The sequence below is a fragment of the Burkholderia territorii genome (genome assembly GCF_902833055.1).
GTDB lineage: Bacteria > Pseudomonadota > Gammaproteobacteria > Burkholderiales > Burkholderiaceae > Burkholderia > Burkholderia territorii.
This window is the reverse complement of sequence record NZ_CADFEJ010000022.1, coordinates 1-57,671: the sequence shown is the minus strand read 5'-3', so window position 1 is coordinate 57,671 and position 57,671 is coordinate 1. Positions and strand designations below refer to the sequence as shown.

Below are 57,671 nucleotides of genomic sequence, written 5' to 3'. Positions count from 1 at the left end.
CCCACGACCGCTTCGGGCAGGAAGAACGTCATGTAGACGTCGGACAGGTCGACGACGTTGAGCACCTTGCCGCCCGCCGGCAGGACTTCACCCGATTCGGCGATGCGGTACTGCACACGGCCGTCGCGCGGCGACGTCAGTTCGCTGTCCGCGATGTCGGCCCGCACGCGCGCCACGGTCGCCTGCGCGGCCGTCACGGCCGAGCGCGCGGCGACGAGCTGGGCCCGCGTTGCGTCGACCGCTGCCTGGGCCGCTTCCACCTGGGCGCGCGCGGCATTCACGGTCGCGCGCAGGCTGCCGGCGCGCGCGCGATCGTCGTCCAGCTCCTGCAGCGACGACGCTCCGTCGCGCGACAGCGTTTCGGATCGCGCGAGCCGCCGCGTGGCCGCGTCCAGCTCGCTTTCCCGTTGCACGACGACGGCCGCGGCGGCGGCCTTGTCGCTGCGACGCTGCGCAACCTGCGCGTCGATGCTCGCCGCGGTGTTCACGGCCTGCTGCTCGCGCGCCTGGGCCTCGTCGAGCTGCGCCTGCAGGACGACGACGTCCATGCGTGCGAGCGGCTGGCCGGCCGTTACGAAGTCGCCTTCGTCGACGAGCACGGCGGTGATGCGCCCCGGCAGCTTGGTCGCGACGTCGATTTCGGTCGCCTCGATGCGGCCGTTGCCGCTGACGAGCCCCGCATCCGTCTGGCCGTCGCGCCAGCGCGTCCACCCGTAGTACGCGAGGCCGATCGCGAGCACGGCCGCACCGGCACCGATCAGAAGAGGGCGCGGGATGGTTTTCATGGTGTGTTGTCCGAATTTGTCGAAAGGGGAGCCGTTGCCGCGGCAGTGTTGCCGGTATCGACCACGCCGCCGCCGAGCGCGCCGTACAACGCGACGCGGCTCGACAGCAGCGCACGGCGCGTCATGACCAGTTGCTGCTCGGCGTTCATCAGGTCCCGTTGCGCATCGAGCACTTCGAGGAAGCGCGTTGCGCCGCTGTCGTAGCGCAGCTTCGCGAGGCGTGCGCGTTCGGCCTGCGACGCCTGCGTGGCGCGCTCGATGGCGACCTGGTCGGCAAGCCAGCGGCGTGCGGCGAGCGCATCGGACACGTCGCGGAACGCGCGCTGCAGTGTCTGCTCGTACTGCGCGAGCGCCTCGTCGCGTTGCGCGTGCGAAAGCGCGAGATTCGCCCGGTTGCGGCCGCCGTCGACGAGCGGCAGCGTGACGTTCGGAATCACCGACCACACGCCCGCGCCGGACGACAGCAGTTCATGCAGCGCGCTGCTTCCCGAGCCGACTGCGCTCGTCAGCGCGATGCGCGGAAAGAATGCCGCGCGCGCCGCGCCGATGTTCGCGCGGGCCGCCTGCAGTTCGTGCTCCGCCGCGATCACGTCCGGACGCCGGGTCAGCAACGACGACGGCAGGCCGGGGGCGAGCGACGGCAGCACCGCGCCGTCGTCGAGCGCGAGCGGCGTATCGGCCAGCGCCGGCGGCGCACCGACGAGCAACGCCAGCGCATCGGCCGCCGTCGCGCGCGCTTGCTGCAACTGGACGCCGAGCGATTCCGCCTGCTGCAGCAGGATTTCCGATTGCGTGAGGTCGAGGCGCGAGATCGCGCCGGCCGCGTGGCGAAGCCGGAAAATCCGCAGCGATTCGCGGCGTGTGTCGATCGTCGCGCGGGTCAGCGCGATGCGTTCGTCGATTTCGCACAGGGTCAGATATGCGTTGGCGACACCGGTGACGACGCTCAGCGTCACCGCCCGTCTCGCCGCGTCGCTCGCGAGATAGCGCTGGAGCGCGGCTTCCTTCAGGTTGCGCACGCGTCCCCAGAAATCGATCTCCCATTGCGTCTCGGCCAGCTGGACTTCATAGAGCTGGCCGATGACGGGTGCCGGCGTGAGGAAGCCGCCCGGCGTGCGAAACCGCGCATAGGCCGCGCCCGCACCGATCGTCGGCCATTGATCGGCGCTGCGGATGCCGTACACCGCGCGCGCCTGCTCGACCCTTGCAACGGCCACGCGCAGATCGCGGTTGTCGGCGAGCGCCTGCGCGATCAACGCGCGCAACCGTGCGTCGACGAAGTAGGCCGGCCAGTCGGGCACGGGCGCCGCGGAGGTCGGCGGCGTTGCGTCGGCGGCAGGATCCGGAAACGATGCGGGAATCGGTGCGGCAGGGCGCTCGTCCGGTGGCGCGAGCGACAGGCAGCCCGGCAGCAACGCGATGCCCGCCGTGAGCGCGATGGCACGCGTGCGCCGCACGACGGCAGGAAGAAAGCGAACGGCGGGCGCGGCAGCGCGCATGGGATGCCTCGTCGGATACTGGAAATGCGGGAATACGGGATGGCACCGCCGCCCGGGCGTCGCCGCTTCGGATTCACTTATATCCGACGATTGCAGGGTTTCCCCTTGATCTGTGTCACTCGCGCGGGAATGCGTTTCGAGCGGCTCCTCGCTTGACGCGCGTGTCGCGGCATGCGTCGAACGGTTTCGTGACCGCGTGCCCGACGCGCACCGCACGGCGCCCGTCACGGGCGTTCGCCCGGCCCCGGATTGAGCAGCACGACGAACGCGAGGATGCTGGAGATCAGCGTGACGATCGAGTACCGGAACACTTCCTCGTCGAACAGCATCCCGTGAACGATGCCGACCAGCGATGCAATCGCGATGAACACGCTGAGCGTCGCGAGCACGATGCGGTATTGCTTGCGGATCATGACGGTCTCCCGGAGAGCGGTGGCATCGATGGTCGGACGAATGCGAAACGTGCGTCTGGCCGCGCCTTTTGGCGACGTCCGCCCGGTCATGATCGCGTCGCGCCTCGTCGCGCGATTGATCTGCGTCAACCGACAAAACCGGCCATCGCCTGCCCGCCTTTGATTGATCCTCATCAAGCCGCCGGCGCGGCCGTGCGCGATGCTGTACACGATTCCACACGCGCTCGCTCGCATGCATTGGCTGGAATCCGGCGATCGATGCGCGGCGGATCGACGTCGAGGTCCACGACAGGCTCGTGACGCTGCGCGGCACGGTCGACAGCCGGGCCCAGAAGCTCGAGGCGCAGAAAACGGCGCTGCATGTCGCCGATGCGCGCGCGCTGGTGCTCGAACTGGACGTCTCCCCGCCGCAGAACGCATGCGCGGACCAGGAACTGGCGATCGCGATCACGTTCGCGCTCGGATGGCAGGAGGCGTTGCGCGATCAAAAGATCGGCGTCGAGGTCGATCACGGCTGCGTGACGCTCGACGGCGAAGTCGATCATGCATATCAAAGCCGGGCGGCGGAAGCGATGGTGAGCCGGATGATCGGCGTCGTCGGCGTGGCGAACCGCATCCGCGTGCGGACGGATCACACGGTGCCGGATGTCGGCGCGCGGATCGCCGAGGCGCTGGCGCGCCGCGCGCGGCGTGAATCCGCGGGGATCTCGCGAACGTCGTCAACGACGGTGCGTTGCATGCGGCCGAACTGGGCAAGCCCGCGGTCGGGATGGCCGATTTCGACGAAGCGATCGATCGCGCGATGACCGGCATGGAACGCAAGAGCCGCATGATGAACGAACAGGAAAAGCGGACCATCGCGTATCACGAATCGGGCCATGCGCTCGTCGCGCAAAGTCGCGCGCACTGCGATCCGGTGAAGAAGGTGTCCATCATTCCGTGATCGCGGCGCCGATGCTGCGGGCACGGACGGCTGGATGCTGTGGAATCCGCGCAATCGCTACGATCCCGGCCCCTTGCCGCGCTGAGCGGCAGGTGGACGAGCGGGATCGCGCAGGCGAAACGGTGTCGCATGCGCATGGCGTCTTTTGAGGGCCGTGTGTGAGCGCACATGCGACGCTCCGTCGAGCGACGGCGCCGCAATCGAGGCCAGTGCGTGTTCACGCCAATGGCGGCACTGTCCCGCGAACGATTCTCCAGATACGGCAACGTGCCTTATTGGCGCCGCCGGTCCCGGGCCGCTCGTTCGATACAAGCCCGAACTGATCGACGGCGCGCGTATTCGATTCCCGCATACACGGTTCAGGACCGTCGTTTCGGTCGCTTTTCGTATCGAGTCCATCCCGGAGAGGACACGCTCGCTTTCGCCGTGTCGGACGAATCGCCGCTGATTCGCCGCCAGCGCCGCGATTTAGGACGATTCTTATATTCGCGGATTCGCCACTTGATCAAACTTCTTTGGTGAGCGACGCGTTGCCGCAATCGACGGTATCCGGTTACCGATTGATGAATCGACAGCAGCATGCGGCGCTTCACGGGCACGATTCGGAAATCCGAAGCGGAATGACCGCTGTCGCTGTACTTCCTTCAATCGATTTCACGATTCGTTGTCCGAATTTCTAGATTCGATATTCGTTGAGCGGATATCGGATGGACGACAACGAGTCGTCGCACGTTCGGTCCCGGCAACGCGACCGGCGCCCTCGGGCGCACCGCCATGTCGACTATTCGGCTCATACGCGGCGAGGCCGGGTTGATTCCGCCGAAGCAGCGGGCCTGCACGTGCCACGTCTCGATCAATGTGCATCCATCGTGGCCACTGTATCGCGCTTAACCCCGGAAACGGAAAGGAACGAAAGCCTTGAACAAGACCTACCTCAGCATCTGGAACGCTGCGACCAACACGTGGACGGCAGTGTCCGAAACGGCAAAGTCGCATTCGAAAGGCGCGTCTCGCGCGACACGCAAAACCATGATCGCGATCGCTCTGGGCGGCGCCACGATGGGCACCGCGATGGCAGACGTGTGCACGACGAACGACGGATCGCGCGGCACCGTCGACGCGACGGGGGCATGCACGGCGGCAGGCGCGAGCCTGAACGCAACGCGCGCTCTGGCCGAAACAAGGGCGACGCTCGATGATACGTACATCCAGGTCCGTGGTACGACGACAGACGCGAAAAGCGAGGGAAATCGGGCAATCGCGATCGGCGATGGCGCGGTTGCAGGCGCCGCTGGCATCACTGATGCAGCCCAGACCAACATCGCTATTGGCGCCAATGCCAACACGTCGGGCGGTTTCGGGCAAATGGCATTTGGTGAGGGCGCGTCTGCCATGAGCGGTGCCGGTGGAGCGATCGCGATAGGTCGGAACGCCACGACGACAAACCGTGGCGTCGCGCTGGGCGATGGAGCCACGGCGACGGGTTATTACAGCATTGCACTGGGCGATCTTTCTGTTGCGAGCGCCAACAATACGGTTTCCGTGGGTTCGAAGGCCCTGCAACGACGTATCGTCAACGTGGCCAAGGGTACCGCGGATACCGACGCCGTGAACGTCGGCCAGATGAACGCCCGCCTGTCGACGACCGATACCCAGTTGAGTGCGCTCGATAGCCGAACGACGGCCAACGAGGGAGACATCAAGCAGCTCGACAGCGACATGACGGCGGCGAAGAACGACATCGCGATGCACACGACCGATATCTCGACGATCAACGGTCGACTCGACAACCTGTCGAGCGGCACGAGCGGCCTCGTCCAGCAAGCCACGGCGGGGGAGGATCTCACGGTTGGCGCGAACACCGACGGCGCTGCCGTGAATTTCTCGGGCACCGCGGGCACGCGCAAGCTCACCGGCATCGCAGCCGGCGAGGTTTCCGCGGCCAGCTCCGACGCTGCCAATGGCGCGCAACTGCACGGCATCGCGGACAGCGTCGCAACCGCCATCGGCGGCGATTCCGTCGTGAATACGGACGGCACCATCTCCGCGCCATCCTTCACGATCGGCGATGGCAAAGGCGGCACGACCACGGTCAACACGCTTGCGGGCGCGGTAGCGAATCTCGACGGCCGTACGGTTGCGAACGAAGGCGACATCAAGCAGCTCGCTGACCGGATCGGCAGCGGCGCGATCGGTGTCGTTCAACAGGACCAGACGGCCGGCATGATCGCGGTCGGCGCGAACAGCGGCGGCACGGTGGTGAACTTCGCAGGCACCGGCGGCGCACGCACGCTGTCAGGCATCGCAAACGGCGTGAACGACGACGAGGCGGTCACCATCGCGCAACTCCGCGCCACCGGCCTGATCGATTACACCGGCAAGGAAGTCGGCGCGGTCACCTACGACAGCGGCATGTCGTTCGACACCGTGACGCTTGCAGGCGCACTCGGCACGTCGTTGCGGAACGTCGCACCGGGCGAGGTCAGCGCCAACAGCATGGATGCCGTCAACGGCAGTCAGCTTTTCGGATTGCAGGAGCAGTTCGCGAAGCAGTTCGGCGAGTTGCACGGCCGTGTCGACGAATTGTCCGATCGCGTCACCGAACGCGAGAACGCTCCCGGCGCGGGTGGCCCGGGCACGGGCGGAAGCGGTTCGACGGTCAACGGCGAAGGGTCGAGTGCATCGGGAGAGAACAGCTCCGCCATCGGGCAGGGCTCGAACTCATCGGGCGGGAACAGCTCGGCGGTCGGCCAGGGGGCGGTCGCATCGGGCGGGAGCAGCTCGGCGGTTGGCCAGGGGTCGGTCGCATCCGGAGAAAACAGCACGGCCATCGGTCAGGGCACGTCGGCTACCGGAAGCGGCTCGGTTGCGCTCGGGCAGGGCTCGGTCGCGGATCGTGACAACGCGGTGTCGGTCGGTTCCGCCGGTCATGAGCGCCAGATCACGAACGTCGCCGACGGCACGGCGCCCACCGATGCAATCAACAAGCGTCAGCTCGATGGCGCGATGCAGTCGGTCGACCAGCGTTTCGGTGAAACGAACCGGATGATCAACGACGTGGCGAAGAACGCATATGCCGGTATCGCGGCCGCGATGGCGATGCCGAACATGACGCCGTCGCAGCCCGGCAAGACGGTGGTCGCGGTCGGTGCGGCGAACTTCAAGAGCGGCTCCGCCGTCGCGGCCGGCGCCACCTACCGATCGCGCAACGGCAATTGGCTCGTGAACGGTGCGGTGTCCGTGACGTCGGTGGGCGACGCGGGCGTGCGCGCCCAGGTCGGCTACGAATTCTGACCCTGCCAGCCTCCTGCATCGGAGTTCAGCTGGCGCGACCGGAGCCAGGACGATACCCGTCGAGCCCGGTCGCGCCCTGGCGGCGCAGCCGGGTCTCTCGGCACCGCCTGACCGGCGCGTCGGGGATCCGACCGTCATCACGTCGACTTCTTCACGCTGCGGCGTTCGGATCCCAAGCACATCTGGTACACAGCGTTAACCTTGCCTTCATCTCGCGCGGAGCATGCTTTTCCTACGGCAGAAGAGGTGCATTTCCGATGCCGCCCCTGTTTACTGGAGGTCGAGATCATGAAATCCGCTATCCGTACCATCATGCTGGCTCTCGCCATCGCGCCCGCATTCGCATTGGCCGCTCAACCAAGCAGCAGCCTGACCCGGGCGGAAGTCCGCAACCAGATCGCGCAAGTTGAGCAGGCCGGTTACAACCCGGCCCGAAAGGACATTCACTATCCGCAATCGATTCAGCAGGCCGAGGCGCGTATCCGGTCTTCGGAATCGGCGCCGCAGACCGATGCGTCGGGCTATGGACCCGCATTCGGAGCGGGCGGCGACTCGGGGGCCGCGATCCAGAGTCATGCCGCGGGACCACGGTTGTATACGCACCATTGACGATCGTTGCGCGCGTACGCACGCCTGCGTCGGCGGCCGCCGTTGGCGACGATCGAACTGCGATCTCGTTTTCCAGATCCCGCGCCCCGCGCTTCCGGATCGACGAGCAGGCTCTGGCGTGCGTCCGAAGCCACAGAGTGTACCAATCAGGTAATTTGGTGCGCCGGCGCGCACTGCGGGGGCAACCGCCGCCCCCGGCACCGATTCATGCACCGAAATGAGGAACGTCGTTCGCCGGCATTTCCGTCTCGCGCCCGTGCGACAAGCGTTTCACCGCGGTGGCCTGCTTTTTGCTGGAGTTGTCCTGCAGCGCAACCGTTGCGCCGCCCGACGACATACCAGACAAGGAAGATTCACCGTGAGCCCGACGACTCGACCGTTCCCCCGACGCAGCTGGCTGGCTGCGCTGATCGCAGCCCCCGTGATGGCGCTGTTCGCCGCCGTGCCGGCCCACGCCGACGCGCTCGACACCATTGCGAAAAGCGGCGCGCTGCGCGTCGCGGTGCCCGAAGACTATCCGCCGTTCGGCTCGGTCGGCACGGACATGCAACCGCAGGGCTACGACATCGACATGGCCGAGCTGCTCGCCAAATCGCTCGGCGTGAAGCTGAAACTGGTGCCCGTGAACAGCGCGAACCGGATTCCGTACCTGACGACCAACAAGGTCGACATGGTGATCTCGTCGCTCGGCAAGACGCCGGAGCGCGAGAAGGTCATCGATTTCTCGACCGCGTACGCGCCGTATTTCCAGGGCGTGTTCGGGCCGGCGGACGTGAAGGTGGGCACGCCCGCCGACCTGGCCGGCAAGACGGTCGGCGCCACGCGCGGCGCGCTCGAGGAGATCGCACTGTCGCAGCTCGCGCCGAATGCGACAATCAAGCGCTTCGAGGACAACAACGCGACGATCCAGGCGTTCCTGTCGGGGCAAGTGCAACTGATCGCGGCCGGCAACATCGTCGCGGCGGCGATTCTTGCGAAGAATCCGCCGCGTCGGCCCGAGGTCAAGTTCGTGATCAAGAATTCGCCGTGCTTCGTCGGCGTCAACAAGAACGAACCGCGCCTGCTCGCGAAGATCGACGATGCGATCGCGCATGCAAAGCAGGACGGCACCCTGGGCGCGATGTCGAGGAAATGGCTCGGCCAGCCGTTGCCCGCCGGCCTCTGACGGATCGCCATCCCGCCTGATCCATCGCCGCGCCCGGCACCGCCGGCGCGGCGGATGTCATCGTCCGAACCCGAATTCATTCAATCGTCATGAGCTATCAGCTTCAATTCGGCGAGCTTGCCGAATACGCCGGCGTGTTCGCGAGCGGCGCGGTGATCACGCTCGCGCTGACCGCCGTCGCCACCGTGCTCGGCGTCGCGATCGGCGTGCTGGGCGCGGCCGCGTACAGCGCGGATGCGCCCGCGGCCGTGCGGCTGCGCCCGATGATCGGCGCGTACGTCGAGGCGATCCGCAATACGCCGTTCGTCGTCCAGCTGTTCTTCATCTTCTTCGGATTGCCCGCACTCGGCGTGCACATCGACGAATACACGGCCGCGATTCTCGCGATGACGCTCAATCTCGGTGCGTACTCGGTCGAGATCGTGCGCGCGGGCGTCGCCGCCGTTCCGAACGGGCATCTGGAAGCGGCATCCGCGCTTGCGATGTCGCGCGCGCAGATGCTGCGCCACGTCGTGCTGCCGCAGGCACTCGCCAAGGTGTTTCCCGCGCTCTCGAGCCAGATCGTGATCACGATGCTCGGTTCGGCGGTCGTGTCGCAGATTTCGGTGGCCGACCTGACCTATGCGGCGGGCTATATCCAGTCGCGCAACTTCCGCGCATTCGAGACGTATTTCATCATCACGCTCGCGTATCTGGCGATGGCGCTGCTGCTGCGCGGCGTGCTCGGCACGATGGGGCGCCGTCTGTTCTCCCGCCGCGTGCGAGGTGCGCGATGACCGATTTCACGTTCGGGCAGATTCTTGCGAACCTGCTGCTGGCCGCGCGCTGGACGATCGTGCTGTCGATCGTGTCGTTCGTGTCCGGCGGCCTCGTCGGCCTCGGGCTGCTCGTGATGCGCGTGTCGGGTTCGACGGTGCTGCGCGGCACGGCCAGGCTCTACATCGAGGTATTCCAGGGCACCCCGTTGCTGATGCAACTGTTCATCGTGTTCTTCGGCCTGCCGCTCGTCGGGCTCGACGTCTCGCCGTGGGTCGCGGCCACGGCAGGGCTGACGTTCTTCACCAGCGCGTACCTCGCGGAGATCTGGCGCGGCTGCGTAGAGGCGGTGCCGAAAGGGCAGTGGGAGGCGTCGGCGAGCCTGGCCATGAGCTACGTCGAGCAGTTGCGTCACGTGATCCTCCCGCAGGCCGCCCGCATCGCGATCGCACCGACGGTCGGCTTCGGCGTGCAGGCCGTGAAGGATACGGCACTGGTCTCGATCATCGGCTTCACCGAACTGACGAAGGTCGGCATCGCGATCTCGAACGCGACGTTCAGGCCGTTCGTCGTGTATGGCCTCGTCGCGCTGATCTATTTCGCGCTCTGTTACCCGCTTACCCGTTATGCGCGCACGTTGCAAAGGAGATGGCATGCCGCTCGTTGAAACCCGTGGTCTCGAAAAGAGCTTCGGCACCCATCATGTCCTCAAGGGCATCGACTTCTCCGTCGAACGCGGGCAGGTCGTATCGATCATCGGCCGCAGCGGCTCGGGCAAGAGCACGCTGCTGCGCACGCTCAACGGGCTCGAGAGCATCGACGCGGGCACGATCTCGATCGACGGCGAACGCATCGATGCACGGCACGCCGATCTGCGCGCGCTGCGGCTCAAGGTCGGGATGGTGTTCCAGCAGTACAACCTGTTTCCGCACCTGAGCGCAGGACAGAACGTGATGCTCGCGCAATCGGTCGTGAAGAATACGCATCGCCAGCAGGCGCGCGCGATCGCGGAGCTGATGCTCGAACGCGTCGGCCTCGGCGACAAGTTCGACGCGTTTCCGGAACAGTTGTCGGGCGGCCAGCAACAGCGCGTCGCGATCGCGCGGGCGCTTGCGATGAAGCCGAGCGTGCTGCTGTGCGACGAAATCACGTCCGCGCTCGATCCCGAGCTCGTCGGCGAGGTGCTGGGCGTCGTCGAGCAACTCGCGCGCGACGACATGACGCTGATCATGGTCACGCACGAGATGAACTTCGCGCGCGCGGTGAGCGACAGGATCGTCTTCATGCACCAGGGCAGGGTGTGGGAGAGCGGGACGGCCGAAGAAATCTTCGAGCGGCCGCAGACGGTGGAATTGACGCGGTTTCTCGGCAGCATCAGGAACACGGAAGCCGTTGCACGCTGACCGGGCATGCATGCGGAATGCTGATATCACTCGTCACGATGGCCGGGCATGCGTTCATGCCGACCGCGGCATCGACCGATCGCGAGAGCCGCCCGTCGATGCTCCAGCCGGCCGCGTGACCGGGCTGGTCCCCGCGATCCGGCGCAGCCTATAATCGCACTCAGCTTGTCCAGGAAATCGCGGTTACCAGGGTGAGGGGTGTCCACATGGGACAGTGCCGTCGCATCTATTCGCGCTTCGTGCTCACAAGCTCGGTTGCCGGTCTGGCCTTTCTGGCCGGCCCAGGCCACGTGCACGCCGAGGAGAGTCCGTCGAGCTTGCCGATCGACAGCAAGCCATTTGAAAGAAAGATCAACGTCTACGCCGTGTATGGCGACGGACGCGCGACCGAGGGCGGCGACATGCATTGGCGCGCGTACGAAGTCGGCTTCGGCGACGTCCTGAACGATTACTTCTCGGTCTATCTCTCGTATCTGAACGAGGGGCATCCGGTGGATCACCACCGTGACGGCTTCGCCGCGCTGGGTTCGTTTCGTTGGCCGGTCGGCAATCGCGTGGCGCTCGAATTCTCGGCTGGGCCGTATTTCAGCATGGACACGACGCATGTCGACAACGCACCGCGTAACGAAAAGCGGTGGGGGATACGTGCGTCGGCAGCGGTGCGGTATTACGTCGTTCCGAACCGCTTCTTCCTCAAGGTCCAGTACAACCACGTCCAGATGATCGGCGGATTCAATTCCGACGCGGTGCTTTTCGGCATCGGCTCGGATTTCGGCGGCGATCCTCACCCCGCGCTATCGGACGGCAAGACGCAGGTTGGCATTTGGGCCGGGACGTCGCAGACGAACCGCCCTCAAGTGCCGATGGAAAAAGGGTACATGGTCGAAGTGAAGCGGCCGCTCGGCAATGCATGGGCGTATTCGGCGAGCTTCGTGTACGAAGGCAACAATGGCGTCGCGGGTCGAAGAGGCGTGGCAGCGCAACTCTGGTACGTCGCGCCGATCAGGAGCAAATGGACGCTTTCGGCAGGCGTCGGTCCGTATGTCTCGCGCGATCGCAACGACGCATCGAACTCGATGAGACTCAATGCATTGCTCAGCGCGCAGGTGACCTATCAGGTCACGAACGACTGGGCAGCCAGCCTGCGCTTCAATCGTGTCGCAACGGGCAACGACAAGGATCAGGACATGTTCATGGTCGGCCTGGCACGCAACTTCTAGAGGCGCCCGGCATCGCGAACGCGACGTTGGGCGCGCAATGCGAGGTGATGGCCGGCGCGCGCGACGGGCCGACAGAGCCCGTCGCGGCATCCGAGCGAAGTCGTAGCACACGCGGGCCGCCAACGCGCGTAGCTGACGACCCGGCCGTTCATCGAGGCACGCCCGTGCTCAGCGTGATGTGCTTGTACTCGATGAAATCGTCGAGCGCAGCGGCGCCGTTGAGGCGGCCGAGGCCCGACTGGCGGTAGCCGCCTTCTTCGAATTCGTCGTAGACCTTCGCCCAGTCGTTGATCCAGACCGTGCCGGCCTGCAGCGCGCGCGCCACGCGCACCGAACGTTGAACGTCGCGCGTCCATACCGCGGCGGCAAGGCCATATTCGCTGTCGTTGGCCAGCGCGATCGCTTCGGCTTCCGTATCGAACACCTGCAACGTCATCACCGGGCCGAACGTCTCCTTCTGCACGATATCGAGTTTCGGATCGTCGACCTCGAGCAGCGTCGGGCGGTAGAACGCGCCATTCGCCAGCTCGCCGTCGCTGACCGGGCCGCCGCGCAGCAGCACTTTTGCGCCAGCCGCGATCGCTTGTTCGACGGCGCGATCGACACGCGCGACATTGGCCTGGTCGATGAGTGGCCCCATGTCGCTGCGCGGGTCGGACGCGGGGCCGACGCGCACCGCGTCGAGGCGCGCCGCAAGCCGCGCGCGCACCGCTTGCGCTACGTTGCGCTGTACGAGCAGGCGCGAGCCCGTCATGCAGAACTGGCCGGTAAACACGGTCAGCGATTTTTCGAAGACGGGCAGTGCGGCATCCAGATCGGCATCGTCGAATACGACGTGTGGCGTCTTGCCGCCGAGTTCGAGGCCGATGCGCTTCAGGCGCTGCGCGCCGGCAGCCGCGATCGCGCGGCCGGTCGCGGTGGAGCCCGTGAAACTGATGACGGGCACGTCGGGGGACGCGACGAGATGTTTCGCGCCGTCCGCGCCGGATTCGCTGAACACGTTGACGACCCCGCGCGGCAACGACGGCGCTTCGGACAACACCTTCGCGACGAGCGCGTTGATTTGCGCGGTCTGCCCCGGCATCTTGACGACGGCGGTCGCGCCGGCCGCGAGTGCGGGCGCGAGCGAGCGCACCATCAGCACGACCGGCGAGTTCCACGGCACGATGATGCCGGCGACGCCCATCGGTTCGCGCAACACGAGCGATACGACATCCGGCCGCGGCGTGCCGCCGTGCGCGCGCTCGGCACGCGCGAGCGCTGCGTAGTAGCGCAGCTTCGACGGCACCATCTCCACCTCGAACCGCGCTTCCGGCTTGATCTTGCCGTTTTCGAGCGACAGTTGATCGATCAGCGCGTCGGTGTGCCGCTCGAAGGCAACCGCGAGCTCGTCGAGCACTTTCGCGCGCAGGGCTGCGTCGTGCTTCCAGCCGGTGCGCTCGAATGCGTGCAACGCGGCGGCGATGCCGGCGCGCGCCTCCGTTTCGCCACCGTCGGCATAGCGGCCGATCACGGCGCCGGTGGCCGGGTCGAACGAATCGCGATGAACAGGCGAATCGATCCATTCGCCGCCGATCCAGTGCAATGCATGAGAAAGCGTGGTCATGAGGTCCTCTGCTGCGATTCAGGCGTAGCGGCGGGCGATATGCTCGGCCGTCGCGATGGTGGTGATGTTGGTCGCGACGGAAATCGCATCCGGGAAGATCGATGCGTCGACCACGCGCAGGCCATGCACGCCGTGTACGCGTCCGTCGAGATCGACGACCGCATGCGGATCGCCCGACGCGCCCATCGGCGCCGTCGACGTCGGATGGTGATAGGTGTCGACGGTCGACCTGACGGACGCGAGGATCTGCTCGTCGGTCGCCGCGCCCGGGCCGGGATTCAGTTCGGAATGGATGAGATCCGACAGCGGCGCGGTGCGGCCGATGCGGCGCGCGAGCTTGATGCCGTCGAGCAGGCGCGTGCGATCCTGCTCGTCGCCGAGAAAGTTCAGATCGATGACGGGCGCGTCGCCGGGGTCGCGGCTCGCGAGCTTCACGCTGCCGACCGACAGCGGCCGCGTCAGCGCGACGGCCAGCACAAAGCCGACCTTTGTCGGGCTCTGGTCGTGCGGGAACAGATGCGTTGCCGTGACGTGCAGGTCGAGATCGCCGCTTTGCGCGGACGCGCTGTGCGTCCAGAGGAACGCACCGATCACGGGCGATTGATCGCCGATCTTGTCGGGGCGCGCCGCGTACGCGTTGTAGTAGAACGGGTGATCCTTCAGGCGTTGCCCGACCGGCAGATTCGCGACTTCGGGAATCGACAGCGCACGCAGGTCCGCACCCGGCCCGATGCCGGATCGCAGCAGGATCGCGGCGCTGCCGTATGCGCCCGCGCTGAGAATCACTTCGTTCGCGTGGATTTCGTCGCCGTTCGCGAGCTTGACGCCGATCGCGCGACCGTTGTCGAACAGCACGCGATCGACCAGGGTGCCGCCCTGGATGCGCAGGTTCTTCCGCGCGCGGACGTCGTTGGTCAAATACGCGATGCCCGTGTTGACGCGTACGCCGTTGACGATGTTCATCGAATACGGGCCGACGCCGTTGACGTCCGGGCCGTCGAAATCGTCGATGACGCGATACCCGTTCGCGACCGTCGCGTCGACGAACGCGCGCTGCATCGGCGTGATGTCCTCGCGCGTCAACTGGCGCACCGGTAGCGGGCCCGCGTGGCCGTGCAGCGCGGCATTGCCGCTGTCGCGGCTTTCGAGGCGCCGGAACGACGGCAGCATGTCGTCATACGACCAGCCGGGCAGGTTCCAGTTCTTCAGGTCCTGCGGGCGCGCGCGAATCGCCACCGCGCCGTTGATCGCGGAGCTGCCGCCCAGCACCTTGCCGCGCAACGCGCCGATCGGATGATCGATATAGCCCGGCCGCGTGCGATAGCCCCATTCGTGCGCGGCGTCGCCGCCGACGATGTCGCTGCTCGCGATCACGCGCGGATAGTCCCACGCGGCGTAGTTGTGGCCGGCTTCGAGCAGCAGCACGTTGCGGCCGGGTTTTTCGCTGAGGCGCGCCGCCATCACGGCGCCAGCCGAGCCGCCGCCGACGATCAGCACGTCGACCGCGTGCTTGCCGTTTCCGGTACGGCGGCGATGCGATGCGCCGGGCGTCGGGGCGGACGGTGCATCGGCGGCAGCCGGCGCAGCGAGCGCCTCGCCGCCGAGCAGCGAACCGACGGCGAGCGCCGCCGAGTGTGCGAGGGTTTGCGCGAGCATCGTGCGGCGCGCCGGATGTTGCGGGAGATCGTCGTTCATGGTCTTGACCTTGTGGAAGGAAGCTGCGACGAGATTACGAACGACCGGCCGGCCCGCATAGCCGGCGGCACGCGAAAGCGGCGTTCGGTTTTTCAGAACGCCGCGCACGACACGCATGCGTGCGTCGTCGCAGGCGCAGCGAAAGCCGACACGCGGCGCGCCGGCACGGCGGCCGTCATGCGCGCCGAACGCGGGGCAGGATGCCGCGCTCGATCAGGGCGGCATCCCAGCTCGCCGGTTGGCCGATTTCGTCCCCGAGAAACTGGATCAACGCCTGGATCCTGGGTGACGTGCGGATCGTCTTTCGATACAGCGCGGAGATCTGTCCGCCCGGTGGCGTGTAGCCGGATAGCACCGGCACGAGATCGCCGGCGAGCAGCGCGTCGGCGGCAAGGAAGGTCGGGAGAATGGCCAGGCCGAGGCCGGCCGTCGCGCCGGCGAGTAGTTGATGCCCCGAATCGGTTCGCATCCGGATGCGGATCCGGAATGCATGATGAGCGCCATCGAGCGGCAGGCTCCACACCCCGTTGGGCTCGCGGTTCAGATAGATCAGCCCGTCGTGCTGCAGCAGATCGCGCGGATGCGCGGGCACGCCCCGCCGCGCGAGGTAGGCAGGGCTCGCGCAGATCAGGTGGTGATTCGCGGTGAGCGTGCGTGCGATGAGGTTCGAGTCGGCCAGCTGACCGATCCGTATCGCCATGTCGAAATGACCGTCTTGCAGATTGGAGAGCCGGTCTTCCGCCTCGACGTCCACGCACAGGGCCGGATATTTGGCCGCGAAGCGCGCCAACAGCGGTGCAAGCTGGCGCGTCATGAACGTGGTCGGCACCGCCAGCCTCAGCGTGCCGTGCAGGCTCGCGCCGGCTTCCTGCGCTTCTTCCTCGATTCGTTCGAGCTCCTGAAGAAGCAGCCGGGATTGACCGAAGAAGCTGCGACCGGCCTCGGTCAACTGCAGCGGGCGCCCGCGCTTGAGCAGCGTGCAGCCGAGACGCTTCTCGAGCTGCTGGACGCGTTGACTGACGATCGACTTGGCCGTGCCGAGGCGACGCGCGGCTTCGGAAAAGCTGCCCGACTCGACGACGGCCACGAAAGTGCTCATATCGGAGAACTTGTTCATTGCATCCTTCGGAGCGGGATCGCCGGCCGTGCGCGCGCTGCCGCACGCAAGCCCGTCGCCGGCCGGCCATGCGGATTACCGCGAGGTCGTCCGTTCCGTGAGAAACCGGATGCCTTCGTCCAGCGCAGCTTCGCCCCGCGAATGATTCGCGTTGTCCTTGAAGAACTGGATGAAGCCGTGCGCCTGTCCTTCGTAGACGACGACGGATGCTTCCACGCCAGCCGCTTTCAAGCTGCTCGCGTAGGCGACGTTCTCGTCGCGCAACGGATCGAGCTGGCCGACCTGAATCAGCGCCGGCGGCAAGCCGGCATGATTGCCGAGCAGCGGGGAAAGCAGCGGCGCATACGGGCTCGTTTCCGGCAGCACATAGCTCGCCAGCACGTTGCGCATCACTTCCCGCGTGGGAAAGTAAGCGTCGCCGAGCTCGGCCCACGAGGCCGTATCCAGCTTGTTGCTCACCGACGGGTACATCAGCCATTGCGCAACCGGCCGAGGGCCGCCGCGATCGCGAGCGAGCATGGCGGTGGCCGCGGAAAGCGTCGCGCCCGCGCTGTCGCCGCAGAGGACGATCCGCGTGGCGTCGCCGCCCAGTTCGTCGGCGTGGTCGGCTGTCCATTGCAGCACCGCGTAGACGTCCTCGAGGCCGGCCGGAAACGGATATTCGGGCGCCAGCCGATAGTCGACGGCAATCACGAGCACGCGAGCGCGGCGGGCGATTGCACGCACGAGCACATCGTGCGTATCCAGATCGCCGGACACGAAGCCGCCGCCGTGCGCGAACAGCACGATCGGAAGCCGCTCGTCCGCACGTCCGTCGGCCGGCCAATAGACCCGCACCGGGATGCTTCGGGCAGGCTGACCGGCGGGCACGTCGAGCGCGAGCACCTTGCCGACCGGATCGGGCACACCGGCGGACGGAATCATCGCGCGGTACGACGTTCGCATGTCGTTGGCGAACGCGGATGTGTGGTTGGTGACCAGATGAGTCGCGGCAGCGGCAGGTTCAATCATGCGATGCGGCGCCGCGATGCCGAAAAGCGGATGGCTGACGAGTTTCCTCGGAAACATGCATGTACTCCAGATCTTGCTGTTTGAATACGTTCGTCGTCACCCGGGCCGCGCACGTCAAGTGCCGCCCGGGTGAATTCTTCACGCGAAGCTCAGCACTTCGGTCACAGGCTTGCGCGGCTTTTGCGGCCAGTTGCCGGACGCCGGATAGCCGACCGTGACGAGCATGACGGGGACGTCCGTCGGTTCGAGCTTGAAGGCTTCGGCGACGCCATGCGGATCGAAGCCGATCATCGGGCCGGAGACGAGCCCCAGATCCTGCGCGGCGAGCATCAGCGTCATCGCCGCCAGCGAACCCGAGCGAATCGCTTCGTCGCGCTGGAACGTCTGGTTGTTCTTGTACATGTTCTGCGCCGCGCCCACCCAGCCCTTGTAGACCGCCTCGTCGATGATGCCGGCGTCCAGCGTCGGCTTCAACGCGCCGGCGAGCGTCAGATGCGGATCGAGCGTGCCGCACACGATGAACGTGACGGCCGCATCCGCGACCTTCTGCTGCCCGTAAGCGAGCGGCAGCAGGCGCGCCTTGGCCGCGTCGCTGCGAACGGCGACGAACTTCCAGTTCTGCAGATTGAATGCGGACGGCGCGCGGGTGGCGAGATCGATCAGATGACGGATCTGTTCTTCCGACACCGTGCGGCTGGTGTCGTAGCGATTCGCGGAAACACGCGACTTGATCACTTCGGCAATATTCGACACTTGAGAATTCCTCTCTTCATTGAGTGGGACAACGGGGTGAACGAGCGCGCGGCCGTCGCGGTGCGCATCGAGCGCATCGCGTTTCGCGTCCAGACTGAAACGGCCCGCGCCGACGCTTGCCAGAAGCAGAAAGCCCCCGGCCATCGCGACGTTCTTGAGGAACATGACCATCTGCGTCTGGTCCGCGAACTGGTTGTGGAACAGCACGCCGGTCACGACGCAAAAGGCAGCGAGCAGCCCGGCGACGACGCGCACGCGATATCCGAGAACGATCAGCAGACCGGTTCCGATCTCGAAGATCACGGTCGGAACGAACAGGAAGCCCGGCACGTGGTTGGCCTCCATGTAGCCGCGGATCGCATCCGGGGCGGCGAGCTTCGACAGGCCGGAAAGCAGGAAGATCAGCGCGAGAAAGATTCGTGCGATCAGCATCGCCGCCGGCTGATATCGGGCGATGCCTGTCACGGGAAGTGAAATGCCGGGCGAGGCGTTCGAATTCATGTTGGACTCCTATGGTTCTGATGGAATTGAATTGGTCGATGCGAGGTGTTGATCTGGATTCAGATTCAGCCGGCTTGGCCGGCCAGGTCGTGCTTCATCGCGGCGGGTGAGTCGTCAGACGGACACGACGATCTTGCCCAGCGCCCGATTGCTTTCCATCAGGCAGTGGGCGCGACGGAGTTCGTCGAAGTCGAAAGTGTGCGTGCGCAGGGAAGGCATGCGGCCTTCGGCCGTCGCGCGCGCGATTTCGGACAGCGGCACGGCCGACGCCGGCAGTGCTGCCGAGCCGAACATGCCGGACGAGAAAAAGCCGAGACGCGCGCCATCGGGCAGATCGCGCATCGGATGAAAATGCTCGAGCTGCGCGCCGCCGTGCATGCCGACGACACTCGCCGTGCCGAACGGGCGCAACGTGCGAAGGGAATCCCTGAGCGTGCTGGCGCCCACGGCTTCCAGTACAGCGTCGACGCCGGACGGAACCGCGTTCCTGACGGCCGACGCAATCTGCCCGTCGTCGACGAGCGCGAGATCGGCGCCGACGTCGCGCATCCGTTGCAAGTGGGCGTCCGCACGGCTGGTGGCAACGACCGTGAGGCCGCGGTATTTGGCATAGGCGATGGCCGCGAGCCCGACCGACGACGTGCCGCCGCGAACCAGCAGCGTTTGGCCGGAGCGGATCGCCAGCATCCTGTCGAGCGCGCCGACCGCGGTGACATAGGCCTCCGGCAATGCGGCCAGCTCTTCCCACGAAAGCGCCGTGTCAGGCAAGGCAACGACGTTGCCGCGCGGCACGATGACTTGTTCCGCGTAGCTGCCCGGCCGCGTGAACTGCAAGCCGCCCATCGCGGTCGCGACGGCCTGTCCGGTTCGGAACTGGCCGGCTGGGTCGTGCAGCACTTCGCCGACGGCCTCGATGCCCGGCACGCGCGGCTGGTCGCCCAGTGGCCCGAGGTTGCCCGAGCGGAGGTAGGTTTCGGCGCGATTGAGTCCGAACGCGCGAACGCGGATCCGGACTTCGTCGTCGCCGGCATTCCGAATCGGGATGTCCCGCAACTGCAGGACGTCCGGGCCGCCGAAGCGTTCAATGACATAGGCTTTCACGAGTACTCCAGATGCACGCCGGGCACATGCGTGCGCGATCGCCGTAACGGGCATCTGCAGCCTGAGTGACGCCGTACGGAACCCGCTTCCACATGCACTGCCCGAAGTGCGAAAAGTTGCGTTATGACGGCTCATCCCACGAAGAACGGCCATCGAATGCGTGCCATTCTGGCTAGTTCAAATCTGCAATGTAAGTAGCTAGAATGGAAACATTGCTTTCATTTTTGGTAGGCTGAAGTGGATCTCAACGATGTGCGGATATTCGTGGGCGTCGTGCAGACGGGCAGCCTTTCCGGTGCCGCGGCGCGGCTGGAGATGCCGTTGCCGACGGTGAGCCGCCGGATTCGCGCGCTCGAGAAGCAGTTGCGGGTGCAGTTGCTGGAGCGCACCGCGCGCGGCACCAAGCTGACCGAGGCGGGAACGCGGCTTTACGAGCACGCGAGCCGCGGCGTCGAAATGCTCGCCGAGGGCGAACAGGCCGTGGTCAGCGATCAAGCTCGGCTGAAAGGGCGGTTGCGCTTGTCGTTACCGCCTGCATTCGAGGCGTGGTGGGATCTGTTGTCGGCATTCCGGAAGCGGTATCCGGATATCGAACTGCATGTGTATTCGACCGAGCGTCGAGTCGATCTGATCGAAGACGGCATCGATGTCGCGCTGCGGATCGGCACGATCTCGCACGAAGCGATGGTGGCGCGCCGGTTGCTGTCCTACCGGCACGTGCTGGTCGCCAGTCCGGGCTTGCTCGACACATTGGGCACGCCGACGGCGCCGGACGACCTGCACCGGTTTCCGTGCGCGGTCTGGAGCACCGGGGCGAATTTCGACCGGGGGTGGCGTTTGGGCGATCAGACGTTTGAACCGGCCGCCGTTTTGTCCACCAATGACTATTCGCACTTGCGCAGCTGTGCGATATCCGGCGAGGTGGTCACGGAGCTGCCGCCATTTCTCGCTGCGGAGCCGATTCGGCAGGGGAGGTTGACGGCGTTGCTTCCCGGACATCCGCTGCCCGAACAGCAGGTCAACCTGCTGTACCCGTCGCATCGGCATCCGTCGGCGCTGGTTCGCGCGTATCTCGAGTTTTGCCAGGCGCAGGTTGCGTGGTTCGAAAGCGCCTGTGCCGTTGGGTAGCCTGGCGCTTTACGTGATGGGTGGGCATGTCCCGGTCGCGGTTTGCTTGGTTGATTCGCCCGCAGGTTTGTGCGGGCGATGCCCCATTCGCGGTTACAGCTCGTATAGCTCCGCTGAAGACAGGTTGTTTCCGTTGCCGCCTGCCGCGACCAGGACCTTGCCATCGTGCAGCAGTGTCGCGGTGTGGTTGTAACGTGGCGAAGCCATCCCGCCGGTGGCCGACCATGTGCCGGTGCCCGGGTCGTACAGTTCCGCGGAGGAACGACCGTTGGCGGTGCCGTCGACACCGCCCGCGACCAGCACCTTTCCGGAGGGAAGCAGCGTCACGGAGTGGTCGTAGCGCGATTCGGCCATGCTGCCTGTGGCCGACCACATGCCGGTGCCCGGGTCATACAGCTCGGCAGAAGACTCAGCCGCACCTTGTTGGTTGCGTCCGCCCGTGACCAGTACCTTGCCGCCCGGCAGCACGGCCGCCGTGTGAGCCAGCCGTGCGGCGCCCATGCGGCCAGTGGCAGACCATATTCCGGTATTCGGGTCGTACAGTTCCGCTGAATTCCGATCGACGAGGCTGCCCCCTGCGACCAGTACCTTGCCGTCGGCAAGCAGCGTCGCGGTGTGGTTGCCGCGCGCCGAGGTCATGTTGCCGGCGGCCGACCACATGCCGGTGCTCGGATCGTACAGCTCCGCGGAAGCCGAGAGGCTGGTGATCATGCTGAAGCCCCCGGCGACCAACACCTTGCCATTGGGCAACAGCGTCGCGCTGTGGTAGTAACGCGGCACGGCCATGCTGCCGGTGGCGGACCACGTGCCGGTAATCGGGTCATATAGCTCCGCCGAGGACTTGCCGTCGAACTTGTCGGCGCCGCCGGTGACCAGTACCTTGCCGTTGGGCAAGAGCGTCGCGGTGTGGGTGTGACGCGGCGTAGCCAGGCTGCCGGTGATCAACCACTCGCCGGTGATGGGATCGTAGAGCTCGGCTGAAGACTTGCCATCGAGACCGTCAGCGCCCCCCACGACCAGCACCTTGCCGTTGGGTAAAAGCGTCGCGGAGTACTCGGCCCGAGCGGTGGCCATGTTACCGGTGGGCGTGAATTTACCCGCTGACACGACCGTTATGTTCACGATGGTCGAGACCGTTCCTGTGCTGTGGGTGCCGGTGACGGTATAGGACGCCGTGTCCGTCGCCGAGGTGGGTGTGCCGAAGATCACGCCCGTGGCCGGATCGAGATTCAGGCCAGGCGGCAACGCCGGCTTCACGCTGTACTCTGTGATCGCACCGCCGCCGCGCGGTGAGTTGGGTTCGATCGACTGGCCCACCGGGTACACCACCGAGTCGTGGCTGTAGATGAGTGCGGCCGGAACGACACTCGTGCCGTTGACTCCGCCGCCGCATCCGCTCAGCATGGCACAGAGCAACCAAATGGCGACAAGTGCGCCCCACGAGCGCTTGCGATCCGGTGCGATGGATCGCGAGCCGACGAATCTACACAACATGTAATTTCCTCTGAGACGTTTTCTCCCGCTACGGCCCTGGACGGGCGACGCAATATTGCGGGCAAACCGAAAACTGCAACGTGAACCCTCTCTACGCGGCACGTTGATTTGGCGAGTTCGGCAGCCGGCCACACCATGCCGGCTCGAGTACCGGGTACAGGATTGCGCCGGGCTGGCGGGTATCAGGTTTGTGCGGAAGACAGGCATCCAGCATGATCGTCCGTAGCGAACCACATGTCCGTTCCGACGTTCCGCACGACCCGATATACCTTGTTCATTCTCGGCCCCGAAATTGAATATCCGAAGGACTGGATAATAAATTGAGCCGGGAATATGAAATATAAGAATCGTCCTAAAAACTGTTGTCTGACGATACCATTGATGGTGTCAAAAGCCGAAGAAATCTATGGATTCGTCGATTTCGGCAATCGCCGCATGAGATACGAACCATATGTCGAAATAAATCAAGCATTCCATAATTGATCGGATCATGAGTGATCTTCAGAATCACCTTGTGGCGCCCACTACAGCGTTGAAGACCCCGCTTCCTAGAGTCGAATTACACTGCTGACCCACGTCATGGCTTTCGGCGGATTGCCGGGGCCCCCGGTCGTCCGCATTGCATAAGAGAGGCTGACGGTCGCATGCTTGCCGAATGCATATTCGATCCCGGCACCCACGCCGGCGAGCGTCAACGCCAGCTTGCGCCGCGAGAATTTTTGGACGGTAGCGTGCGCATGATCGTAAAAGATGCTGACGCCGAGCCCGGGAACCGCGGGCACGCCCGCATGCACCGCGGCCGACACGATGTAGCCTGAATCGGCGCTGAACATGTCGTTGTCGTAAGCGCGCACCGCATACGGGCCGCCGAGCGACATTTTTTCCGAGCCGTCGAGATTGCGGGTCGTCTGTTGTGCATTGAGCGAAAGATGAACGCGCGTGCGCGCCGACAGCCGCTGATGAAAGTCGAATTGCTGGGTCGTCTTGACGTAGCGGCCACGTGTGCCAGCGCCATTCCAGTCATCTTCGTTCGTCACGCTGCCACCGGTGACGCCTACGCGATAAGAGACGATGTTGTGGTTTCCTGACCACGCGCCGTATCGCGAACCAGATAGTTGAACCGTCACCGCACGTGCGCTGCGCGGATTGTCGACGTCGAGCGTCCGGTCGGACAGCCGCTTGAATTCGGCTGTGGTTTCGACATCAAGCGTATTGCGCGACGTTCGCAACAGCGGGAATGTGCCGTACACGCTGAACAGCGTTGCATGACCGCCGGTGCCGCTGTCGCGATACTGCTCCCCTCCGACGGTATAGTCGACGCGGGTGAGCGCCGCGCCCAACCGCATGCCGCGCGAACCGACGGGAGCGTCGTAAGAAAGACGTCCGACTATCGTGTTGCCGCCGTCGCTGTCGTGACCGCGCTGCAGGAAGTCTGGCGAGAAAAACGCAATGCCCTGAAGACGATCGCCCAAGCCCAACGGGCTATTGATGCCGAGTTGCGCGCCGATCCGGTTGCGGCCGGTGGTGCGCTGACCGGAATTGTCTGCGACGAAGGCGCCGGTCAGCCGCTCGCCAGCGTCGACGTCGATCGACATGGCCGTGCCGCCGGGCAGTCGCCCAGGCGACAGCTCCGGCGTAATCGTCCCGACGCCCGGCAAATCCCCGAGGCGGCCGAACTGATCCTGCATCCGTCGCACGTCGCCATCGCGATCAAGGCCTGCGCCGAGATAGCGCTCGATGACCGAATCGCGCAACAACGAGCGGTTCTTCCTCAGTGTTGCTGATTCGAGCTTGCCTTGCATGACGGCGATATGGACGACGTCATCGACGATATCCTGCTCGGGCAGGTATGCATACGAAATTGATTCGCCGTGATCGAGCAACACGCGCGTGACGTCGATCGCGACGTCGCGCAGTTGCGCGAATGTCATCGTGCGCTCGCGGTAGGGCGCGACCACGGCGTCCACCGCCTCTCGCACGCGTTCCGGGACATCGTCCACGACGATGCGGGAGACGTGCAGCCGAATCGTGCCTTTCGTGTCCGGCGTGTCCTCGGGAGGCCGGCGCTCGATAAGCGGCACATCGGCGCGGTGCGGCTCGTCCTGCAGTGAGGGAAGTGGATGGTTGCGCAGAATCGAGCCGGTGGAGGGCAACGGGCTCTGCGCATCGCCCGCCTGGGCAGGCAACGGACCGGCGTGGGCGACGAATGGCTGGAGGACGGCGCACGACAACGCGCCGAGCGTGACTGCGCGAAAGCTAGGGGCGAACATGAGAAGCAGGGAGAACCGCGGCGCGTCGAAGTCGATCGTAATCGACACGCCATGGCATGCAGTGTTGGAACAAGAGAAGCGCCCGGCTTCCGCCGGGCGCTCAAACAGAACGGATCGCGCCTGCGCATTGCCGCACCGTAAGCTGCGGCATTCAAGCGCAACCCGTCAGGCGCGCACGATGCCGAGCTTACGCGTCGCCGGCCGCGCGGCGCCACGCGGACTGCGCCGGATACGTGACCCGGACAGCCCCGGTGCGGCTGTAGACCGCGCCGAGAGTCGGTGCGGTGTCTGCCGAGACCGAGACGTCACCCGTGGCGTAAAGGCCAGGACGATGCCGGTCATTCCACTTGCTGACGGCCGTGACGCTCTTGCCGTGGACGGTATTCGTGCCACCGTGCGCCCACAAGTCCGCCGTGAAGCGAATGTCACCGTCGCTCGTGACGCGAACGTCTCCACCGCCGGAATGCACGGCAAAGAGATCGACACTGTGTACGCCGTGGACCGCTACACCTGCCCAGCCGAGGATCACCGGATCGTATGGCGTGGAATCCCGATCCGCGACGATTTCGCCGCCGCGCAGGCTCACCATGCCGGTCGCATTGAGCGGCCCCGAGAAGCGGATACGACCGTCGCTTGTGAGCGTCAGATCGCCGAACGTTGCCTCCACGTCGCGCACGTTGACGCCGCCCTTGCCATCGAGCGTTGCATCGTACTTCGCGGCGACCGAAACGGCATCGAGTTGGCCATCGGCGGCGAGGGCGACGGAATTTCCGCTGACGTTACCGAGCTCGGCGTTGCCCGTCGCGGCGACACGCACGTCCTTGGAGCTGACGATGCGCGCGCGCGCCGACAGGTCTCGCGTATCGTCGTCGCGAACGCGGGCGGCCGTGACGTTTCGACCGCTGATGTCGATGGGGCCACGCATGAGCAGGTCGTTGCCGAATCGCACATCGCCGTCGCTCGCGAGCGTCAGCGACGATGCATAGGTCTGCCCGGCGTCGATGCCGCGCGCACCTTCGATCGATGCATGTGACGCCGCGTCGACGCGCTCGTACGCAGCATGGCCGTCCGTCGACGCGAGCGTAATGCGATTGCCCTTCACATCGCCGAACGATGCATCGCCCCGTGCCACGACTTCGACGTCACCGCGTGCGTCGAGCGCGTTTGCGACGAACTTGCCTTGACTGTGCACTGTCAGGTCGCCGCGCGATTTTGCGTGTTCGATGGTCGCATCGCCCCGCGCCGTGATATCCATGTTGCCGTGTGCGTCGAGCATGTTTGCCATGAGCTTGCCTTGACTGTGCACGGTCAGGTCGCCACGCGATTTCGCGTATCCGATCGTCGTGTCGCCCGCCAGCGACAGACTTGCGGATTTCGCACTGAGGTCGACGCGCTTCAACGTGTGCGCGCCGCGAGAAAAGTCGATCTGGCCGCCAGAGAGGCTGACCTGATCGGCGTGCAACGTTGCGCGATCGGTAGTGCGCGCCCCCGCGGACGCGTGAGCTTTAAGCTGCGACGCGTGGACAGCGCCGTCAAACATGACGCTCTGGCCGGACAGCGCCACGGAATCGGCTCGTGTCGTGCCTGCGAGCTTGATCGACTTGCCCCAAACGCCGAGCTGCTTGCCATCGAAACCACCGCTCAGGTCGACGTTGGCGTTGCCTGCTATCGACAATGCATTCGCGTTGACCGCGCCGCGCGCGGAAACGTCTCCATACGACAGGACCCACAGATTTTGCTCGCCTGCCGCCTTGAGGAAGCCGCTGCTGACGGAGCCCGTGCCGCCCACCAGCGTCGACATGGCGTCGGCGCCGGCCGTGCGGTTCAGCACGTAGCCGGTGTTCGGGTCGTGGGACCTCAGCATGACCGCGCCGGCCGCGAAGGTCGGCAGCCCGGCGTTTGCCGCGGCGGTCAGCACGTTGTCCGCGATGATATGGATGGAGCCGGACTTGAGGCTCGCTTCGCCGAACGAGACGTGTCCGGCCGCTCCCGCTTGCGCGCGCGTACGCAGCTCGATCAAATCCTGGTCGCCCGCCGTGTCGAAACGTGCGCCATCCGCGATCCGGATGCCTTGCGCCGACACCTGGATCGAACGCTCGGGGCCGTTGCGAGCGGCGCCGCTTATGCGCATTTCACCGCCAGCCGTCACCGTGCCGCTGCCTTCGCTCGCAATGCGGATGCCGCGCAGTTGCCCCATGCCGCCGGCCTCGATCTTGCCCGTCTGGTTCACGACGGCGCGCGTGAGGGCGTCACGCGCCCACGCGGTGAGCATCACGTCGCCGTTGTCGCTGACGATCATCCCGCCGTTTTCCACCAGCGCCTGCAGGCTGCCGTGCGTGAGCTTCACCTGCAGCCCGTTGCCGGCGAACGACAGCGACACGCCGTCGGCCGCTGCGAGCGCGACGCTGCCGCTCCGGCTGCGAATGGTGCCGCTGTTCTCGACGCGCGGGCCGATCAGCGCGACCGATTCCTTGGCGTCGATCCGCCCTTCGTTGACGACCTTGGCGTGCGTATCGCCGGAGAAGTTGAGGCGGCCTGCGAGGAAGTCGTTATCCGACACGTTCAGCGAAGAAGCGACCAGGCTGCCGACGTTGACCTTCGCCTGGCTGCCGATCAGGATGCCGTTGGGGTTCACGATGAACACGCGGCCCGATGCGTTCAGCGCGCCGAGAATCTGCGTCGGGTCGGCCCCGATGACCCGGTTCAGCACGGCGGCGGTCTTGCCCGGTTGTACGAAGTTCAGCGTCTCGTGCGCCGCAACGTTCATGTCGCCCCAGTAGACCACCATCTTGTCGGTCTTCTGGTTGACGGTGGTGATGGCGCCGTTGGTGACGACCGAGCCGCTGCCGTCGACGATCACATGGTCACCGACAGCGAACGCCTGTTGCGCGGCCAGCAGCGACGTTGCCAGCACGATGGGGCGAAGCGGGAAGCCGCGTGATGCAGGCTGTTTATTCAATGTTGATCTCCTCGTAATGAGAAATGCTGCCTTGCTATCGGAACTGATGCAGGCGTTTGCATTTTGCTAATTGCGCGAGTTATTGATATAAGATTTTTCCTAAATTGAAAAGTGAAATTGACTTCATTTTTTCATTTTTCGCGCAATACGAGTGTTATTTTCAACGAGCATGACACATCAAAAACATCTACAGCACCCTGGACTTTATGCCGAGCACGAGATATGCGGAAAATTTAGGCAGTTTCCTATCGATACGCGCAGTCACAATTCGGATAATTGACACTCTCTTCAATGAAGGGAAGGTTAAGGAACCGCGGGAAACGCGAGTCCTTGAATATCAACGCGAGGGAGCGATTGTAATAATCGCCCTCTATATCTAGTGAAATCGAATGAAAGCAAAGATGATTCTCGCTGGTGCTGCGCTCGCAGCGTTCTCGTCCGTTGCGATGGCAGATTCGGTCGACGGTACGATCAACTTCCAGGGCTCGATCGTCAACGACACCTGTAAGGTCAGCTCCATCAAGGGTGACGCAGGCACGATCAACGTGGATATGGGCAAGATCTCTGCCACCGATATCGGTACCGTATCGGCACCGAAGTTTCTGGCAAGCGGATCGGGTTCCGCCAACATCGACGTCGTCTGTAAGCAGGGCGCGAAGGTCAGCATGAAGTTCGCGGGCCAACCGTCCGAGCTGAGTGCGGATAAACTGTCGATCCGTGTCAACAACGGCGCAAACGCCGCCGGTTTTGCACAGAACGTCGGTATTGCCGTATATGAAGGCACGGGTGCAGGCGCAAAGGCGTTCGATCTGAGCAACGGCGACCTGCTGGCACAGACGGAGCTGAAGGAAGGCGGCGCAGTCAACGTGCGCTTTGCCGCTGCATACGTTGCCGACGATCCGTCGAAGGTCACGGCCGGTGTCGCGAACGCGAGCCTGCCGTTCACGCTCAGCTACGAGTAATCCCCATCAGGCGGCACTAGCCGTCTCAAACGTGCGGCAGGGGTACACCCTGCCGCACCTTCCGCAGAACTCCCGCTATGAAAACACGATACCTCGCCGTGGGCGTGGCGCTTGCGTGTGCGCTGATCACGTCTGCGGCACATGCCGCAATTTCATTAGGCGCCACGCGCGTCGTATTCGATGGCAAGAACAAAGAGGCATCCATCGTCGTCAACAATGACGGTGCGGATGCACTGATTCAATCCTGGCTCGATCCGTTGGACGAGGCCAACGGCAAGACGTTGCCGTTCGCAGTAACACCGCCGCTCGTCAAAGTGTCGGCGAAACATCAGCAGTTACTTCGCGTGCTGTACGAAGGGGTTGGCGTGCCCGCCGACCGGGAAACTGCGTTCTGGCTAAACGTTCAGGAAATTCCGCAGTCCGCCGCTGGCGACAACATCCTTCAACTGGCAGTGCGGCAGCGAGTGAAAGTGTTTTTCCGACCAGCCGGATTGAAGGACGATCCGCAAAGTGCCCCCGCGCGTCTGCAATGGCGACTCGATCGCGAACGCGGCAATGCGGTCCTCAGTTTGGAGAATCCCGGCCTGTACCACGTCACCGTCGTCGATGCGAAGTGGCACACGGGCGGGAAGGACATCCCCATCATCGACGCGAAGATGATTGCGCCCGGCGAGACGGCAACCATGACGGCCAAATTGCCCGCTAGCGACACCGTCCCCGAGTTGCGCTACGAGATCGTCAACGATTTTGGCGGACGGGAAGCGTACCGAGTGACATTGCCTGCCGGTCACCCCGCTGCGCCGGTTCCCGTCACGCGATAAGCGGGATCGCCACGGCGCGCCTTCCGATCTCACTGTGCAATCGATTAGCAATCCTTTACACATCAACCACGTTTGCTCTGCTTCATTGATTTGACAACCGCCGGAGTTCAATCCTGATGTCGGACCGACCCAATTCAACATCGCTGCGCAGCCTGACGGGATTGCCTCATTCCGCCATGCTTCCGTGCACGACGCCGCTATATCTCGCGATATGCGTTGCGTTTGCCAACAAGGCGCACGCAGAAACGATGGACCCGGTCGCCGGCCACGCTGCTCCAACGGCGTTGACTTTCAATAAGAACTTCCTGCATGACCGTGGCCGTCCGACAGACCTGTCGTCAGTGCTCGCGGGTGACAGCACTGTGCCACCGGGCACGTATCGTGTCGAAGTGCAGGTCAATGGCGATCTCGTCACGCGACGCGATATCGAATTCCGCTTCGACGCGACGACGGGCCGGGTCGCGCCATGCCTGAGCGCGCTGATGCTTCAGGAATTCGGCGTGAACTTGCACGCGCTGACGCCCGCGCCGGACGTGGCCGACGCCGCGTGTATCGACGTAGCGAATGCGATGGACCAGGCTGCGGTGAATTTCGACGCAGGACGATTGCGGCTCGATCTAAGTATTCCGCAAGCATTCCTGTCGCGCACTGCACGTGGTTACGTCGATCCCGCACTGTGGGATGCAGGCGTCGCCGCCGGTTACGTAAATTACCAATTCACCGGCAACTACAACCGCAGCGCGTTCTCGGGCGATAGCCGCAGCTACTTTCTCGGCTTGCAAAACGGCGTCAACATCGGACCATGGCGGCTGCGTAACGAGTCCACGCTGAGCGGCGGCACGGGCGGCAAGCCGCAATTCAAGAGTAACCGCACGCTGGTCGAGCGCGACATCACGTCGCTCAAGTCCCAACTCGCGCTTGGCGAGCAATACACGGATTCGACGTTGTTCGACAGCGTTCGATTTCGAGGCTTGAAGATCGGGTCCGACGACGCGATGCTGCCGGACAGCGAACGCGGTTACGCGCCGGTGATTCGTGGGCAGGCGTTCAGCAATGCGGTCGTCGAAGTTCGTCAGAGCAACTACGTGCTGTATCGCGCCAATGTGCCGCCCGGACCATTCGAGCTGACGGACATCTTTCCGTCCGGATCGAACGGCGACCTGGAAATCACCGTGACCGAGGCGGATGGCAGCAAGCATGTGACGCGTCAGGCGTTCTCGAGCCTGCCGTTGATGCTGCGCAAGGGCCGAATGAAATACGCCTTTTCAGCGGGCCAGTACCAAGGCAGCGAGGGCTCGTCGCCGACGCTGGCAACCGGTTCACTCGTCTATGGTCTGACCGACAACAGCACGGTCGCAGGTGGCTTTCAGGTTTCCAAGGATTTCCAGGCATTTAACCTGGGCGTCGGCACCAACACGCCGATTGGCGCATTGTCGCTCGACGTCACGCAGTCGTTCAGCCGTGCACGTGGCGCACGCGACGCTGGTCAGAGTGTGCGCGTGTTGTATGCGAAGACGTTTACCCGAACCAATACCAACTTCACGCTAGCCGCGTATCGATATTCGACAGAGGGTTATCGGACGTTCAGCGACCACGTCAACGACAGGAACGCAACCGTCGGTATCCGGGCAGCGCGCAACCGCTCACGGATCGACCTGACGACGAGCCAGGATCTGGGCCAGGATCGGAAGTACGGCAGTGTCTATTTGAACGTCGGCCAGCAGACGTATTGGAACCAAGCCGGATCGAGCCGCAGTATCAGCATGGGCTACGGAAACAACTGGAAGCAGTTGAGCTACAACCTCAGCTTCACGCAGTCGCGCGATACACGGTATGGCGGGTCAAACACCGATACACAGGTGATGGCATCGCTGTCGATACCGCTCGGCAAGCAGGTCCGTTCGCCGCGCGTGTACGCGAACATCAACCGTGACAACACCGGCGGGGCGATTGCACAGAGTGGATTGAGCGGCAGCTTCAACGAGCGCACGTCATACGCGGCGCAAGCCGGCTATACGAATCAGGGACAGGGCGTGGCGGCCGGCGCGAGCCTGACGCACAACACGGACATCGGGCGACTGTCGGCAAGCTACAACTATGCACGCAGCTACCGGTCAGCCAGTGTCGGCACCACAGGTGCGCTGGTGATACACGGCGGCGGAGTCAATTTGAGCCGCACGTTGGGTGACACCTTCGCGTTGATGAAGGTGGAAGGCGTGAAGAGCGCGGACGTGCGCACCGAGGACGGCGTGCGTATCGGCCGGAACGGTTACATGGTGGTGCCCTACGCTCAACCTTATCGCGTCAATACGCTGCGTCCGGACACACGAAATCTCGGAGCGGACGTCGAATTGATCGATACGGCCAAACAGGTTGTGCCGCGTCGCGGCGCGGTGGTCGAAGCGGTGTTCAAGGCGAACGGCGGACGGCGCGTGCAATTCAACGTTGCGCAGGCGGATGGTCAGCCGGTGCCGTTCGGTGCAAGCCTGGAAGACCTCGAATCCGGCAAGCAATTGGGCATCGTCGATCCGGGCGGCAATGCGCTCGTATTGCTCGAACAGGAGCAGGGAACGCTGAAGGTCAAGTGGACGGAGGGGGAGTGCCGCGCACCCTATGCGTTACCCAAGGTCGAGGCCGGTCGGAATTATCAAAGATTGGTCGTTCGCTGTCGTTGAAAGTCGGACGCTGTCGATTGACAGCGATGTACCAGATTTGTCCATGTCAACAATTCCAGGGGATTGCTTTGTATAACACGGCAACAACCGCTCTAGTTCGGGCGGGCGTACAAATGCTGATTGCTTGCGCGAGTATTGCGCCTGCTACCACGAGCATGGCGGCGGGTGGAGCGTGCACTTTCAACGGTGTTATTCCGCCGACAGGTACGGTGCATATCAACAAGGTATTCGATTCGAGTACCCAACCTGCCGCCGGCCAATCAATTCCACCGATTGAGTGGGACTTCGACGGCGGGGTCCGCTGCCCGTGCACGAACGGATTCGCAATCAAACGATATGTGACGGTGACGACACCGCTTGTGAGCGGGCAGTCGGGCACCGTGAACGGTAAGCAGAGAACCTTTTACAAGTTGGGAGACGGAACCATACAGTTGGCACTGGATGTTTTTAACGCAGGTCGGTTATTGCCAGCACCGGTGACTAACCACACAAGTTACAACAACATTCGGTGCGAGTATGGTTCATATTTCAACACTACGCAAGCCGGATTGAGAGGGAGGTTGCATTTAATGGTCACACGACCGTTCGTGGGAACGATAAATATTCCGGAGACGCCCCTTGCGTACGTACGCATGGGATACGATGCACCGCTTTCCCATTCGTCCCCGATAGTGCAGTGGATATACGTGGCCGGTTCGATCACCGTGCCGCAAAGCTGCCGGTTGGCACCCGGACAGAATCTGACGATCGACTTCGGGTCCCGAATATCGGATCGAATCGCTTTGCGGGGGCAAACGGGTATTGAACCGGTCAAGCGACGTTTCGACATTCAATGCAACAACATTACCTCTGGTGTGAAGGTCGACCTGGTTCTCGATGCGCAACCGCAAGCCAAGGACAAGCGCTACATCGCCACCACGCATAAGGACATCGGCATCGCGGTGGAAAGTCAAGGCCGACTGATTGCGCCGACGTCACCCGGTACGCCGCCAAGGCCCGAGCAAAAGCTGCCCATTACGATGGACTACAAGGCGCAGAGCGCGCAATTCGATATGAGCGCATATCCCGTTCGGATGATAAACAAGCCGAGTGCGGGTGAGTACCAGGGCAGCGCGACCGTGAAGTTCGAGTTCCAGTGAGGAGGAAATGTTGGAGGTCGCAGTAACCGGTGTCGCGAGCCGATTCGTTGTATGCAATTCGGCTCGCGATCGAACATCGAACAGTCGGATTTTGTAATTCCGTTGGTTGAATAGTTGCGGTGCTTGGCACTCGAAACGTCGACGCGGAACGGGGAGGTAAGCGGGATGTTAGCCCGTGCTCAGTGGTGTGTCGCCATAGGACGGTATGGACTCGTTTGGCGGACATGACCGGCAGCGCCAGTCTCCGTCGGCCGGTGGTTAGCACTGGCCGATCGGCCGTCGCACACGAATATTCGAGCAGAGAGAAGTCGGCACGTTTAAAATTATCCCCTTGAATTGAAAGATTTGTAAAAAAAGGGGTTGTAATGAGGCCAGTGCATCAATCGATCCGGGTTGTGATTCTGGACGACCATGCCGTTGTCCAGCACGGGATCGCGAGCTACCTGACGGAGCAATCCGGTATCGAGGTTGCAGCCAGCTTTGCGAAGTCGCGCGACCTGATTCGCTGGCTCGAGTCCAATCCAGCGGACGTGGCACTGCTCGACTACACGTTGGGCCCGGACGAGATAGACGGCCTCAATCTGGTCAAATTGGTTGCCACACGCTTCCCGGATTGCAAGATCCTGATGACCTCGAGTAGCGATACGCCCGCAACCGTCAACATGACGATGCGCGCCGGCGCGCTCGGTTTCTTCGGCAAAAGCGAGAATCTCCGGGAGCTTGCGCATGCGATTCACGTCGTTGCGAGCGGCCGTCCGTATATCAGCGCCGAATTGTCCCGGAAAATGCTGACAAGCACGAGCGCCGATCCGAGCCCGCTCGAGCGCCCACCCACAGTGGATGAGACCGAGAGCTCGTCCGACTCCGAACTGTCCGAGAACCTGCGTCTCAGCCCGCGGGAGCATGAGGTTCTGCGCTGCTACCTGGCAGGCATGTCCGTTTCCGATATCGCATCGAAATTCTCGCGCAGCCCGAAGACCATCAGTGCGCAAAAGCAGTCCGCATATCGCAAACTCGGGATCCGCAGCGACGCCGAGCTGTTCGCATCGCGCAAGATGCTCGAGGAAAGCTGAACGCGGGAGCGTGCCGCGTGTCTACGACGGTGCGCGAGCACACCCCCTCAGCCGACGTTTTCAGTCTTATCAGACAAGTCTTATAGGCCGCGTCTGGAATTCACACGGCAAAGTGCGAAATTCGTCGTTCGACGATTAGATTCACTGCTCTCGTTACACGACAGTTGAATCGAACTGGCCTAAATGAAAACCCGGCCCCCCACCCTTGTCGCCGTCTGGCGCTTGCTTTACCGCGCACTGCTCGGAGCCATGCTCGTCGTGTCGCTCCCCGCGTCGGCCGCGCCCGAGAGCACGAAACCAGCGTTCACCAAAGAGGAATTGCAGTGGATCAACGCGCATCCCGTGGTCCACATTGCAGTGGAGGCCAACTGGCATCCCATCGAATACCTGCGTAACGGCAAGCATGGGGGGCTGGTCGCGGGCTATCTCGATGCGATTTCCAGGATCAGCGGTTTGTCGTTTCAAACCGTGCCCGGTACGCAATGGGGGCAGGCCGACGAAGCCCTGAAATCCGGCCGAGTCGATCTGCTGCCGGGCGTATGGCGGGAACTGGTGCACGACCGTTTCGGCGACGGCGCGCTCGTCAGCATGCCGTATCTCGTCGGTCGGCTGACAGCGGTGACACGCAGCGACTCCACGATGATCTTCAGCCTGCAGCGCCTCGAGGGCAGGCGTGTCGCGATCAAGGGCAACGGCGCCGTCGAATATTTCACGCGTCATAGCGGCGTACCGCTCGACGTGCTGACATTCGATAGCGAAGAGGGCGCGCTCGCCGCCGTCGCCGCGGGCGAGGCCGATGCAGCGCTCGGTGTGGACGTCACGATGCTGCCGATCGTACGCAGCCGATACCTCGGTCAGTTGTTCATGTCGGGTATGCTCGCCGATCGCCCCGTGTCGTTGGCGATGATCACGCGCACCGACATGCCGCTGCTTGCATCGATCATCGACAAGTCGCTTGCAGCCATTCCCGTCAGCGAAACGGCAGCAATGACCCGAAACTGGGTCGAACTAGCCGACTACGGCAAGCCGACGATGCGCTCGATCCTGCATTACCGCGCACCTCAGGTGATCGCCATCGGCGTCGCGCTGCTCGCTTTTGCCACGCTTGCCTACCTGTCATGGAAATCCCGCGCCGCAGCGGTTCGCAGCGAACGCGAAAAGGCCATGTTTCTCGCGTTCATCAGCCACGAGATCCGCACGCCGATGCAAACGATCCTGTCGTCACTCGAGTTGCTGCAATGCTCATCGCTGACCGGGCAACAGGCAAGCCGGGCGAACGCGGCGATCTCGGCCTCGGAAACGTTGCTGACGTTGCTCGACGACGTCCTCGAATTTTCGCGTCTCGAGTCGCATAAAATCACGCTGGAGCCGCAGGCGGTCGCCCTCGGGGCGTGGGCGCGCGATACCGTAAGCATGGTGCGCTGGCGTGCGGACGAGAAGCAGATCGAATTGGCGCTGCAAGTCGCAAGCCCTCCGTCGCTGCAGGTCGTGATCGATCCGGTACGGCTCCGTCAGATCGCGCTCAATCTGCTCGTCAATGCGATCAAGTTCACGCCGGCCGGTTCGGTTACCCTGCGTGTCGACTACCTGCCCGGTCCGCAAGCGTCGCGTGGCACGCTGGTGCTTGAAGTTCGCGATACCGGTGTCGGCGTTTCGCCGGAATGTCGTCGGCATATGTTCGACCCGTACTGGCAGGCCGGGCGCCTGGGCCAACGCGGAGCGCAGGGCAGTGGATTGGGGCTGGCGATTTGCCGCCAGCTCGTCGAATTGATGAGCGGGACGATCGTGGTCGACAGCACGCCGCACGTTGAAACGACGATCACGGTGCGCCTGCCGGTTTCGGCAGCCGTCGAGCCGACCGCAGCGTGCGCGCCGCCCATCGCTTCGGACTCGGCCGTTGGGCCGGAAAATGTCGAGGGCAATTGCGAAGGCGAAAGCAAGCCGCTGATTCTGGTCATCGACGATCACGAGGCCGTGCAGTATTCAATCTGCCAGCAGTGTGACGAGATCGGCTGCCGTACCGTCTCGGCACTGAACGGAATGGCAGCATTGCAACAATTGGCGCGCACTCGCTTCGACATGGTGCTGCTCGATTGCAACCTGCCTGACATCGACGGCTATGCGTTGGCCCGAATGATTCGCCTCAACGAGGCGACCGAGCGGGCGGGGCGCGTCCCGATCATCGCCATTTCGGCATTGTCCGGTGACGAACACAAGGTGCGCTGCTTTGACAGTGGGATGGACGGTGTGCTCGGCAAGCCGTTGAGGCTGGCTGCGCTGCGGCAGATGCTGGCGATGTGGTGTCAGGCCTATCAGGACGTCGCGCCGGCCGAGCCGCCGGAATTGCTTCTCGCCAATTCGATCGATCTGCAAACAGGCTACGCCCGGACGGTGGTGCAGGACTTCGAGGAACTCGTCGACGCAATGCAGTCCGGCGATGTCGACGCTGCCATGCGCGCCGCTCGCCGGATCAAGGGCGCGTCGCACACCGCAGGGGCGGCACGGATGGTCGAGCTCGCGGAACGCATCGAGTCGCGATTGCGCGAGCATCCCGACGTGCTCTAGGAGGCGTGCACGTTGTCGCGCTTCACCAGTAGCGTGGCGGGAAACGAGGTGACCGACCGTCGCGCCACAGTGTGCGACGAACGGCAATTCATGATGTCGCCCCGGTGGAATCGCTCGGGCCGTCACCGCCGTGAGTCACGGCGTCGGCGCGATGCATTTGCTGCAACTCGGCAAATTGCCGGTCGACATCAACGGCGGCGCCATCGGCCGCCTCCTGGAGCCGGTGTTCGATGTCGGCAGCTAGATCGCACATTACGGTTTTTCCGGCGACTGCCGCCGCACCCTTGATCCGATGGGCCGCGTGACGGGCCAGATCGAAGTCGCGGCTCTGCAATGCACGCGCGAGCATTTCGAGATCGCTGTCGACACTTTGCCGGAAAACGGTGCTGAAATCCGGCCGCGGTACATTGGCTTCCGCCGGCGACGTACCGGGCGCATCCGGCTCATAGGACGCGCACCAGAGTTCGATCACCTGCCGCAATACCGCCAGCCGCAGCGGCTTGCCGAGCACACCGTCCATGCCGCTGTCGAGGCAGCGCGCCCGATGCGCGTCGTCCGTGGCCGCCGAGATGGCGATGATCGGTGTGCGCTTGCCGCGCCGTTGACACTCGATGTCACGCATCCGTTGCGCGACCGTATATCCGTCGATGCCGGGGAGATTGCAGTCGAGCAGCACCATGTCGAAGCGCATTCGTTCGAATCGTTCGAGCGCAGCTTCGCCGGTGCCTGCGATCGTAGACCGGCAAGCCAGCGCGTCGAGCTGATGCTGGATCGCGTGCTGTACGGCTTCGTGATCGTCGACGACCAGAATCATCGGGCCGCCGTGCGTATCCGGCGACGCAGCTTCCGTGGCGTGATCCGATCCGCGCGCCGGTGCGGGCGTGGCGACGAGGGCAGGGCGCGATTCGTGCGCGGGCGATCGCGATGGCGTCTGAGGGCGCACGGGCAGCATGACGGTAAAGACGGTGCCGATACCGGGGTTGCTGCTGACGGTAATCGCGCCTTTCATCAGGTCGACGAGTTCGCGGCAAATGGACAGCCCCAGTCCGCTTCCACTCGCCCCGCGGTTACCCGGGTTTTCGACGCGCTGGTAGGGCTCGAAGATGTGTCGCTGGCGATCGGGCGGGATGCCGATGCCCGTGTCGCGGACTTCGAGCACGAGCGTTCCTGAGCGGCGGGATTTCCGGGGGAGGTAATCGACGCGAAACAGGACCGTCCCGGTCGCCGTGAATTTGATCGCGTTGACCAGCAGATTGAGGGCGATCTGCCGTACGCGCATCGGATCGATTTGCAATTCGAGTTGCGGCGAGCATGCGAGATCGAGTGTCAGCTTCAACTTCTTTTCATTCGATCGCCAGCGCACCATCTCGACGGTCTGATTGGCCCACGGCCCGATCTCCGTCGGCTTCAGCGCAAGCGTGACATTGCGCGATTCGAGGCGCGAGTATTCGAGCACGTCGTCGAGCAGGGTCAGCAGCGTTTCGGAGGCCGAGATCGCCGCGTCTGCTCGGTTTGCCTGTTGCCCGGTCAGCGATGAGCGCTGCAGCAATTCGAGCGACGACAGGATCGTATGCATCGGCGTACGGATCTCGTGGCTGATGAACGCGAGAAACATCGCCTTGTCGCGCTCGCTGCGCACGGCGCGCGCGCGTGAACGCCACGACAGGTACGCCAGCAGCGCGAATGCAATCAGAATGGCACCGATGACCAGCACCTGCCGCTGACGGTAGTAGAGGATCGATGCCAGGGTCGGTTCGCCATAGTCCGCCGTTTCGAGCCATCGATGGCGCATGGCTTCGGTCGCCGATGCAGGAATGGCGATCAGGGATTTGTCGAGAATCGAAGCGAGTATGCGGTTGTCGCTGCGCGTTGCCAGAGCCAATGCATATGGGCGATCCCACAAACTGCCCGAGAGGAAGAGCGTTCCCTTGAATTGCCGATGCAACAGCGGCAGGATCGTGGCGTCGGTACCGAGCGCGGCATCTGCGTTGCCGTCGGCAACCGCCTTCAGCGCCTCGTATTCGTTCGGGAAGGTCAGCAGCGTCACGGGCACCTGGCTTTGACGGACCGCGTATTCAAGGGCGCCTCCGCCCTTGATCGAGACGCGCTTGCCGGCGAGTCCCTGAAAATCGACGAAAAGATACTCACGATCGGTCGTTACGACGTCGACCGTGCCGACGAAATACGGCGTAGTCGAGATGACGCCGGTGCGATACCGTTCCAGGATTTCGCTTTTGGGCCAGTCCGGCGACACGTCGATCTTGCCGGACGCCAGCGCATTGGCGGAATTGTTCCAGCACGCACCGTCGACGTATTCAAAGCGTAATCCGCTAATTCTCGAAATGGCATCGAGATACGCGGGCACAAGACCGGCGATTTTTCCGTTCTCGACAAATTCGAACGGGCGCCACTCGGAATTCACACACGTGCGCACCACCGGATGTGCGGCAATCCATGCGGCTTCCTCCGCCGTAAACCGCGGGGCCACGTTTGCCCGTGCAGGCCCCGGCAACAACAGCATCGTCGCAACGACAAGGGGGACGAGGCGGATCCAACGCATCATGGTCAATTTTCTATATCAGACTGTTATCGGGTTGAAGTGAGGCTGGTCGCTGCTCGGATGCATGCAGCGATATCGGTCGAACCCGGTATTGTGCGCCTCTGGCGAAGGGAATCCGTTGTGTCCGGGCGTTTTGCTCCACAGGGCGAGTATGTTGCAGCATCCGTCGATGTTGCTCAACACGGCGTTTTGGGCCTCTCGCTATGGCGGTGGGAGTTGACTTACTTTTCTCCGGGGCGTGTTGCGGAATAAGCAGCGTGGTATGGGTGCGAGCCCCAGTTTTGGGCAATGGTTGTAGGTCAGACAAGACTGGGTCAACGTGAAGCGCCGGCCGCGGCAGCGACGGGTAAAGGGCGGTTGGTTGTTATTTGCCACGATGAACTGGTCGGGCATCGAGGCGCGGCGACATTTTTTTAATTTGACATAAGGCGAATTATCAATAATTTCTGTTGTAGCAGCCATATCCTAATGTCGTGTTCTGGCTATTTACAGATGTCGTGTTTTTGACTGCTGGCATGCTGAACGGCTCGTTGAGCAAGCACGGGAGCCGACCATGCAGCCAGCTTCGGCTCCCACGCCGGCAGCGCCACCCGAAGGTATTGCCAGCTCTTGAAGGCGCATCAGTAAAATTCTCGCGCATGTCTCCCCTTTTGCTCCACGAGCGCAATGCTTGCGGACCTGAAACGAATATCGCTCTCGGCCATTTCGGACGGCACAGCCCCTGGTTCTCCATGAGCAAGATCCATGGCCATTGTCGGCAGAAACTTCGACTGCAACACCAACCTGGCAATCCACAGTTCGCGGGCCGCGGCACGCTGTCCCCTCGAACCGCGGCTTGAAAATCCGATGCCGCCAAAACCCGGCGGCAGCACCGCCAACGCCCTCCAGTCGAGTATCCCTTGGCATTTCCGAACCGAACGCACGCATGCGTTCGATGTTTCAAGCGCTCAATCGGGCGTCTCCCGCATACAGATCGACTGCATTAATGGATCTGTAGAGGTATTTACTCCGCATCTGTATATTGAAATTGAGATTTAAAAATCTATAATCCGACGCCTTAATTTTATTAAATTCGTCAGCCGTGGAAAATATCGAAAATTATTTTCAATCGTCGCAAGCACCCAATGTCGATTCGATTGCAACGATCCGCGGTCGGGTCTTGCGCTCGCTGCAAGGTCATCTGCTGGACAGCGGATTCAAGCAGCTCATGCCTGTGCTGATGTCCCCGATCACGGATCCGCTCAATCACGCTGTCTATCCGGCCGAAATCCAGTACGAACAGCGCCGCCTCAAGCTGACGGCAAGCATGATTTTCCATAAACAGCTCGCGTTGGCCGCCAGGGGGCACGAAAAAATCTTCATCGTTGCGCCCAATATTCGCCTTGAGAAACCGGAAATCAAGGACTCGGCTAATCATCTGCTCGAATTCTCGCAATTCGATTTCGAAGTGCGCGGCGCTACGATGCACGACGCCATGGCTGTTGTCGAAGGCATGGTCAAACATGCCATCGCCGACGTCAAAACGCACTGCCGTGCCGAACTCGACGCGCTAGGCCGGACGCTGCCGGATTTCGACGAGCCATTCCCGATTTATCGCTCCGATGATCTGCGCGCCCAATATGGCGACGCTTTCGAAAAGATCATGTCGGAGAAAGCGAGCACGCCCTTCTTCGTCACCAATTACAAGCGCGAATTTTACGACCGCGAAAATCCGCAGCAACGCGGTGCATACAACAACTACGACCTGATCTATCCGGAAGGCTATGGCGAAGCGCTGTCCGGTGCCGAGCGCGAATTCGAACACGACCAGATCGTGCGCCGCATGAACGAGCTCGACATGGACCCCGCTCCGTATGCGAACTATCTCGCGGCAGCACGAGCCGGGTTGCTGCCCTCGAGCGCCGGCGGCGGTCTGGGCATCGAGCGCTTCGTCAAGTTCTTGTGCGGCAGACGCCACATTCGCGACGTGTCGCTGTTCGATCGCAGCGTCGCGACGGATTTCGTGTTCTGACGCTCGCGACGTAGCGCACGTACGATCGCCCGCGCGGCCGCGCGGGCCCCCCGCATCACCCAGACTGGAGACGACATGGCCGCCCCGCTGCGCATTCACTGGTGTTCGCCGCTCGACAGCGGCCAGAAAAAAGCATCCGAACAATATCAAACCGGCGCGCTCGACTTCGACGGAATCGTCGACTTTGCGCAGGAAGCCGACGCACTCGGCATCGATTCGCTGCTGATGGGCATCAGCTATCACATGCCCGACCCGCTGCCAATGATCGGCGCACTCGTACGCGAAACCGAACGCGTCAAGTTCATCCTCGCATACCGTCCCGGCCTGCTGTCGCCCACGTTGTTCGCGCAGATCGTCAACACGGTCTCCTGGATGTCGAACAAGCGTATCGCGCTCAATCTCGTCGCCGGTATTTCGCCTGACGAGCAGGCCTTTTATGGCGATTTCCTGCAGCACGACGACCGCTACCGCCGCGCGGATGAATTTCTCGACGTCCTGCATCGTTTCTGGCGTGGCGAGACGCCGCTCACGTACGAAGGCAAGCACTACACGATCCGCAACGCCCAGCTGGGCCTGCCGTTCAAGGACGGCGAGCGTCCCTATATCTACCTGAGCGGCGCTTCGGAAATCGCACAACGCACCGCGATGCGCCACGGCGACTGCTGGCTGCGCTATGGCGACACGCCGGAAGGCATTGCGAAGGCGTCTGCGAGCGTGCTGGAGTCGGGCTGCGAGGTAGGCATCCGAATGCACGTGCTCGCACGGCCGACCCGTGAGGAAGCGATCGCCGAAATCGCCGCGATGATGGAAAACCCCGACGAGCAGCATCGAGCGTGGGTGGAAAAGTTCGTCGCGCGCTGCGATTCGGAGGCGGTCAAGACGTCGTTCCGGCTTGCCGAAGGTGCGCCCGCCGACTGGCTTTCACCAATGCTCTGGTCGGGCGCGGTTGCGTATCGCGGCGGCCCGGCGCTGTGCGTGGCAGGCAGCTATGCGGAAGTGGCGGACTATCTACTCGAATACAAGGCGCTCGGCGTCTCGTCGTTCATCTTCTCCGGATGGCCGACGCGTGACGAGATGCGGCGCTTTTGCCAGCATGTCCTGCCACTGATCCGCGCGCGCGAAGCGCAACAGGCAATTGCATCCGCCGCGCCAGGCGTCGCCGCGGCAACCGGTGCGAAAGTCCATGCGTAAGCCGGCTGCGCGTGGCTTTGCCGCAGGTCTGCTGCTCGCCCTGATCGCGGAGCAAACGGTCCTGTTCGCCGTCCCGCTGATGATCTATCAGGACTCCAGGGATGTGCGTTTCTCGGGACTGGCTTTCGCGCTCGAATGGATACCTGCGCTGCTGGCCTATCCGTTTGCCGGGCTGCTCGCCGATACCTTCGGCGGGCGTCGTCTGTTCATCGGCGCAAACGTATTGCGGGCCGCCTGCGTTGCGCTGGCATGGCTTGGCTGCAGCGCAGCGCCGCACATGGCCGTTGCGATCCTGATGACCAACGGCGTTCTGCTGTCCGTGCTGATCGCGCCCAGCCGCATGGCCGTCGAGAAAACGGTTCCGGCCGTCGCGGCCAACGGCGAGCTGGCGCCGGTGCAGTCACAAGTGCAGAACATGGAGCTGCTCTCGCTGGCCGCCGGCCCCGCCCTCGCGGCGGCGCTGTCCCGCTACACCGGCAAGCTCGCGTTGCTCGGCCTCGCATCGGCGGCGCTTCTGTGTGCCGCGGCTTGCTGGCGAAACGTTCCGCGCGTCGCGCCCGAGCGCACTATGCCGTTGACGCGAGGCCGGATCGGCGCCGATCTGATGCTCGGCTTCACGCTGCTGATGCACAACCGCCCCGTGCGCCTGCTTGCCGCGCTGAACTTCACGATCAACTTCGCCTTCGCGGCGGCGCTGTCTGCCAACGCGTTCGTGATTACGGGACTCTTTCACGCGCCGGAAACCATGTTCGGCCTGATGAATGCGGGCGCGGGCGCGCTCGGCCTCGTAAACCTGCTGCTGATTCCGCATCTGCTGCGTCACGTTCCGGTCGACCGGCTCGGCGCGGGCGGCTTTGCACTGCTCTGCGCGGGATTGGCCGCGATGGGGCTCTCGCAAGGACCAGGAGTCTACGTGTCGGCGTGGCTGATCGCAATGGCAGGTGTCGCCTGTTTCAACGTCTTCAATCGAACACGCCGCGTGAAAGCCATTGCCCCCGAGCATCTCGGCAAGGTCATGGGGCCGTTCTATCTGCTTAACCTGCTGTCCTATCCGCTCGGCGGATTGCTGGTCGCCGGTGTTGCGCACGCCTTCGACGTCCGATGGCTCATGCTGGCCTTCGCGTTCCTGCTCGCGCTGCCCGGCGCCGCGCTGCTTGCGTTGACGATCCGCCGCTTCAACGAATCCACGCCGGCCGTCGCGGCAATGTCCGCGCCGGCTGTTCCGGAGAAAGCCCTATGAGTCGCTCGGCCCCGTGCATCGTCGCAACCATCGAATCCGATTCGCACATGTGGAATCTGGTTTTCATGCAACTCTGGCTTAAGGAACAAGGATTTGACGTTGTCAATCTCGGCTGCTGCACGCCGCCTGACCTGTTGCTGGAAACGATCGCCCGCGAAGCGCCGTGCTGCGTCATCGTGAGCACCGTAAACGGGCATGGGCATTTCCAGGCGCGGCAATTGATCGAGCGCGTGCGTCGCCAGTATCCAACGCTGCCCTGCTTCGTCGGCGGCAAGCTCACGACTAGCGAAGCCACGCTCCCCGAGGCGAGCGCATCGCTGCTGGCGGCCGGCTTTTCCGCGGTGCTGACGGGGGCGGACGCATTGGCGCGTTGCAAGGCGCTACTTGCGCCATTGCGCAGCTATTCGGCGGCGTTGCCGCTTGTCGCCTGAACACCGCCAATCCTTCTAATCGACACGGACTTACCCGATGCATATCGTCATCGTCAACCGCTGGCCTCGCTTTCACGATGCGCGGCGCTGGGACAACGAACTCACGCAGTACGAGACTTTTTTCGACCATCAACGCGACACGATCAGCTATGTCGTCGACGCACCGGGCGCAGCGGGTGTGCTTGCGCCGCGCGACGCCATCGCCCATCAAATCGAAATCGGCGACGTCAACGACTATGCGCAATTGCTTGACGCGGTCGCGGCCATCGCACATCGCGTCGGGCCGGTGGACCGGCTGATCGCCCTTTCCGAGTTCACGCTCGAAGTCGCGGCGCGCGTAAGAGCCGAGCTCGGCATCCCGGGCCACACGCCCGACGACGTGGCCCGCTATCGCGACAAGGTGCGCATGAAAGAGGTGCTGGCCGAAGCCGGCATAGCGGTTCCGCGCTTTGCGCGCTGCACCGGAACGCAATCGACGCTCGCCTTTGCCGACGCCATTGGCTACCCGTTGATCCTCAAGCCCGTGGACGGTGCGGCAAGCATCGGCGTCGTGCGCATCGACGATCGCACGTCGCTTGCAGCAAAACTCGCCGATGTGCAGACATTCTCGCGCTACGAGATCGAAGAGTTCATCGCCGGGGACATCTACCACGTCGATGGCTTCGTGGATGCACAAGGTTCGGTCCCGTTCCAGGCTGTATCGCGTTACATCAATAGCTGTCTGGATTTCGCGGAAAGTCAACCGCTCGGGTCCGTGCTGGTCCAGCATTCCGCGCTGCGCGAGCGCATCGAGCGTTTCAGCGCGGCTTGCATCGCGGCGCTCGATCTGACGTTGACACCGTTTCACCTCGAACTTTTCGTGCGCCCGGACGGCGAACTGGTGTTTCTCGAAGTCGGCGCGCGGGTCGGCGGCAGCGAAGTGCCGCATTTGATCAACAAGGTCTTTGGGGTGAATCTGTATGAACACTGGCTCCGAGGGCTCGGCGGCACGCCGATCGAAGCGCCCGTGAAACGAGGCGATCCGAGTGGCGGCTGGCTCGTGATTCCGAAGCCGCGCGCGCTGCCTTGCCGGGTCCTGCACGCGTCGCCCATGCGCTCGCGCGTGTCGTCCATCTGGCGCGAGCTGATCCCCGCCGCCGGCGACGTGCTGGAGCCCGGTGGCAGTTACGACGCGCTCCACAGTGGACGCTTTATTTTCACAGGCCGCGCCGAAGCCGATATCGAAGCCGATATCCGCGCGGTCATCGATACCTTCGAATTCGACGCCGTAGCACTATGACCATCGAACATGCTCGCACCTCCTCGCAGACGGCGTTAATGGCACGCCTGCAAGGCTACTTTTCCCCGCTGGAGCAGGAAGGCATCGTGCGCCTGGGCGCGCGCATCGTCGAGCATGCGGGCGGTCCCGGCGCGCTCGCCGCTTACAAACTGATGGTCGCCTGCGGCGGCGGCAAGGACAGTTCGTATACGGTCGCATTCCTGCGCGCGGTTCAACTTCATCTACTCGCCGAACACGGCGCAAGCTTCACGCTGCGTGTGGCCAACATGCGTCACGCGGGCGTGCCCTATGCGGTGATGGCAAATATCGACCGCGTGTACCAAGCGCTTGCTTTATACGACGACCCTCGCGTCGAGCTGCTGGTGGTAGATCACGACATGGTGCGCGAGTTCTGTCGCGACGTGCCTTTTCCCGCATCCGTGCGCGCGATGAATCGCTTCGACATGCTGATGAATGGTCACCGAACCGCAGGTGATGGCCGCCCGACCTTCTGCAATAGCTGCAACCTCGCCGTGGCCGACTTCTACGGCCGCGCCGCGTGGTGGGGCGGGGGCGTGTCGGCAGTCGTGACGGGCGATTCACGCAAGGAGCAGAAGCACTATTTCACCTGGATCATGAGGCTCGCAGAACGCGTGGGACTCGATATCGAGACCTGCCGCCGACAAGGCTTTCGCGGCCTGCTCGCCGCGCTCGACGGTGTCGGCCAGGCGTATTACGAGGAGCTTTACGGCCCGGGATTCGAAGCCGACAAGGCCCGGCGCCGCATCGCCTCCGGCGACGCATTGGCCGATCCTGCGTTCATCTCGATCTACGACCTGGTGAGCTACCGCGTCGACGAACATTGGGAACTGCTCACCGAATTTCTCGGTTTCCGGTTCGACGAACTGGCATTCAGCTTCACCGAGTCCGACTGCGCCAACCCCATGCTGATGGCGCATTTTCGCGGTCTGAAGGCGCAATTCGTCCAGCAACGCGACTATCACGACGGCATCCGGGAATATCTCGGCCTGGCCGAGCATCTGATGCGCCGCAAGGAAATGCCGGAGCGGCTCATCGAGCACGCACTCGCGCCCTACGCAACGCCGGCCGCCATCGATGCGCGGCGCGCGCTGGCGAACCGCTTTGCCGAAGAGGCATTCGACCTGGGCGAGACTCAACTGGTCTGCATGCAGTTTGCACCCTTCGTGGATCGTGGCGCGCAGCTCGAGCGCTATCTGGAGCGCTGCGCACCGTCGATGCGCAACCGCGCTGCCGATCTGCATGCGCTGCTCGGCAGCGAAGCCGCACAGGACGGAGCCGATGCGGATTGCGCCGATACGTCGCCCGGTGCCTGGCTGGAACAGACCAGCGGCCTGCCGCTCGCGGCGCTGCGCAGCCTGTACCGCAATTCCCGCGTGGATTTCTCGGTCGACGTTTCGCTGATCGCCAAGGTTCGCGAGAACGATCCCCACAAGCGGCGTATCGACACCGTCGATCCCGACACGGGCGAAGCGGTCTGCGAACTCGTTTCCGGGCGCTAGATGGCCGGTTATTTCCAGTCCTTTGTCGGCGAAGCGCGACGTCGCGGCGAACTGGTCGTGCAACCGCGCATGGGATTCGGCTCGATCGCCGCCATGCGCGGCGGCCTCGAGCGCGTCGCCGCGCTGCCGTGCCGCGCAATCGGCACAATTACGCTCGACAGCTATACACGCGTGGGCGACTACGCCAGTTCGCTGGAAAGCCTTGCCGCCGGACGCACGCTCAATGGCTTCCCGATCGTCTCGCATCCGCAAAGCGAGATCCGCGAGATGCTGGCGCCCTTGTACGGCCCGCAATTCCCTATCCAGATACGTCACGGCACCGCTCGGCCGCAGGAGGTGTTCCGGCGCATTGCCGCGCTCGGCCTCGATGCGAGCGAAGGCGGTCCGGTGTCGTACTGCATGCCGTATGGACGCACGCCGCTCGCCCAGGCAGTGCGTGCATGGGAGGAGAGCTGCCGGATTCTTGCGGGCGAAACACAGGCGCCGCACCTGGAAAGCTTTGGCGGCTGTCTGCTCGGTCAGTTGTGTCCGCCGTCGTTGCTGATCTCGATATCGATCCTCGAAGCGTTGTTCTTTATCCAGCATGGAATCCGCAGCGTGTCGCTGAGCTACGCGCAGGGAACCCTGCCGGGGCAGGACCGGGCCGCACTGCGCGTCCTGCGCGAGTTTGCCGCACAGTACCTTGGCGGCTTCGACTGGCACGTGGTCGTCTACAGCTACATGGGCGTGTTTCCGCGCACGCCCGACGGCGCGCGCCGCTTGATCGCCGACAGCGCCCGGCTCGCGAAGGCAACGGGCTGCGAGCGGCTGATCGTGAAAACCGTCGCCGAAGCGCATCAAATTCCCACCGTCGAGGACAACCTGGACGCCTTGCAACTGGCGGCCGAAAGTGCCGCGGCACAGGAGGCCGAGTCCACGGCAGGCGCAGACGCCGCGCACGACCCGGAAGACTACTACGCCGAAATCCTCGACGAAGCGCGCACGCTGATCGAAACGACGCTGTCGCTGGACGCCGATGTGGGCGCCGCGCTCGTGGCCGCGTTTCGCGGCGGTGTGCTCGATATTCCGTTTTGCCTGCATGCCGATAACGCCGGACGCACGACGACGCGGCTGGACGAGCGCGGCGCGTTGCGCTGGTGCACGACAGGCCGCATGCCCTTGCCGCAACCTCTGATCGCGCAGGCGGGACACGCGCACGCCGTGACCTCGGACGAACTGCTGACGATGCTCAGCTACATCTCGAACCGCTATGACTACCCTCACCTTGCCTGATGCGGCGGCGCCGCCGCTTTCACTGACCGCCCCGAGCGCCGGCCCCGTCGTTCTCGTCGACGCCTATTCGACCGGCGCGTTGCTCGCCCGTACCTTCCGGACACAGGCGCGCTGCGTGCACGTACGCTCCCGGTCGGCTATGCCCGAGGTGTTCCGCGCCTCGGTTCCGAACGACATTTTCGAAGCCAGCGACACGCTCGACGAGCGCGGCGTCGACACACTCGCGCACCGCGTAGCCGCCTGGCAACCGTGCGCCGTGGTCGCGGCGAGCGAATTCGGTGTCGAACTCGCGGATGCGCTGGCGGAACGCCTGGGGCTGCCCGGGAACACGACGCAGCTGTCCGGCGCACGCCGCAACAAGTTCTTGATGGGCGAAGCACTGGCCGCCGCGAACGTGCCGGCAGCCGGGCAGCTGCGTGCTGCCGACCTGGACACGCTGCTCGCCTGGCACGCGGCAAACGGCGGCAGACGCATCGTGGTCAAGCCGCTCGACAGCGCCGGGTCCGACCACGTGTATCTGTGCGACGACGCCGAGCAGATCGCCACCGCGTTTCATGCGATCAAGGGCAAAACCAATCTGATGATGTGCGAGAACGATGCCGTGCTCGCACAAGACTATCTGGAGGGCGAAGAATACGTCGTCAACAGCGTCAGCCATGGCGGTCTGCACCGCATCACGGACATCTGGCACAGCCGCAAGATCGAGCTTGAGGGTGGCCGCAAGATTTACGACTGCGAGGATCTGGTCGATCCCGATCAGGCGGAAATTGCACAGCTCGTCCAGTACGTCAGTCGCGCACTGGACGCGCTCGGCATCGCGCACGGCCCGGCACACACTGAGCTCATTCTTACGCCGAACGGCCCGCGCCTGCTCGAAACCGGCGCGTGCATTTCAGGGCTCGCGAATCCTGCGGCGCTACGCCGCGCGACCGGCGCCGACCAGATCGAACTGACCGTCGCATGCCATCTCGCGCCACCGCAACTCGCGCGTTACCCCACGACCTACCGCCGCAAGACGCACGCGCGCTGCGTCAACCTGATCGCGCCGGAAAGCGGCGGCGTGTTCTCTCACGACGCCGTGCGCGCCCTGCTCGCGCCGCTTGCGTCGTTCGAGAGCATCCGCCTGCGACTCGCCGACGGCGCCTTGCTGCGACGCACCGTCGATCTCAACTCATCGCCGGGCGCGCTGTTTCTGGTTCACGACGATCCGGAACAGATCGAACGCGATTATCAGACCATCCGCACGTGGGAAAACCGCTCGCGTCCTCAGCATTCTTAACCTTTGAATGTCGCCAATGAGCACTCATCAAATCCGCCAGCGCATCACAGTCCCCGCCATCGCGGCCTGCAAGAACGAGCGAAAAATCGTCTCGCTTACGGCTTACTCCAAACCGATCGCCGAATTGATCGACGAACACGTCGACCTGATCATCGTCGGCGATTCGACCGCAATGGTCGCGTACGGACGGCCCACCACACTCGACCTCACCTTGCAGCAGATGATCGCGCACGCGCGCGCCGTGGTCGATTCGACCCGCCACGCCTGTATCGTCGTGGACATGCCGTTCGGCACCTACCAGGAATCGCCGGAACTGGCGTACCGGCACTGCGCCCAGTTGATCGCGCAATCGGGGGCCGATGCGGTCAAGCTCGAAGGGGGTAGCGCCCTCGCGCCGACCGTACGCTTTCTCGTCGAGCGCGGCATTCCCGTGATGGCGCACGTAGGGCTGATGCCGCAGTATGTGCACACCATGGGCGGCTTCAAGGCCCAGGGCATGTCGCCTGCTGCCGCCGAACGCATCGGCGCGGATGCGCGCGCGCACGTCGAAGCGGGCGCCTTCAGTCTCCTGCTCGAAGGGCTGGCCGAACCGCTCGCGCGTGCCATCACGGAACGCGAACCGGTGCCGACAATCGGCATTGGCGCGTCGCCATCGTGCGACGGCCAGGTGCTCGTCACCGAAGATATCCTGCGCTTGAGCGGCGACCATCCGCCACGCTTCGCAAAGCAGTATGCCGATGCTGCAGCGCTGATCAGCCAAGCCGCCGCCGCCTTCGCTGCCGACGTGCGCGGCGGCGCTTTCCCCGAACTGAAGCATTGCTTCGGAGTGGACTCGGCCCATGCACGCCAGGTATGAGTTCATCGTCCGCGCGTGGGAGGCGCTGGGCCCGCACATTCGGCGCGCGCGCTTGCAACCCGTCGGCGCGGCATGGCCTGCGTTTGCAGCCGGGCAATATCTGAAAGTGCGCGGCGAGGACGGGCGGGCCGCGTGCTTTTCGATCGCCTCGGCGCCAGGCAGCGACACCATCGAGTTGCATATCGAAGCCCAGGCCGGCAGCATGACTGCCCCCCTGCTCGCGCAGCGTCATCGCGATGGGCTGCCGATTGCCGTGGAGATGCCCTTCGGCGCATGCACGCTGAGCGGCACGCGCGGGCCGGTGCTGTTCGTCGCGGGCCACTCCGGTTTCGCGCAAGCGAAAAGCCTGCTCGACCAGCTATGTATCGACGCTCACGCGTCAACCGCGGCATTGCTTTGGTCCGCCGACGCGGACTACGAGCACGCCAACGCAGACGCGTTACGCCGTTACACAGAGCGCCTGGATTTCCGCTATCGATCGATCCGCCCCGACGCCCCGCCCGAAGCGCGCAGCGCGGCGTTGTCGGAGGTGCTTCGTCAGTTCCAGCGCGATACGCCGACCGGCACGGTCGTGGTCAGCGGCTCGCGCGAACTGACGCAGGCCGTGCTGCGCCATGGCTTGACGGTGAAGTCCGACATGTTGCCCGGCTAGCGTGGCCGCGCACTGCCGTCGCGAGCGCACACACGGCGCCCGCGATGTCCCGGCTCCAGTCGAGCGTGAAACTCAGGCGCACGCAATGCCGATAGCGGCCTTCGAGGCTGAAGACCTCGCCCGGTGCGATGACGATGCGTTGCGCAAGCAGCGTCTCGAACACCGTGCGCATGCAAGTGCGCGTGTCGCGCGCTTCGAGCCACAACGTCGCACCGCCCTCCGGCGGAGTGAACGCGAACACGTCGTCCCCGGCGTGACGGACGATCTCGCTCATCTGGGTCATGCGTTCGTGCAACAAGCGGCGCAACGCGAGCGTGTGCTGCCTGACGCGATCGGACGCATACAGGCGTGCCAATGCACGCTGGCGGATGGGCGGCACGCGAAACGAACGGGCGAGAAACGCTTCGGCAATGGCGTGGGTCGGGTCGCGGGCCAGTACGTAGCCGTATGGCGCCTCGGCGCCGACGATCTTGTCGAAACCGGAATACACCACCAGCCGCGCAGGATCGGCGAAATCGCGAAAGCGCGGCGGCGTATCGCCGAAATGCAGCCCGCCGTAGCGATCGTTTTCGAACAGCCAGATGCCGCGCTGTGCGAACAGCGCCGCCAGCGCGCGCTTGCCGTCCGGCGACACGCTGCGCCCCCCCGGCATGCTGACGCCAGAGGAGAAGAGCGCGAGGCGAACTTGCTCACGCTCGATCAGCGCCGCGATCGACGAGACGTCGATATCGCCATGCCCGTCCAGAGGCATTTCGATCACGCGAATCGCGTGCATGCGTAACAGGCGCAGCACGGCCCACGAACACGGGGATTCCACCAGCGCGACCGAGTTACCCAGCCGCAACCCCGTCAGCGTCGTATCGAGGGCGCTGCGTGGATCCGGCGCAATGTAAAAATCGTCCATCGACCATGCACGGCCGTTCGATGCGCCAAGATGCGCCGACAGCGCCTGTCGCAGCGGTTCTTCACCGAAGGGCTGATAGGAGGGAGGACCCGCTCGGGGATACTGCCGCACGAGCTCGCGCTCGGCGGTGAGCAAGGGCGCATCGAGCGACAGCAATAGCGGTGGCGCATCGCTAGATAAGGCGAGCATGCCCGGTTTGCGCGCGTTCACATACACCGAGTCGAGCAGATCGACGCCGCGCCAGGGTTCCGGCTGCGGCGCCGCGACGCAGAAGTAACCGGATTTCGGCACCGAAACGATTTTGCCCTCGCGCTCCAGCAATCCGTACGCGTACTGGATAGTGGGCACTGAAACGTCGAGCTGCCCCGCCAGTTCGCGCAGCGACGGAAGTTTCAGATTGCTTCCCAGCGCGCCCTTTTCCATCAGATCGAGGACGTAGCGGTAGACCGCCTGATAGGCGAATTTGGTTTCTTTGGCGATTGGCATGGCAAGCCATCCTGCTGCGTGCCGACGCACGCACGTTCCACTAGGTAACGGAGCCGCTGCGGGAATGTGTGCGGATGACGTCGCGGCTTGTCCACATTGCGCCAAACCACGTCTTGCGTCCGTAAAGCGCAGTGGCCAAGACGCCCAGTAGGCCCGCGAGCAGGCTGAATGCCACGCAAGCCCATGGCGTGAAACGCGTCGCCGCGATAAGCGCGAGCGGCGACACGCTTGCCCAGATCGCATAGGTGATGTTGTACGAAAATGAAATGCCGGAGACGAGAATATCGGTCGAAAACAGCGAGACGATCACCGAAGGCACCGCGCCCACGACTCCCGAAAGCAGGCCAGCGGCCGCATAAGCGAGCGCAAGCTGGACGCCACCATTTTCACCGCGGATCAGCGTCGCGTAGAGCGCCGCGGTGCCGATCGGCAACAGCACGCTATAGAGCGCTACCGCCTTCCACGCGCCGATCCGGTCGACGACTTGCCCCGCGAGCACGCAGCCCACATTCAGAAACACAATGCCGATGCTGCTGAGCATGAACGTCTGCTGCGCCGAATGGTTGAATCGCGTCTGCATGACGGTGGGCGTCACGACCACCAGCACTACGACCGCCGAGGTCAGCAGCACCGTCAACAGCATGGCCGGCATCAACGCGCCGCGCTGTCCGCGCAGTGCCTCACGCAGCGGGAAGCGAGCCGCGCTTTGCTCGCGCGCCTGCAACGCAAGAAAGCGCGGCGTCTCGCTCAGACGACGACGCACCCAGACACCGGCCACGCCGCAGATTCCGCCCAACACGAAAGGCACGCGCCAGCCGTAGGCCAGCATCTGCTCGGGCGTGAACACGCGCGCGAGCAAGGTCGCGGTGAGCGCGCCGAGCAGGTAACCGACCGTCAGGCCCGCCTGAAGAAAACCCAGCGCGTAACCGCGCCGGCTCATGGGCGTGTGCTCCGCGACGAAGGTCCATGAACTCGGTACTTCGCCGCCGACGGCCGCGCCTTGGCATACGCGCAGCACCAGCAGCAACAATGGCGCGACGAAGCCGACCTGGGCATAGGTCGGCATGATGCCCATCAGCAGGCAGGGAATCGCCATCAGAAAAATGGTCAAGCTGAATGTGCGCTTTCTGCCGTTTCGATCGGCGAAATGCGCCATGGCGATACCGCCGAGCGGACGCGCGAGATAACCGGTCGCGAATATCGCCACGCTCTGCAACAGGCGCAGCCAGTCCGGCATTTCCGGCGGAAAGAAGACTTTGGCCAGCGTCGTCGAGAAGAATACGAACACGATGAAATCGTAAATCTCGAGCGTGCCGCCGAACGCGGCCAGCGAGAGCATCCTGTGGTCTACGCTGGCGGCACCGTGCGAGTTCGGGCCGGAAACGGTCGTCGTGGACATAGGCTGACGGGTGTGGAAAGACAATTCGTTTTGCAGAGTCGCTCGGGCAATCAAGTGCATCCTGAAAATACCGGCGCACAAACCTCATCCGTATGCGAATCGGCAAAATCGGTGAATTCGAACAACGAGACTTAATCGTTTCGCGGCCGGCTTACGCATTCACTCATTCACGCAGCGTGCATGGAAACGCGCTCGGACAGCGGATGAAAAGCTCTATTGGCGTGTATTGACGACTTCCCTCGGCATCGGGAAAACGGGACTCGGCGCTTGAATCGCTGGCACGAAAAAGTACAGCACACGACGTGCGGCGGCAAGAGAGATGTCTCGAATCAGGATGTATTTTTCTAAGGATCTCATCGGGCGAAATCTCAGACCGGATGGCCCCTTTTCGAGAGCCGAACGACCGTGCGGTACTGTACCACATCGTTGGCAAAAACAAGCCTCGCAAATCGATCAGGGGCGGACGGCTTTCCCGGGAATTCGGCTCTCGGCGCAACGATATTGCGCGTCGAAAGCGTGCCGTATGTGCGAACCGATTCTGCTGAATACCTTTAGCGGCAGAACTTGACCATGTACGAAAAGAAAACGGCTTCGATTGCCGATATGCTCGAACGGATTGCAGCCGATTTCGGGGGAGATGAGCCGGCCGTCCTCGATGTCATTGGCGAATGCGAACAGTCCATGGCAGCTGAGCACGAAAGGACGATTGGGCGCTGGATCGGCTCGACTAACGGGGGCGGCCCTTGCGCTCGCTTTCATGGGCGGGGCGGCTGGCGAATTCCCGTGCGACTGGCTCGCCGCGCGCATCCGAATGGTCCGGACGGTGCCGCTCACTCAAAGGACTACCGCTGCGTGCAGCATCGCGGTAATGTATCTTCCGCTGTCGCCGACCATTGTGCTGCCGCCGATTCCGGCCAGGATGCGCAACGACACGCACAGGACGAACGCCATGACGAAATCTGACTACCCGTCCATCGCCCTCGTCGGTCCGGGCGCAATCGGCACGACCATCGCCGCAGCCCTTCATGAAGCCGGCCGCACGCCGGTGATTTGCGGCCGCTCGGCGCACGCGCAGCTGAAGTTGCGCTTCGACGGCGGCGAAATCGTCGTGCCCGGGCCGGTCCTGACCGATCCGCAAGCGGTCAAGGAAAAGGTCGATCTCGTGTTCGTCGCGGTGAAGTCGACGCAGACGCCGAGCGCGGCACCCTGGATCGCCGCGCTATGCGACGCGCATACCGTCGTGTGCGTGCTGCAAAACGGCGTCGAACAAAAGGCTTCGTTCGCACAGTTTGTGGCCGGTGCCACGGTCGTGCCATCGGTCGTCTGGTTTCCGGCGCAACGCGAAGCAGATGCATCGGTGTGGCTGCGAGGCAAGCCTCGGCTCACCCTGCCCGACACGCCGGCGAGCAACGTGGTGGTCTCCGCCTTGCATGGCACGCGCTGCTCGCCCGAGGTTGCGGAGGATTTCATCTCGCTCGCCTGGAGAAAGCTCTTGCAGAACGCGGTGGCGGGGCTCATGGTGCTGACCGGCCGTCGCGCCGGCATGTACTCGCGAAGCGACATCACCGAACTGTCGCTCGCGTACCTGCGGGAATGTCTCGAGGTCGCGCGGGCGGAAGGCGCGAAGCTGGGCGATGAAGTTCCGCAGGAAATCATCGATGGATTGCATGGCTTTCCGCCCGATTTAGGTACCTCCATTCTGGCTGATCGGCAAAGCAACCTTCCGCTCGAATGGGACACCCGAAACGGCGTCGTGCAACGCTACGGACGTTCTCACGGAATTCCGACGCCGATAAGCGACCTGGTCGTGCCGCTTCTCGCGGCCGCCAGCGACGGCCCGGGCTAATGGCAAGGAAACCGCGGTCCGACCGGACTTGAAACGTCCGCTTATCGGGCCGCGTAAGCTGACCGGTCGCCGGTTGTCCGGAGCCGGCGGATGCGATGGCTGCGACGGAGCGGATCACGCTGACGATGCTGCACTTCACGGCGAACAAAACGACGTTCAGCGATTTTGAGTCGCTGTCGAAGTATCTGGCTGGGCGCGGCAAGCCTGGGGCGTTCTAGAGCGGCAAGGCCAGCGCTCTTTACGTCAAGAAGCGCTCGGAGACTGCAGACTAACGCATCATGCAGTTTGGCCAAGCGCTGTACGACCTCCATATCGACGCTCTTTTGCAGACGCCAGCTACGCGAAGGGCCGTGTGGAGCGGGCCAACGATTGTGGTCCGGTCAAACACGCCGCGCAACGGAAAGGCACGGCGCGCATGGTTCGTGCCCCGAAGCGTCGGAGAGCCGTCGGCGACGCAACGTATCACGGACGGCACACCGCGCTCCGGGGTACGCAAACTCAGCGCTCGCCGTACACGGTGATGGCCACCCGCCGGTCTTTCTGCAGGCACGCGATGACGGCGGCCGATTCTCCGGGCGGACACCGTGACACAGGTTGCGACGATCCGACACCGTCAGCCCGGATGCGCGCGGCATCGATTCCATGCGCCACCAGATAGCGTTTCACGGTCTCCGCTCGCGCCAGCGATAGTGCACGATTGCTTGCTTCCGTACCGATGCGGTCGGTGTGGCCGATCACATCGATGTTCGTCATGCGGGCTTCCGCGCGGATTTTCGCAATCGCGGCGTCAAGCTCCGCGCGACCATCCGGCAACATCGAATCGAGGCTCGATTTCGCGAACGGAAACAGCGCCTCCCCTTCGATCGTGAACTGTTCGAGCGGCGTGGGCTGCGCGGCGGCGGCAACGGGCGCCGTGTCCTGTACGAAATCCGCGCACTGCGGATCGCGCCAGTACGTCGCGCTCACTCGCATGTTCTTGTCGAACTGCACCTGATACTGGCAAGACACCACCTTGTCGCCGCGGCGGAAGTCGAACAGGTAGTTCCACACATGGTTGCCCACGAACCACTCGTGAAAGTGCGGGGGCCCGATGAGATCGTAAAGCTGATCCTTGTTGAGCCCCGTACTGACATTGCGCAGGTTCGCGACGTTCACGAACGTGCCGCCCGCAGGCGACGCGGACGCCGCATCAGGAAACCGGGGCGGCGTGTGGGGCGCCGCACATCCCGTCATGACGACCGCCGTCGCGACGCATGCGGCGAGCAGCACAGTCTTTTGAGTTTTCATGGTTCGCTTGTTGTTCCGTTTCATGGTTCGCATCGAATCGCCCGCACGCTTACCACTGGTAGCCGGCGCCGACCACGGCGCCGTACGTGCCGCGCGTGTTGGTCGACACGGCCGCCTTGTAGATCCAGTGGTTGTTCTCGGAAATGGTCGAGATACCGAGCGCCTGCCCCGACTGACCGCGGTACACGCTTCCAGCGATCGCGACCATGCTCTTGCCGGGGCCGGACGGCTGCGGCAGACCGGCCACGGCCATCGCCGTCGCGGTGCCTCCGTCCGCGTCGCGGCGATAGCTGTCGAGGCTGTTGCGCAGACTCGCGACCTGCCCGTCCGTGTAACTGTTCGCTTGGGAGAGTGCGCTACCCACACTCGCATTTAACTGGTTCACGTTCACCGCGTCGGTGCCCTGCGTGCCCGCCGCGACGTTCACGACCTGCCGCGCCGATTCCGCCGAGCCGACCGCGACCACGTTCGAGCGGCCGCCGTCGTTGCTGCCCGCGCCGA

The 57,671-nt window shown here is 63.8% G+C and carries 45 protein-coding genes and 3 pseudogenes (1 of these 48 running past the window's edge); 30 read left to right on the top strand and 18 right to left on the bottom strand.

The genetic code is table 11. From position 1 onward, the window contains the following. The 3 genes from HW466_RS26665 to HW466_RS26655 all read right to left on the bottom strand — a co-directional run. On the bottom strand, positions 1 to 785 hold the 5' portion of the coding sequence (locus tag HW466_RS26665; RefSeq protein ID WP_174905757.1) for an HlyD family secretion protein. It extends 289 nt beyond the left edge of the window; 785 of the gene's 1,074 nt are visible here — the first part of the coding sequence; its start codon is at positions 783 to 785; its stop codon lies beyond the left edge, outside the window. Beyond that, the gene (locus tag HW466_RS26660) at positions 782 to 2,284 is read right to left on the bottom strand and encodes an efflux transporter outer membrane subunit (RefSeq protein ID WP_174905756.1); all 1,503 of its coding nucleotides are present in this window, start codon (positions 2,282 to 2,284) and stop codon (positions 782 to 784) included. The genes HW466_RS26665 and HW466_RS26660 overlap by 4 nt, the downstream gene beginning before the upstream one ends. 224 nt (positions 2,285 to 2,508) lie before the next feature. Then, the gene (locus tag HW466_RS26655; RefSeq protein ID WP_059768725.1) at positions 2,509 to 2,697 is read right to left on the bottom strand and encodes a DUF2964 family protein; all 189 of its coding nucleotides are present in this window, start codon (positions 2,695 to 2,697) and stop codon (positions 2,509 to 2,511) included. Positions 2,698 to 2,933: 236 nt separating this feature from the next. Between HW466_RS26655 and HW466_RS26650 the strand changes: the two are divergent. The 9 genes and pseudogenes from HW466_RS26650 to HW466_RS26610 form a co-directional block, all read left to right on the top strand. Further along, positions 2,934 to 3,428, top strand: a pseudogene (locus HW466_RS26650) (BON domain-containing protein); the annotation flags it as partial. Beyond that, positions 3,392 to 3,637, top strand: a pseudogene (locus HW466_RS26645) (cell division protein FtsH); the annotation flags it as partial. The pseudogenes HW466_RS26650 and HW466_RS26645, both read left to right, overlap by 37 nt. Before the next feature lie 921 nt (positions 3,638 to 4,558). Further along, positions 4,559 to 6,934: a YadA family autotransporter adhesin gene (locus tag HW466_RS26640; RefSeq protein WP_151002822.1), complete on the top strand. Its 2,376-nt coding sequence runs from the start codon at positions 4,559 to 4,561 to the stop codon at positions 6,932 to 6,934. Between the two features lie 288 nt (positions 6,935 to 7,222). Further along, positions 7,223 to 7,543, top strand: coding sequence for a DUF4148 domain-containing protein (locus tag HW466_RS26635; protein WP_060346951.1), 321 nt, complete (start codon positions 7,223 to 7,225; stop codon positions 7,541 to 7,543). Positions 7,544 to 7,901: 358 nt separating this feature from the next. Next, positions 7,902 to 8,708, top strand: coding sequence for a transporter substrate-binding domain-containing protein (locus HW466_RS26630; protein ID WP_151002824.1), 807 nt, complete (start codon positions 7,902 to 7,904; stop codon positions 8,706 to 8,708). An 89-nt stretch (positions 8,709 to 8,797) separates the two neighbouring features. Further along, a complete protein-coding gene (locus HW466_RS26625; protein WP_151002826.1) occupies positions 8,798 to 9,484 on the top strand; it encodes an amino acid ABC transporter permease in 687 nt (228 codons plus the stop codon). Beyond that, a complete protein-coding gene (locus HW466_RS26620; RefSeq protein WP_059768710.1) occupies positions 9,481 to 10,131 on the top strand; it encodes an amino acid ABC transporter permease in 651 nt (216 codons plus the stop codon). Before HW466_RS26625 ends, HW466_RS26620 begins: the two co-directional genes overlap by 4 nt. Further along, positions 10,118 to 10,867, top strand: a complete 750-nt coding sequence (locus tag HW466_RS26615) for an amino acid ABC transporter ATP-binding protein (protein WP_059792418.1) — start codon at positions 10,118 to 10,120, stop codon at positions 10,865 to 10,867. Before HW466_RS26620 ends, HW466_RS26615 begins: the two co-directional genes overlap by 14 nt. 206 nt (positions 10,868 to 11,073) lie before the next feature. Next, positions 11,074 to 12,087, top strand: coding sequence for a hypothetical protein (locus HW466_RS26610; RefSeq protein WP_059809497.1), 1,014 nt, complete (start codon positions 11,074 to 11,076; stop codon positions 12,085 to 12,087). Between the two features lie 148 nt (positions 12,088 to 12,235). Here HW466_RS26610 and HW466_RS26605 read toward each other — a convergent pair whose 3' ends face one another. From HW466_RS26605 to HW466_RS26575, 7 genes and pseudogenes are all read right to left on the bottom strand, one after another. Beyond that, a complete protein-coding gene (locus HW466_RS26605; protein WP_151002828.1) occupies positions 12,236 to 13,693 on the bottom strand; it encodes an aldehyde dehydrogenase family protein in 1,458 nt (485 codons plus the stop codon). A gap of 18 nt (positions 13,694 to 13,711) precedes the next feature. Next, the gene (locus HW466_RS26600; RefSeq protein WP_151002830.1) at positions 13,712 to 15,388 is read right to left on the bottom strand and encodes a GMC family oxidoreductase; all 1,677 of its coding nucleotides are present in this window, start codon (positions 15,386 to 15,388) and stop codon (positions 13,712 to 13,714) included. A 175-nt stretch (positions 15,389 to 15,563) separates the two neighbouring features. Beyond that, positions 15,564 to 16,487 (bottom strand): LysR family transcriptional regulator, encoded by a 924-nt coding sequence (locus tag HW466_RS26595; protein ID WP_230944460.1) that lies wholly within the window; start codon positions 16,485 to 16,487, stop codon positions 15,564 to 15,566. A 93-nt stretch (positions 16,488 to 16,580) separates the two neighbouring features. Further along, on the bottom strand, positions 16,581 to 17,516 hold the full coding sequence (locus tag HW466_RS26590; protein ID WP_239006091.1) for an alpha/beta hydrolase: 936 nt from the start codon (positions 17,514 to 17,516) through the stop codon (positions 16,581 to 16,583). Positions 17,517 to 17,654: 138 nt separating this feature from the next. Next, on the bottom strand, positions 17,655 to 18,269 hold the full coding sequence (locus tag HW466_RS26585; protein WP_170296591.1) for a nitroreductase family protein: 615 nt from the start codon (positions 18,267 to 18,269) through the stop codon (positions 17,655 to 17,657). A gap of 207 nt (positions 18,270 to 18,476) precedes the next feature. Next, a pseudogene (locus HW466_RS31975) lies at positions 18,477 to 18,701 on the bottom strand (DoxX family protein); the annotation flags it as partial. 183 nt (positions 18,702 to 18,884) lie between these two features. Then, positions 18,885 to 19,871, bottom strand: a complete 987-nt coding sequence (locus HW466_RS26575) for a zinc-binding dehydrogenase (protein WP_151002834.1) — start codon at positions 19,869 to 19,871, stop codon at positions 18,885 to 18,887. A 237-nt stretch (positions 19,872 to 20,108) separates the two neighbouring features. Here HW466_RS26575 and HW466_RS26570 point away from each other — a divergent pair, with 237 nt between their 5' ends. Further along, positions 20,109 to 20,999, top strand: a complete 891-nt coding sequence (locus tag HW466_RS26570) for a LysR family transcriptional regulator (protein ID WP_151002836.1) — start codon at positions 20,109 to 20,111, stop codon at positions 20,997 to 20,999. A 93-nt stretch (positions 21,000 to 21,092) separates the two neighbouring features. On the opposite strand, the gene HW466_RS26565 is transcribed toward HW466_RS26570, so the two are convergent. From HW466_RS26565 to HW466_RS26555, 3 genes are all read right to left on the bottom strand, one after another. After that, positions 21,093 to 22,493, bottom strand: a complete 1,401-nt coding sequence (locus HW466_RS26565; protein WP_170296587.1) for a Kelch repeat-containing protein — start codon at positions 22,491 to 22,493, stop codon at positions 21,093 to 21,095. Positions 22,494 to 23,041: 548 nt separating this feature from the next. Beyond that, a complete protein-coding gene (locus tag HW466_RS26560) occupies positions 23,042 to 24,811 on the bottom strand; it encodes a ShlB/FhaC/HecB family hemolysin secretion/activation protein (RefSeq protein ID WP_151002840.1) in 1,770 nt (589 codons plus the stop codon). 139 nt (positions 24,812 to 24,950) lie between these two features. Continuing rightward, the gene (locus HW466_RS26555) at positions 24,951 to 27,551 is read right to left on the bottom strand and encodes a two-partner secretion domain-containing protein (protein ID WP_338144998.1); all 2,601 of its coding nucleotides are present in this window, start codon (positions 27,549 to 27,551) and stop codon (positions 24,951 to 24,953) included. A gap of 572 nt (positions 27,552 to 28,123) precedes the next feature. On the opposite strand from HW466_RS26555, the gene HW466_RS26550 reads away from it, so the two are divergent. From HW466_RS26550 to HW466_RS26525, 6 genes are all read left to right on the top strand, one after another. Then, positions 28,124 to 28,684 carry a fimbrial protein gene (locus tag HW466_RS26550; RefSeq protein WP_239006097.1) on the top strand — a complete coding sequence of 187 codons (561 nt, stop codon included), beginning with the start codon at positions 28,124 to 28,126 and terminating at the stop codon, positions 28,682 to 28,684. A 77-nt stretch (positions 28,685 to 28,761) separates the two neighbouring features. Further along, complete coding sequence (locus HW466_RS26545; RefSeq protein ID WP_151002846.1) at positions 28,762 to 29,505, top strand: fimbrial biogenesis chaperone; 744 nt, start codon at positions 28,762 to 28,764, stop codon at positions 29,503 to 29,505. 116 nt (positions 29,506 to 29,621) lie between these two features. Next, a complete protein-coding gene (locus HW466_RS26540; protein WP_151002848.1) occupies positions 29,622 to 32,180 on the top strand; it encodes a fimbria/pilus outer membrane usher protein in 2,559 nt (852 codons plus the stop codon). 26 nt (positions 32,181 to 32,206) lie between these two features. After that, positions 32,207 to 33,319 (top strand): fimbrial protein, encoded by a 1,113-nt coding sequence (locus HW466_RS26535; RefSeq protein WP_151002850.1) that lies wholly within the window; start codon positions 32,207 to 32,209, stop codon positions 33,317 to 33,319. Positions 33,320 to 33,684: 365 nt separating this feature from the next. Continuing rightward, positions 33,685 to 34,392, top strand: a complete 708-nt coding sequence (locus HW466_RS26530) for a response regulator (RefSeq protein ID WP_060346935.1) — start codon at positions 33,685 to 33,687, stop codon at positions 34,390 to 34,392. A 183-nt stretch (positions 34,393 to 34,575) separates the two neighbouring features. Next, positions 34,576 to 36,957, top strand: a complete 2,382-nt coding sequence (locus tag HW466_RS26525; RefSeq protein ID WP_170296589.1) for an ATP-binding protein — start codon at positions 34,576 to 34,578, stop codon at positions 36,955 to 36,957. A gap of 88 nt (positions 36,958 to 37,045) precedes the next feature. Here the strand turns inward: HW466_RS26525 and HW466_RS26520 are convergent, their stop codons facing one another. Then, positions 37,046 to 39,520: an ATP-binding protein gene (locus tag HW466_RS26520; RefSeq protein WP_203385192.1), complete on the bottom strand. Its 2,475-nt coding sequence runs from the start codon at positions 39,518 to 39,520 to the stop codon at positions 37,046 to 37,048. Positions 39,521 to 40,261: 741 nt separating this feature from the next. On the opposite strand from HW466_RS26520, the gene HW466_RS26515 reads away from it, so the two are divergent. From HW466_RS26515 to HW466_RS26465, 11 genes are all read left to right on the top strand, one after another. Then, positions 40,262 to 40,555 carry a hypothetical protein gene (locus tag HW466_RS26515; RefSeq protein ID WP_151002852.1) on the top strand — a complete coding sequence of 98 codons (294 nt, stop codon included), beginning with the start codon at positions 40,262 to 40,264 and terminating at the stop codon, positions 40,553 to 40,555. A gap of 43 nt (positions 40,556 to 40,598) precedes the next feature. Beyond that, positions 40,599 to 41,528, top strand: a complete 930-nt coding sequence (locus HW466_RS26510; RefSeq protein WP_151002854.1) for an asparagine synthetase A — start codon at positions 40,599 to 40,601, stop codon at positions 41,526 to 41,528. A gap of 75 nt (positions 41,529 to 41,603) precedes the next feature. Beyond that, the gene (locus HW466_RS26505; protein WP_060346932.1) at positions 41,604 to 42,719 is read left to right on the top strand and encodes an LLM class flavin-dependent oxidoreductase; all 1,116 of its coding nucleotides are present in this window, start codon (positions 41,604 to 41,606) and stop codon (positions 42,717 to 42,719) included. After that, entirely contained in the window at positions 42,712 to 43,959 is a 1,248-nt protein-coding gene (locus tag HW466_RS26500) for an MFS transporter (RefSeq protein WP_151002856.1), read from the top strand. The genes HW466_RS26505 and HW466_RS26500 overlap by 8 nt, the downstream gene beginning before the upstream one ends. Beyond that, positions 43,956 to 44,390: a cobalamin B12-binding domain-containing protein gene (locus HW466_RS26495; protein ID WP_151002858.1), complete on the top strand. Its 435-nt coding sequence runs from the start codon at positions 43,956 to 43,958 to the stop codon at positions 44,388 to 44,390. Before HW466_RS26500 ends, HW466_RS26495 begins: the two co-directional genes overlap by 4 nt. Before the next feature lie 37 nt (positions 44,391 to 44,427). Then, complete coding sequence (locus HW466_RS26490; RefSeq protein WP_151002860.1) at positions 44,428 to 45,669, top strand: ATP-grasp domain-containing protein; 1,242 nt, start codon at positions 44,428 to 44,430, stop codon at positions 45,667 to 45,669. Further along, positions 45,666 to 47,189 (top strand): hypothetical protein, encoded by a 1,524-nt coding sequence (locus HW466_RS26485; RefSeq protein WP_151002862.1) that lies wholly within the window; start codon positions 45,666 to 45,668, stop codon positions 47,187 to 47,189. The genes HW466_RS26490 and HW466_RS26485 overlap by 4 nt, the downstream gene beginning before the upstream one ends. Beyond that, the gene (locus HW466_RS26480; protein ID WP_151002864.1) at positions 47,190 to 48,461 is read left to right on the top strand and encodes a methylaspartate mutase; all 1,272 of its coding nucleotides are present in this window, start codon (positions 47,190 to 47,192) and stop codon (positions 48,459 to 48,461) included. It begins immediately after the preceding gene. Next, positions 48,439 to 49,740 carry an ATP-grasp domain-containing protein gene (locus HW466_RS26475; protein WP_151002866.1) on the top strand — a complete coding sequence of 434 codons (1,302 nt, stop codon included), beginning with the start codon at positions 48,439 to 48,441 and terminating at the stop codon, positions 49,738 to 49,740. The genes HW466_RS26480 and HW466_RS26475 overlap by 23 nt, the downstream gene beginning before the upstream one ends. Before the next feature lie 16 nt (positions 49,741 to 49,756). Next, positions 49,757 to 50,596 carry a 3-methyl-2-oxobutanoate hydroxymethyltransferase gene (gene panB, locus HW466_RS26470; protein ID WP_151002868.1) on the top strand — a complete coding sequence of 280 codons (840 nt, stop codon included), beginning with the start codon at positions 49,757 to 49,759 and terminating at the stop codon, positions 50,594 to 50,596. Continuing rightward, on the top strand, positions 50,580 to 51,248 hold the full coding sequence (locus HW466_RS26465; RefSeq protein ID WP_151002870.1) for a ferredoxin reductase domain-containing protein: 669 nt from the start codon (positions 50,580 to 50,582) through the stop codon (positions 51,246 to 51,248). The genes panB and HW466_RS26465 overlap by 17 nt, the downstream gene beginning before the upstream one ends. On the opposite strand, the gene HW466_RS26460 is transcribed toward HW466_RS26465, so the two are convergent. After that, positions 51,172 to 52,638 (bottom strand): aminotransferase-like domain-containing protein, encoded by a 1,467-nt coding sequence (locus HW466_RS26460; RefSeq protein WP_203385193.1) that lies wholly within the window; start codon positions 52,636 to 52,638, stop codon positions 51,172 to 51,174. The two genes, HW466_RS26465 and HW466_RS26460, sit on opposite strands and share 77 nt — an antisense overlap. A 40-nt stretch (positions 52,639 to 52,678) precedes the next feature. Continuing rightward, positions 52,679 to 54,037, bottom strand: a complete 1,359-nt coding sequence (locus tag HW466_RS26455) for an MFS transporter (RefSeq protein WP_151002872.1) — start codon at positions 54,035 to 54,037, stop codon at positions 52,679 to 52,681. Positions 54,038 to 54,607: 570 nt separating this feature from the next. Here HW466_RS26455 and HW466_RS32335 point away from each other — a divergent pair. The 3 genes from HW466_RS32335 to HW466_RS32150 all read left to right on the top strand — a co-directional run bounded on the left by HW466_RS32335 (position 54,608) and on the right by HW466_RS32150 (position 56,101). After that, positions 54,608 to 55,000, top strand: coding sequence for a hypothetical protein (locus HW466_RS32335; protein WP_151002873.1), 393 nt, complete (start codon positions 54,608 to 54,610; stop codon positions 54,998 to 55,000). Further along, positions 54,987 to 55,883, top strand: coding sequence for an oxidoreductase (locus HW466_RS26445; RefSeq protein WP_151002875.1), 897 nt, complete (start codon positions 54,987 to 54,989; stop codon positions 55,881 to 55,883). The genes HW466_RS32335 and HW466_RS26445 overlap by 14 nt, the downstream gene beginning before the upstream one ends. A gap of 95 nt (positions 55,884 to 55,978) precedes the next feature. Further along, the gene (locus tag HW466_RS32150; protein ID WP_269113219.1) at positions 55,979 to 56,101 is read left to right on the top strand and encodes a hypothetical protein; all 123 of its coding nucleotides are present in this window, start codon (positions 55,979 to 55,981) and stop codon (positions 56,099 to 56,101) included. A gap of 280 nt (positions 56,102 to 56,381) precedes the next feature. Here HW466_RS32150 and HW466_RS26440 read toward each other — a convergent pair whose 3' ends face one another. Both HW466_RS26440 and HW466_RS26435 read right to left on the bottom strand, forming a co-directional pair. Next, entirely contained in the window at positions 56,382 to 57,203 is an 822-nt protein-coding gene (locus HW466_RS26440) for an OmpA family protein (RefSeq protein WP_059771453.1), read from the bottom strand. 16 nt (positions 57,204 to 57,219) lie between these two features. Beyond that, positions 57,220 to 57,671: YadA family autotransporter adhesin (locus HW466_RS26435; protein WP_176316115.1), on the bottom strand; the 452-nt coding region annotated here is incomplete at its 5' end.

Excerpts from the sequence above, each read along its gene's own strand:
- HW466_RS26660 (WP_174905756.1), bottom strand. The coding sequence starts at position 2,284 with ATGCGCGCTGCCGCGCCCGCCGTTCGCTTTCTTCCTGCCGTCGTGCGG.
- HW466_RS26655 (WP_059768725.1), bottom strand. The coding sequence starts at position 2,697 with ATGATCCGCAAGCAATACCGCATCGTGCTCGCGACGCTCAGCGTGTTC.
- HW466_RS26635 (WP_060346951.1), top strand. The coding sequence starts at position 7,223 with ATGAAATCCGCTATCCGTACCATCATGCTGGCTCTCGCCATCGCGCCC.
- HW466_RS26625 (WP_151002826.1), top strand. The coding sequence starts at position 8,798 with ATGAGCTATCAGCTTCAATTCGGCGAGCTTGCCGAATACGCCGGCGTG.
- HW466_RS26620 (WP_059768710.1), top strand. The coding sequence starts at position 9,481 with ATGACCGATTTCACGTTCGGGCAGATTCTTGCGAACCTGCTGCTGGCC.
- HW466_RS26615 (WP_059792418.1), top strand. The coding sequence starts at position 10,118 with ATGCCGCTCGTTGAAACCCGTGGTCTCGAAAAGAGCTTCGGCACCCAT.
- HW466_RS26610 (WP_059809497.1), top strand. The coding sequence starts at position 11,074 with ATGGGACAGTGCCGTCGCATCTATTCGCGCTTCGTGCTCACAAGCTCG.
- HW466_RS26605 (WP_151002828.1), bottom strand. The coding sequence starts at position 13,693 with ATGACCACGCTTTCTCATGCATTGCACTGGATCGGCGGCGAATGGATC.
- HW466_RS26600 (WP_151002830.1), bottom strand. The coding sequence starts at position 15,388 with ATGAACGACGATCTCCCGCAACATCCGGCGCGCCGCACGATGCTCGCG.
- HW466_RS26595 (WP_230944460.1), bottom strand. The coding sequence starts at position 16,487 with ATGAGCACTTTCGTGGCCGTCGTCGAGTCGGGCAGCTTTTCCGAAGCC.
- HW466_RS26590 (WP_239006091.1), bottom strand. The coding sequence starts at position 17,516 with ATGATTGAACCTGCCGCTGCCGCGACTCATCTGGTCACCAACCACACA.
- HW466_RS26565 (WP_170296587.1), bottom strand. The coding sequence starts at position 22,493 with ATGTTGTGTAGATTCGTCGGCTCGCGATCCATCGCACCGGATCGCAAG.
- HW466_RS26555 (WP_338144998.1), bottom strand. The coding sequence starts at position 27,551 with ATGGTGGTCTACTGGGGCGACATGAACGTTGCGGCGCACGAGACGCTG.
- HW466_RS26550 (WP_239006097.1), top strand. The coding sequence starts at position 28,124 with ATGATTCTCGCTGGTGCTGCGCTCGCAGCGTTCTCGTCCGTTGCGATG.
- HW466_RS26545 (WP_151002846.1), top strand. The coding sequence starts at position 28,762 with ATGAAAACACGATACCTCGCCGTGGGCGTGGCGCTTGCGTGTGCGCTG.
- HW466_RS26540 (WP_151002848.1), top strand. The coding sequence starts at position 29,622 with ATGTCGGACCGACCCAATTCAACATCGCTGCGCAGCCTGACGGGATTG.
- HW466_RS26535 (WP_151002850.1), top strand. The coding sequence starts at position 32,207 with ATGTACCAGATTTGTCCATGTCAACAATTCCAGGGGATTGCTTTGTAT.
- HW466_RS26530 (WP_060346935.1), top strand. The coding sequence starts at position 33,685 with ATGAGGCCAGTGCATCAATCGATCCGGGTTGTGATTCTGGACGACCAT.
- HW466_RS26525 (WP_170296589.1), top strand. The coding sequence starts at position 34,576 with ATGAAAACCCGGCCCCCCACCCTTGTCGCCGTCTGGCGCTTGCTTTAC.
- HW466_RS26520 (WP_203385192.1), bottom strand. The coding sequence starts at position 39,520 with ATGATGCGTTGGATCCGCCTCGTCCCCCTTGTCGTTGCGACGATGCTG.
- HW466_RS26515 (WP_151002852.1), top strand. The coding sequence starts at position 40,262 with ATGGCCATTGTCGGCAGAAACTTCGACTGCAACACCAACCTGGCAATC.
- HW466_RS26505 (WP_060346932.1), top strand. The coding sequence starts at position 41,604 with ATGGCCGCCCCGCTGCGCATTCACTGGTGTTCGCCGCTCGACAGCGGC.
- HW466_RS26500 (WP_151002856.1), top strand. The coding sequence starts at position 42,712 with ATGCGTAAGCCGGCTGCGCGTGGCTTTGCCGCAGGTCTGCTGCTCGCC.
- HW466_RS26495 (WP_151002858.1), top strand. The coding sequence starts at position 43,956 with ATGAGTCGCTCGGCCCCGTGCATCGTCGCAACCATCGAATCCGATTCG.
- HW466_RS26490 (WP_151002860.1), top strand. The coding sequence starts at position 44,428 with ATGCATATCGTCATCGTCAACCGCTGGCCTCGCTTTCACGATGCGCGG.
- HW466_RS26485 (WP_151002862.1), top strand. The coding sequence starts at position 45,666 with ATGACCATCGAACATGCTCGCACCTCCTCGCAGACGGCGTTAATGGCA.
- HW466_RS26480 (WP_151002864.1), top strand. The coding sequence starts at position 47,190 with ATGGCCGGTTATTTCCAGTCCTTTGTCGGCGAAGCGCGACGTCGCGGC.
- HW466_RS26475 (WP_151002866.1), top strand. The coding sequence starts at position 48,439 with ATGACTACCCTCACCTTGCCTGATGCGGCGGCGCCGCCGCTTTCACTG.
- panB (WP_151002868.1), top strand. The coding sequence starts at position 49,757 with ATGAGCACTCATCAAATCCGCCAGCGCATCACAGTCCCCGCCATCGCG.
- HW466_RS26465 (WP_151002870.1), top strand. The coding sequence starts at position 50,580 with ATGCACGCCAGGTATGAGTTCATCGTCCGCGCGTGGGAGGCGCTGGGC.
- HW466_RS26460 (WP_203385193.1), bottom strand. The coding sequence starts at position 52,638 with ATGCCAATCGCCAAAGAAACCAAATTCGCCTATCAGGCGGTCTACCGC.
- HW466_RS26455 (WP_151002872.1), bottom strand. The coding sequence starts at position 54,037 with ATGTCCACGACGACCGTTTCCGGCCCGAACTCGCACGGTGCCGCCAGC.
- HW466_RS32335 (WP_151002873.1), top strand. The coding sequence starts at position 54,608 with ATGTACGAAAAGAAAACGGCTTCGATTGCCGATATGCTCGAACGGATT.
- HW466_RS26445 (WP_151002875.1), top strand. The coding sequence starts at position 54,987 with ATGACGAAATCTGACTACCCGTCCATCGCCCTCGTCGGTCCGGGCGCA.
- HW466_RS32150 (WP_269113219.1), top strand. The coding sequence starts at position 55,979 with ATGGCTGCGACGGAGCGGATCACGCTGACGATGCTGCACTTCACGGCG.
- HW466_RS26440 (WP_059771453.1), bottom strand. The coding sequence starts at position 57,203 with ATGCGAACCATGAAACGGAACAACAAGCGAACCATGAAAACTCAAAAG.